We start from the raw sequence: 55,465 nt of genomic DNA, 5'->3' as shown, positions 1-55,465 counted from the left end.
CAGCCTGACCCAGGCGCAAGCCGTGTGCGAGCGCATCAAGAACACGCCGCTGCCCTTCCCTTACACCTTGCTGCTGCACCGCACGATTTATCTGTTTTGCATCCTGCTGCCGTTCGCCATGGCCGAACCGTTGGGCTGGCTGACGCCGTTGTTCACGGCGATTGTCAGCTACACCTTTTTTGGTCTGGATGCGATTGCCGATGAGCTGGAAGATCCGTTCGGCCGCGATGAAAACGACCTCGCTACCGACTCGCTGGTGCGCACCATCGAGCGCGACATCCTCAGCGAGCTGGGCGAGACAGAGCTGCCGCCGATGCTGATGCCGGTGGATTACGTGCTGAGCTGATCACAAATCCAGGGACATCGAAGTGCCCCTGTAGTAGCGGGCTTGCTCGCGAAGAGGCCGTGTCAGTCGACATTGATTTTGAATGACAGCCCGCCTTCGGGAGCAAGCCCCCTCCCACAGGTTTGGTGCCCGCGCGTCAAAAAGATCTTTGCTTTAAAAAAGTTCGCTGAAAGGAATGAAACGCAGCGAATCGCCGACGCTGTGGGTGCTGTTCTCGGGAATTTCCACCAGGCCATCGGCCCAGGTTGCACCGAGCAACACGCCGGAACTCTGATTCGGATAAAGCACCGCACGCCCTGCCTCAAGCCGTACCCGCAGGTATTCACGACGGCCGCCCGGTTTGAGCCAATCGAACCCGGCGTGCACCGCAAAGCTCAACGGGATGACGTCTTCCACGCCTTGAATGCGCAACAGATACGGCCGCGCCAGCAGTCCGAACGTCACCAGTGCCGAGGTCGGATTTCCCGGCAGACCAATCACCGGCACCGTACCGAAATGGCCCACGGTCAGCGGCTTGCCGGGTTTGATCGCGAGTTTCCACAACAACGGTTTGCCGTTGTCGCGCAGCACCTGCCCGAGACAATCGGCATCGCCGGCCGACACGCCGCCCGTGGTCAGAATCAGGTCAGCGCTGACTTGCAATTGCTCAAGCTTGAGCCGCGTCTGCGCCGGGCGATCCGGCAGAATCCCGGCATCAATCACCTCACAGCCCAACTCACTCAACCAGTGGCGGAGGAGCACCCGATTGCTGTTGTAAATGCTGCCCGGGCGCAGTGGCTGGCCCGGCTCGACCAGTTCGTCACCGGTCGACAGCAACGCCACCCGTGGCCGGCGCACCACATGCAATTGCGCCAGGCCCTGCCCCGCGGCCACGGCCAGTTCGAACGGCCCGAGGCGTTTGCCGGCGCGCAGCAGAATGTCGCCGACACGGTTCTCCTGACCTTGCGCACGGATGTTCTGTCCAGCCTTCAACGGCTGCAGGAATCGCACGCTGCCATCGTCGAGCACTTCGGTGTTCTCCTGCATCTCGACACAGGTGGCACCGGGCGGCAGTGGTGCGCCGGTAAAGATGCGCGCGCACGTGCCCGGCAACAATGTATCCGGCGCCAGTCCGGCATAAACCTTTTGCGAGACCTTCAACGGCTGGCGATGCAGGTCGGCGAGGTTCAGCGCGTAACCGTCCATGGCGCTGTTCGGCCACGGCGGCAGGTCGAGTGTCGCAACCAGATCACTGGCCAGCACTCTCCCGCGCGCCTGATCCAATGGCAACACTTCGCTGTCCGCCAGACGTTGTTCATCGGCCATGGCCAGCAACTGATCGAGTGCGTCCTCGACCGGCATCAACGGTGCCTTGCTCATCCGCGCGACTCGCAGGCTTGCACCGGTTTAAGGTGCGGGACGAAGTTGCACGGGCGATGACGGTTGTCGAGTTGCTCGGCGAGAATGCCTTCCCATGCGGTGCGGCAAGCGCCGGTCGAACCCGGCAGGCAGCACACCAGCGTGCCGTTCGACAGCCCGGCCAACGCGCGGCTCTGCACGGTGGAGGTGCCGATGTCGAGAATCGAAATCGCGCGGAACAACTCGCCGAAACCATCGATCTGTTTGTCGAGCAGACAGGCCACCGCTTCAGGCGTGCTGTCACGCCCGGTGAAGCCGGTGCCGCCAGTGATCAGCACCACTTGAATGCCATCGTCGGCAATCCAGTGGGCGACCTGCGCGCGGATCTTGTACAGATCATCCTTGAGCAGGTTGCGCTCGCTCAGGGTATGACCGGCCTCCAGCAAACGGCTGACGAGTAACTGGCCGGACGTGTCGCTCGCATAATCGCGGGTATCGCTGACCGTCAGTACGGCAATGTTCAGGGGGACAAACAGGGCATCCGCTTTGGCGCTCATGGGGCTCTCCGGCAATAATCGATCACATTGCCACGCAGCCTAAGTGCCACTTGTGAGGACTGTCTAATCACTCTGGCCAACCACTCTATCGACCTGCTCTATCGGCGCTTTCGACCTTGGCGCAAGCCCATGAAAACGGCAGCGATAGAGCGGATCGATAAGGTTTTAGAGCCTTCCGATTGGACGAATGAACACTCAAATGAGATCGTCGCACCTCGCGCTTTTCGTGCGCTGTGCGCATCCGCGTCAATACTCAATCAAAAATTCCCCATCGAGCAGGTGCCGTCGTGGACATCAAACAACTCAAGTTCCTGATCGCCCTGGACGAAACCCGGCACTTCGGCCAGGCCGCCGCGCGCTGCCACATCACTCAACCGACCCTGTCGATGCGCCTGCGCAATCTGGAAGACGAGCTGGATCTGGTGCTGGTCAATCGCGGTCAGCGCTTTGAAGGTTTTACTCAGGCTGGTGAACGGGTATTGGCCTGGGCCAGGACATTGCTGGCCGCCCACGACGGTTTGTTCGCTGAAGCGGCGGCCTGTCGCGGGCAACTGGTCGGTAGCTTGCGTCTGGGCCTGGTGCCGCTGAGCAACTTCAATCCGGTCAATTACATTCAGGGGTTGTCCGGCACCTATCCGGAGCTGAAATTCAGCCTGTCGTCACTGAGTTCCGATGAAATCATCGCAGGCCTGGGCAACAATCAACTGGATCTTGGCGTGTGTTACCTCGACCACGTCAACCCGAACTATTTCGAGTTTTTCGAGATCGGTGAAACCCGCGTCGGTCTGCTCTACGACAACCGTCACTTTCATTTCGAAGGCACGGAAATGAGCTGGGAAGACGCCGCCGAACTGCCACTGGGCATGATCACCACCGGCATGCATTACCGCAAATCCGTTGACTTGAGCTTCCGCAGTCGCGGACTCAACCCGCAGCCGATCCTGGAAAGCGATTCGACCTATCAGTTGTTGCAGGCGATTCACCAGGGCTTCTGCTGCTCGATCATGCCGCTGGACAGTGGGCTGGAAGAGCCGATTGAACACCTGTCGTTCATGCACTTGCCGGATGCCAGCGTGCTCGCACCATTGGGGCTGGTGATGCGCAAGACCGAACCGCGCTCGGCGATTGCCGAGAAGTGTTTTGCCGAGGCGCGGAAGATGTTCGGGATTGGAATCTACAGCCCGATCCAGGAGTTCACTGAATGAGCAGCACCCTCACCCACCTCGACGATCAGGGTCGCGCCAACATGGTCGACGTCAGCGACAAGGCCGCGACCCGTCGTGAAGCCACAGCACAAGCCTGGGTGCAGATGCAGCCGCAAACCCTGCAGATGATCCAGTCCAACGGCCATCCCAAGGGTGATGTGTTCGCCGTGGCGCGCATTGCCGGCATTCAGGCGGCCAAGCGCACCCACGAACTGATTCCGCTCTGCCACGCGCTACTGCTCAGCTCGATTCACGTCGAAATGAAGACTTGCGAACCGGATCGCGTACAGATCACCAGCACCTGCCGCCTCACTGGCCAGACCGGCGTTGAACTTGAAGCGCTGACCGCCGCCAGCGTCGCTGCACTGACGATCTACGACATGTGCAAAGCGGTGGATCGGGCGATCGTCATCGGCGACATCCGCCTGCTCGGCAAACAGGGCGGCCGCTCCGGACATTTCCAATGGGAGGACGCGCAATGATCCTGATCAATTACTTTGCCAGCTACCGCGACCGGCTCAATCTCGGCGGCGAAAAAATCCCGCTGAACGAGACCCTGAGCAACGTTGAAGAGGTGCGCCAGATGCTCATGGCACGCGGTGAGTTGTGGCGCGAAGTGCTGGGTGCCGGCAACCTGATGTGCGCGGTCAATCAAGAGCTGTGCCAGACGGATCAGGCCATTGAGGATTTCGACGAGATCGCGTTTTTTCCACCGGTGACCGGGGGCTGAACATGACCATTCGAGTGCAGTACAAAAGCTTCGATGTCGGCCAGTTGACCGCCGATCTGCATGCGCGCAATCCACGGGTCGGCGCGGTGGTGAATTTTATCGGTTACGTACGCGATCTGAATATTGGCCAAAGCGTGAGTGAGCTGTTTCTCGAACACTACCCGGGCATGACCGAAAAAGCCCTCGAACGGATTGCCGAAGACGCCCGCGAACGCTGGCCGTTGCTCGGCGTCGAGATTGTGCATCGGGTCGGCGCGCTGTCGGTGGCCGAACCGATTGTCTTCGTCGGCGTCAGCAGCAAACACCGGCACATGGCGTTCGAAGCCTGCGCATTCATCATGGACGTGCTCAAGACCCGCGCGCCGTTCTGGAAACGCGAAACCACCGCGCAGGGTTCGCATTGGGTCGAAGCACGCGACAGCGATCAGAATGCGGCGTTGCGCTGGAGCCTGGCGTATGCCTGAGGGTCGATAACCAGATACCACTCTTTAACAAAAGCCTGATTAGATAGCCGCTCAACCACCACTCAAATCAGGAGCCGCACTTGAGCGACGAGCCAAAGGATCTGCCCCGCCCAACAGCTGTCACCCTGCGCCAGGCTTGGCCCTTCTGGCTCAAACTCGGCTGCATCGGGTTCGGTGGCCCGGCCGGGCAGATTTCGATCATGCACCAGGAGTTGGTAGAGCGCCGTCGGTGGATCTCCGAAAAGCGTTTTCTGCACGCCCTCAACTACTGCATGTTGCTGCCCGGCCCGGAGGCGCAGCAGTTGGCGACGTACATCGGATGGCTGTTGCATCGCACCTGGGGTGGTGTGATTGCGGGCGTGTTGTTTGTGCTGCCGTCGCTGTTCATCCTGATTGCGCTGTCGTGGCTGTACGTTGCATTCGGTGACGTGCCGGCGGTGGCCGGGCTGTTTTACGGGATCAAACCGGCAGTGACGGCCATTGTCCTGCACGCCGCGCATCGCATCGGTTCGCGAGTCTTGAAAAATGGCGGGTTGTGGGCGATTGCCGGGGCTTCGTTCGTGGCGATCTTTGCTTTCAATGTGCCGTTTCCGATCATTGTGCTCGGCGCGGCGTTGATCGGTTATCTCGGCGAGCGACTAGCCCTGCAGCGTTTCAATAATGCCGCGCAGGGTAGCAGTGAACAATCTTTCGGCCCGGCGCTGATCGACGACGACACGCCGCCCCCAGAACACGCTCGATTCAGCCGGCCAAAACTGTGGTGGCTGCTGTTGATCGGCGCAGCTCTGTGGTGTTTGCCCATGGCGTTGCTGACAGCCCTGTTCGGCTGGGATGGCACCTTCACGCAAATGGCCTGGTTCTTCACCAAAGCCGCACTGCTGACCTTCGGCGGCGCTTACGCGGTGCTGCCCTACGTCTATCAGGGCGCGGTCGGGCACTACGGCTGGCTGACGCCGACACAGATGATCGACGGTCTGGCCCTGGGCGAAACCACGCCGGGGCCACTGATCATGGTGGTGGCGTTTGTCGGTTTCGTCGGCGCTTACGTGCAACCGGTGTTCGGCGCGGAGCATGCCTTTGCTGCGGGTGCACTGGCGGCGACGCTGGTGACGTGGTTCACCTTCCTGCCCTCGTTTCTTTTCATCCTGGCCGGCGGGCCGTTGGTGGAGTCGACGCACAACAAATTGAAGTTCACCGCGCCGTTGACCGCAATTACTGCAGCGGTGGTCGGGGTGATTCTCAACCTCGCGTGTTTCTTTGCTTACCACGTGTTCTGGCCGAACGGATTCGCCGGGGCGGCGGATTTTTTCTCGATAGCGCTGGCACTGGCAGCAGGTCTGGCCTTGTTCATTTTCAAGCGCGGCGTGATGACCGTGTTGATCGTTTGCGCCCTCGGTGGGCTGGGCTTTCATCTGCTGCGTTGATACCCGGCCACCGAATCTCCCGTTTACACGCCCGCGGATTCCCCCTTACTATCCGGGCACACCGGTCGGCGGGCCTTCCCGCCACCGACGTTTTCCGCCAACGGAAACACGCGTTATGAGTACGTCCTTACAACAACTAAAATCGTTGAACGTCTCCGCTGTGTGCGCCCTCTGTCACAGGGGCCGCGCATGAATCGCATCGTCAATCTCCCCATGGCCCTGCGCCGCTCCAAGCTGCGTCACTCCGCACGCCCGCCGGATATCGCCCTGCCTGTCTGATCGCGCCTGCTAAAAGAACGCGACAGTCCCCTACTCCTTGATATCCCTGCCAGGACACCCACGCCTTATTGCCGCGTCGTGTCCGGCCCGAATCTGCGCGCCTGTGCGGCGCCATCGTGAGTGATTGATTATGAAATTCGCAGCCATCGAAGACGCACGCCTGTTCCTTGAGCAAAACCCTGATATCGACATGATCGAGCTGTTCATCCTCGACGCCAACGGCGTGCCGCGCGGCAAGTTGTTGCACCGTGAAGAACTGCTCGCGGTCTACGAAAGCGGTCGACCGTTGCCGAGCACCATTCTCGGTCTGACCGTGCAAGGTGAAGACGTCGAGAACTCCGGTCTGGTCTGGGACGTCGGCGATATCGACTGCCGCGCCTACCCGCTGGAAGGCAGTCTGGTGCGCCTGCCGTGGAGGCAGATTCCGACCGCCGCGGTACAAGTCAGCATGCACCCGACCGAGGGCATGCCAGCGAGCATTGCCGACCCGCGCCATCTGCTGATCAAGATCATTGACGGGCTCAAAGCCGAGGGCTACCACCCGGTGATGGCCTGCGAACTTGAGTTCTATCTGCTCGACGCCAAACGCGATCACAACGGGCGCCCGCAGCCGGCGCTGGATGCCGACGGCGGCCGACCGCGACATACGCAGGTCTATGGTTTACGCGAGCTGGAACAGATCGAACCGTTCCTCGCCGACCTCTACAGCGCCTGCAAATTGCACGGCATTCCGGCACGCACGGCGATCTCCGAATACGCGCCGGGCCAGGTCGAAATCACCCTCGAACACGGCGACGCACTGGCGGCGATGGATCAGGCCGTACGCTACAAACGTCTGGTCAAAGCCGTGGCGCACAAGCACGGCATGCAAGCGACGTTCATGGCCAAACCGTTCGATGATCTGGCGGGCACCGGCATGCACATGCACGTCAGTCTGGCGGATGGCGAGGGACGTAATTTGTTCGCCTCGCCAGATCCGGCCGGTACACCACTGTTGCGCACGGCTATTGGCGGCATGCTCGCCTCCTTGCTCGATTCGCTGCTGTTGTTCTGCCCGAACGCCAACTCCTATCGTCGCTTTCAGGCCAACAGCTACGCGCCTCTGGCACCGACCTGGGGCGTCGACAACCGCACCGTGAGCCTGCGGGTTCCGGGCGGCCCGGCCAATACCCGACACATCGAGCACCGCATCTGTGGCGCCGATGCCAACCCGTATCTGGCGGCCGCAGCGATCCTCGCGGGCATTCATCGCGGCATTCGTGAAAATCTTGATCCGGGTGCGCCGGTCGAGGGCAACGGCTATGCGCAAGCCAAGGAATTGCTGCCGACCGACTGGTTGACGTCACTGCAGGCGCTTGAGAGTTCGGCGTGGGCACGGGATGCATTAGGGCAGGAATTTCTCGGGGTGTATCTGGCGGTGAAACGTGCCGAGTACCGGCAGTTCATGGCGGAGGTGGGCGAGCAGGATTGGCGCTGGTATCTGACCGAAGCCTGAAATTTCAAACCGCCCCTGCCCCTTTGAACTGAATATGAAATTTGTGTGGACACTGACATGACCCAACGCTGCAATTCCTACTACACCGCCACCCTCAACCAGGACACCGACTACCCGACCCTGCAAGGTCGGCACAGGGTTGACGTGGTGATCATCGGTGGCGGTTTCACTGGCGTCGCCACTGCCGTGGAGCTGGCTGAAAAAGGCCTGAAAGTCGCCATCGTCGAAAGCAATAAAATCGGCTGGGGCGCCACCGGGCGCAATGGCGGCCAGGTCACCGGCAGCCTCTCCGGCGACGGTGCGATGCGCAAGCAGATGCGCTCGAAACTAGGTGATGAAGTCGACGATTTCATCTGGCACCTGCGCTGGCGCGGGCACGAAATCATCAAGCAACGCGTGGAAAAATACGCGATCCAGTGCGACCTCAAACACGGTCACCTGCACGCGGCGTACAAACCCAGTCACATGACCGACCTGCGCAACGATTACGCAGAAGCCGTGCGCCGAGGAATGGCTGATGAAGTGAGTCTGCTCGATCGCAGTCAAGTGCGTGATCTGCTGCAAAGTGACCTCTACCACGGCGCGATCAAGAACACCCGCAACATGCATTTGCACCCGCTCAATCTGTGCATCGGCGAAGCGCGGGCGGCGCAAAGTCTTGGCGCACTGATCTTCGAAAACAGCGAAGTGCTGGAAATCATTCACGGCGCTACGCCGGGCGTGAAAACGGCCCATGGTCAGATCGACGCCAACCAGGTGATGCTCGCCGGCGACGTTTATCACAAGCTCGAACCCGGCCAGCTCAAGGGCAAGATCTTCCCGGCCATGGGCGGCATCGTCACCACGGCGCCGCTGGGTGATCTGGCAAAGCAAATCAACCCTGAAGACCTCGCCGTCTACGACTGCCGCTTCGTCCTCGACTACTACCGCCTCACCGCCGATGGTCGCCTGCTGTTCGGCGGTGGCGCCAACTACAGCGGCAAGGACTCAAGGGATATCGCCGCCGAATTACGCCCGTGCATCGAGCAAACTTTCCCGGCGCTCAAAGGCGTGAAAATCGATTTCCAGTGGAGTTGCGCGATGGGCATCGTGATCAATCGCATCCCGCAACTGGGCAAGCTGTCGGACAACGTCTGGTACTGCCAGGGCTACTCGGGTCATGGCATCGCGACCACGCACATCATGGGCGAAATCATGAGCCGCGCGATTACCGGGCAGATGGAACAGTTCGACACGTTTGCCGCGTGTCAGCACATTCGCGTACCGATGGGGGATTTGCTCGGCAACCCGTTGCTGGCGGCGGGGATGTGGTATTACCAGATGCTTGAGCGCCTTCGCTGATTGATGCACTGGATGGACCGGCCTCTTCGCGAGCAAGCCCGCTCCCACAGGTTGAATGCATTCCAATGTGGGAGCGGGCTTGCTCGCGAAGTGGCCATCACTTTCAACTGATAACTTTCAGTCTGGCAACTGCTCCACCTCGATTCCCAATCGCCGGTAGTCCTCAACACTGCCCGATGCCAGATGCCGTTCGGTAATCAGCGTGTGCACCCGTGTGCACGGCGTCACCACGAACGGCTCCACTGCCCCCAACTTATCCGCCGTAGTCACCGCGATCACCTGCGCGGCGCTTTCGAACAACGCTTGCTTCACCGGCACCTCATCGAAATGCAGCGAACTCATCCCCACCTCGGGATGAATCGCACACACCCCGGTAAACAGCACGTCAGCCTTGATGCCTTGCAGCAAACGCACGGTTTCATGACCGCTGACCGACATCGTCGCCAGATTCAGTTGTCCGCCCGCGAGTATCACCTTGATGCCCTTGTATTCAGCGAGGGTGATGGCGGTCATCGGCGAAGTGGTCACGGCGGTGAGCTTGATATTCGCCGGCAACGAACGCGCGATCTGCAGCGTGGTGGTGCCGGAATCAAACAGCACGATCTGGCCATCCTTCACCCGCCCGGCAGCAAGCTGCGCCAGGCGCGTCTTCACCTCGTCGGTTTCACTGATGCGGGTAAAATAATCCTTGCCCGAGTCCTTTGGTCGCGGCAGTGCCCCGCCGTGAACCCGTTGCACCAGCCCGGCGTGATCCAGTTCGGCGAGGTCGCGGCGAATGGTGTCTTCAGACACCGCGAAGTGCTGACTCAACTCGGAAGCCATGACCTTGCCGTCACGTTCGAGGAGCAAAAGGATTTTTTGCCGGCGCAGGGAGGGCAGTTCAGCCGCGGAATGATCGTGCATGGTTATGCCTGTTTATGCTTGTAGTTGCAGGTTTCTGCGAGACTAGCGAAAGCTTCGATCAAACACAAACGGCGGGTATCAATTGTTTCGATCATTGGAATCAACACGGCGAATTTTTTCTTTGCATCGCGCCTGTTCAGAATGGCCGCACTTCTAAAAGGCTCAGGATGAACACCTCATGAATCTCAATTTCGCTTTTGCCTGCATGATCGTCGTGTCGTTCGCGATCGCGCTGGGCCACGCCTGACAACGTCTCAGACCGACGCCAGCAACTGCTCGCGCAGCCATTTGTGCGCAGGATCGCGGTGCGAACGTTCGCCCCAGAACATCGCCATCTCGTAACCGGGTACTTGCAGCGGTGCGTCGACCACTTGCAAGGCCGGGTTGCTACGTACCAGACGTGACGGCAGCATCGCCACCAGATCGGTGCTGGCCAACACCGACATCGCCATCAGAAAGTGCGGCACCGACAACACCACTTTGCGCATCAATCCGGCCTCCGCCAACGCCCGGTCGGTCACCCCGAAAAAGCCCCCGCCCTCGCGCGACACCATCACGTGTTCCAGTGCGCAAAATTGTTTGCGCGTGGGTGCAGACTGCAATCCCGGATGCCCGATACGCCCGGCCAGCACATAACGCTCGGTGAACAGCGGTCGACGATGCAGCTCTGGCGGCGCGTCTTCACTGATGTGCAGCGCCAGATCGAACACGCCCTGCTCGGCCTGTTTGACCAAATGCGCCGGCGTCAGGTCGATCACCGCCAGCCGCGTGCCCGGCGCCTGTTCGCGCAAGCTGCTCAGGGCCGGAAGCACCACGGTCGACTCGCCGTAATCAGTCGCAGCGATGTGCCAGGTGTGCGTCGCCTGCGCCGGGTCGAACGCACTCGCTGGCGCCACCGCCCTTTCCAATGCCTCCAGCGCTTCGCGCAACGGCTCACGCAGTTCATCGGCACGCGCCGTCGGGCGCATGCCCCGCGGCCCGGGCAACAGCAGCGGATCGCCAAAGATGTCGCGCAGTTTGGCCAGATGCACACTCACCGAAGGCTGCGACAGATTCAGGCGCTGCGCCGCGCGGGTGACGTTGTGCTCAGACAGCAGCACATCAAGGGTTAGCAGCAGATTGACATCCAGCCGTCTCAAATTATTCATGGCTATACCAGACATATCAGACATTCATTTCCAATATACCGGTTGAACGCCGATCCTGCTGTCACTCAGCCAACGGAGCTTCAACATGAACGTATTACTCGTCTACGCACACCCGGAACCGACGTCCCTCAACGGCTCGCTACGCGACTTCAGCGTCCGGCGCCTGCAAGCCGCCGGTCACACCGTGCAGGTCTCCGACCTCTATGCGATGAACTGGAAAACCACCCTCGACGCCGACGACGCCCCGCAGCGCGATGCGACGAAACCGTTCCACGCCTCCCTCGACTCGAAACTCGCTTACGCCGAAGGCACCCAGGCCGCCGATATCGCACGTGAGCAAGAGAAACTGCTGTGGGCGGATGCGCTGATCCTGCAGTTTCCACTGTGGTGGTTCACCCTGCCGGCGATTCTCAAAGGCTGGGTCGATCGCGTGTACGCCTACGGTTTTGCCTACGGCGTTGGCGAGCACTCCGATAGCCGTTGGGGCGAGCGTTATGGCGAAGGGAAAATGAAAGGCAAACGGGCGATGTTGATGGTCACCACCGGGGGCTGGGAGTCGCATTACGCGCCGCGCGGGATCAACGGGCCGATGGATGATCTGCTGTTTCCGATCCAGCACGGGATTTTGTATTACCCCGGTTTTGAAGTGGTGCCGCCGTTTGTGGTGTATCGGACCAGTCGGATGGATGCGGCGCGGTATGCCGAGACTTGCGATGAGTTGGGGCGGCGGCTGGATGAGCTGTGGAGTGCGCGGCCGATCGGGTTTCGGCAGCAGAATGCCGGCGAATACGAAATCCCCGCTTTGACGTTGAAGGAAGACATCGCGCCAGGGCTTGACGGTTTTGCAGCGCATACTCTCTGAAGACTGCTGAATCTTTGTGGCGAGGGAGCCTGGTTTGCGGCTCCTTCGCATCCGAGCGGGAGCAAACTCCCACGCTACAGGGGATTTTCACATGGATGTTCACGATGACTAGCTATCCGAACCGCAGCCCGTCATGAATCTATTCCGTCGACTCAAGTCCTTGGTAAAGCGAGCAACAGTGCGCCGAAGCGGGCAGCAATCAACAAACACCGAATGGATTTCATAGTCGCCTTCCTGGTTAAAAACCGTAGTCACTCAGTGGATCAGACGCGCAGCCGGCCAATCGCCCGGCGATACTTCTCGATCCGTTCCAGATCTTCCCAACTCGGCGAAGCAATCCGCGACAAGTCACTGTTCTCTTCCAGATCCGCCAGTTTCACCACCCGACCAATCGGGTTCCGCGCCGCGCGGTCAACGAAGTCCTCGTAGGACTCGCCCGGGACTTTGGTCACCGATTCGATGGCTGACAAAACGTCTTCGCTGAAACCTTCCTTGCGCAAATCATCAAGGCTGATGCCACAGTCTTCGACTACATCGTGCAACACGGCGACGATGCGCTCTTCCAGTGTGCTCATGCGCAACATGACTTTCAGCGGATGCAGAATGTACGGCGCACCGCCCTTGTCGACCTGACCGGCGTGGGCCGTGGCGGCAATGGCGATAGCGCGTTCGAGGGTTTGAGTCATGGGAGTCTCCAGGGGTTAAACGCCGTAGCGGCCGCCGACGTGGATATTGCGTTTGAACCAGTTGCCGATGGTTTTCAACCACCCGACAGGCTGGGCGGACTCGGCATGTCGCTGCAGAATCAACGACACCAGCTTGGCTTGATCGGCCTGCGGATTGGCCTCGATCAATTGCGCCACCCAGGCACATTCGGCCTTCTTCAGGTGCTCGCGCCACTCACCGGGCCAGCCGTCCAGTTCATCCAGCGCCAGCCACCGCGCACCACCCTGCTCGACGTGCCCGCCGCCGATCGACTGCTCGAAACAGAAAGGCGTCGCCGGGCGGGACAGGTCGATGCTGAAGATGTAGATGTCTTGGGTTTTGTGCTGCGGCGTGGGGGCATTGTTGCGGCTGCCGATCTGAATCATGCGCGGTTCCGTCCGTGGGAGAGGCGTTACAACTTGTTTCGCAGTCTACGACGTGGTGCTGGTGGGGGGAACCTTTGGAGATGAGATGTGGGGAGGCAAGTGAAATGGTTCAAACCACCTTCTTTTGTGTAACATTTCCAAAACAGCGTATTTACAAGGATGTTCACCATGTCAGGAAAACCCGCTGCCCGAGTTACTGATCCAACCTCCTGCCCGCTACCTGGGCATGGAGTAAATCCAATCGCCGCCGGCTCACCCGACGTTTTTTTGACGGGTTACCTGCAGCCCGCCAGAACGATAAGAGCGCTTGTGGCAGCCCCATCGTGGGAGACGTCGCTTCCACCGTGCTCATCAACAGCTTGCCTGCCGCAACTGCGGGAAGTGTCGGAGGCCACGGCAATAAGGTAATCGCTGGCTCTTCAACTGTAATTATCGGAAATTCGCACACACCCGCAGAATTCGTCCCCCCCCTCAGCCATGCCTCTCTGGGCCATGAAGTTCGACGAAAAGTTTTGCATCGTCGGGAGTGACGGCCAGCCCCTCGCCAATGTGCCGTACCACATCAAAGACGAAGCAGGCAGAGTGTATACAGGATTCTCTGATGAATCTGGGCATACACCTCGCATCGCAACTAGCAAGCAAGAAACTCTTGAAGTTACAACCGGTGTAGCCGCGCTTGAAAAATGGGAGGACGTATGACCGAGTTCTCTTGCAAAGTGCCTACAAACAAGAAGGCAAACTCCGTTAGCAACGTACCCGGCTATTTGACGCCGGCCAACATTCATTTATTTGTTGTCGTAGATGAAATCGGCAAGGATGGATTTCTAGTCAGGAAAATTTACTCTTCGCCCGACAACCCTCATCTGATCGCAAAAAATCTTTCAGAGCTTCAGATCAAAAACGAAATCTGGCCGGAAAAATACGGAATGCGTTCTGTTGCACCGGATTCTGGCGCCACAGTTGCCCAACATGTTTACAGCAGTAGAAAGTACCCTTCAGGCTATATTTCCACGAGTTCTGAATTCCCGGATGGCTCACCAAGATTCGAAGGAAAAACTGTCTACATTGATATTGAAAAGGCTAAAGCAGCAGGCGCAAAGCTAGTATCAACTGATGAAATTCTAAAAGCCCTCGAAGACTACAAAAAACACGCACCAAAAAACGTAGCAAAAATCGATGAAATTGCTGGCTGGGTAAAGAACATCGACAAAGAAGTTTTAGTTCAAGCAGATAAAGTCCCAGCGAAGGCGATTTTCACACCTATCTCCCACAAAGTCACAAACGCCTTTATAAAAGGCGCGAGGGTGGTACGGGTATTCGGGATTGCATTCACTGCATACGATCTGAAGGTCGCGACTGAAGAGTCAATTAAACAAAACAGCATCAAGCCTATATCCGTTGAGGTTGTCAAACAGGCTGGTGGCTGGGGTGCGGCGATAGCTGGCGCCAGGATTGGCGTGGTGGTCGGAGTAGCAGTGGGAATCGAAACAGGCCCTGGCGCAGTTGTCAGCGGTGCAGTCGGGGGTATTGTATTTGGCACTGCCGGGTATTTAAGTGCTACTTGGCTAACTGAATATATGCAAGAGTGAGAGCAGCATGAGCTTTATCAAAAAAATAATGGCACTGCTGAAGCCAGAACCTAGACAAGAGCAAATTGCCGGGTACAGCAAGCAGGAGCTTAAAAGCTTATTCTCTCGGCCTTTAGCTCATACCAACTTATCCACTCAGCCTCCCACTACCTCCTTGGAAAGCGCTGATATTTGCGCATTCTTTTCGCAGTTTCTTATCACTCCAGAAGACATGGTTCAATTTGAATCACTCATTGAATCTAACTTCAGAAAAAAGGCTGAAAGAACCTTCAATGATCTTCCAGTATTTGAATACGAAAACGCACCGAGCGGAGACCGACTGGTATTCTTCGCATCGACTAGAGAGTTCAACTCCGTCACGATTCGTTTGATAACAAACAGTGTTGACTTCCTAATGATGCTTAACCGCAAAAAATTTGCGGTTCCTCCGCCATGGTTTGCTTTTGAAGGCTACGAGCCTTCTTGGTGGGGAGGGAGCATGCAAGGTGCTAAAGAATATTACGACAACAACTACTTTTTCAGCTTCTTTACTCAACTTAGTGAAACTGAAAAAAAGTCATATTATTCCAAATTTCACGCAACTAGTGAGTGGATTGAAAGACTAGAACTAATGTACGGCAATGGGTGAAGCGAAGATTCTCGCCCACAAAAAAGGGACACCGTTGGGTGTCCCTTTTTGCGTTTGGAATCAGGTCGGTGAATCAGCGCTTCATGGCTTCGCACTGGTTGCGTAGATCCGAATCATGGATGCTCGAACACGTGCTGCCGTTTTTCGCCTCGCAATAAGCGCGCTGGTCGCTGTCGTGGATGCTGGCGCAACCGGCAAATGCGTAACCGCTGAACATCAACAACATCGCAAGAATCAGTTTCATCTCACACTTCCTTGGATTTGCCGGGAAACAGCCAGGCACTGGTTGATCCGTTCGAAATGAGCGTCGCGACACGCCATCAAATTGACATCGTCTTTCAGGAAAGTTCCGGCGCGGGGCTGAGGACTGGATTTTGGGATCTGAAAACTTCGTAGGAAATCACCGCGCATGGTGAGGGAGCTTGCTCCCGATGGGATACGAAGCAGGCCGAAATTCGTCGAGTCATTTTTCCTGGCACTCCGTAGCCCTTGATTTACATCGGTTGCGCCGCCGAACGGGAGTGAACTCTCTGGCCAGACGTGGTTATTTCGCGTCCTACAGGCTGATTGCGGCGGTGGAGATCGGTGCCTAGAGTGGGTCTGTCGCTGAACGAATTTGGCGATAGGGTTTCGCAGCCCTAGCGAGCTAAGTCCACACCCGGCACAATGTGGCCCGGCAACTTGCCTGTGCTTCATTTTCATGGCGGTTGTGCGTGGGAGACCTTCGGGTCTGCCGGGTCTTAGCTCCTCGGTCTGCGAACCCGCGCATAACTGCCACCCAACTCGTTTCGCAGCGAGCGGTGATTATTAATTTCTGAGCTAAGGATTTATACCCATGACAAGTAAGTCACCGCAGTGCAACTACGCCCCAATGTCCCACCCCGCCACTGACCACCCTGTTCTGTTCATCGATGCCGACGCGCCACTGAGTGAACTCCACGCCTGCGCTAGCGAACGCTTAAGCGCAGTGCTCAAATACCTCGACCTCATGGCCTGCATCCACCTCCCCGACCACGCCGAACAAGACATCAACACAGTTACCACTACAGCCAGAATCCTGGTTCAGGACGTGCGCGATGTATTTAGAGTGATTGAACGACGCAGAGTAGCGATCACGTAATCAACTACGAAACGCATCAGTTAGATAGTTTAAAACCCAAACTTTCCCGCATAGATCCAAACCCAATATGCAGCCTACCAAAAACAATTCCGATTCAAACATCATGAATACTATTTCCTTAAATCTGGCAACCTCCATACTGACTGCGATAGTCACAGCATCCCTGGGCGCGTATTACACTGCTTCAGAATCAGCGAAAGCCAACGAACGGTCTGATCGGCAACGGTTTGTAGATGGTGCTCAACAAACTGCCCAAGAAACGACACAACTTCTTATAAAAAGCTATGAGGAGCTTCAACGTTTTAATGATGCGGCGAGAAAGTCCGAGAAAGGCTGGGATGATTTCCTGGCCTCCGAGGGTTTCACAAAATTCTCGGCCTTTGAGCAAGAATGGCACAAAAACCTTATAGCCCTTTACTTCAAAGTTAGTCGGTATTACGGAAAAGCAACAGCGCAACAACTTTTATCACTTGCAAATTTCGAACTCAACCCAACTGACAGCCAATCAAAAGAGAGTCGCGGTCAAGAAAGCAGCCTGATGCTAGCCTGGGGCGAAGCCTTTAGAGCAAATGCGTCAACCGTTATATTACAAGGGGAAGCAACAAAATTCTTCAATAACAAAAGCAGCGTATTTGATAATCTTGGCTCAGTCATGAAAGAAACTAACGAGGCAAAAACAAACTCACAGAGAGCGACTGAAATCTATGGACAGCACGTTATCAACTTTCTTGGAATACTCGACTCAAACCTGACGCAGTTAGGAGCTCTTGAAGTCAAAGTAGTCTCCACTCCCTCCACCGCAGTCGAAAAATAGCGTTCACAAGTGGACGGCGCTTCACTCGAGAAACGCCCTCCATTAAAAATACTGAATCACCTATGGCTGCACGCTAAAAATTCGCCGGCGTATTCGCACTAATAATCTCCGCCTCATCCGCCCCAATATTCCGGAACTTGTGCGGCAGCGTCGTCGGGAAGTAATACCCATCCCCCGCACTCAACACGCTCACCTGCCCGTCCACCGTCAACTCGACCGTGCCACGGGTCACCAACCCACACTCCTCACCTTCCGAGTGAACAATCGGCTCTTCCCCGGAGCTCGCGCCCGGCGCGTATTGCTCGCGCAGCAAGCGCATCTGGCGGCTGGGAACCGAGGCACCGATGAGCAGCAGGCGCAGGCCGTGGCGGCCGAGGTCGGGTTGTTCGTTGGCGCGGAAGACGTATTGGTGTTCGCGCGGGGGCTGGTCGAAGGTGAAGAAGTCGGCCAGGGACATCGGGATGCCTTCGAGCAGCTTTTTCAGTGAGCTGACGGAAGGACTGACACGATTCTGTTCGATCAGGGAGATGGTGGCATTGGTCACGCCGCTACGCCGGGCCAGCTCGCGCTGGGAGAGTTTGTAGCTTTCGCGTACTAGTTTGAGTCGAGAACCCGTATCCATGACAGCCTTATGTGAGAACGACTTAAGGGCAATGGGGGTGGGTGGCGGGTGCCGCGCAGGACGCGCGGATCACGTTGCTCCCGTGTCCCGGAACCGTGAAAGGCGGCTATTAAATCACGTTTGTTGGTGTTGCTCAGCAGGTTCGATGGACGGTGGATGAAAAGAGCCTGCCGGGGGTAATTGCGGGTCAGGCACAAGACCTGTGGGAGCGAGCTTGCTCGCGATTGGGCGGTACATTCAACATCCCTTTTGCTGATAGACCGCTTTCGCGAGCAAGCTCGCTCCCACAGGGTTTGTGCTGCTTGTCATGTGAAAAAACCGGCGGGGTCTTGGGGACCGCCGCCGGAGAGGTAACTCAGATGCCGAAGCGGTCGCGTAGCGAGTAGTACACGGCGCCCAAGGCTGTTAGCGGCGCCGAGAAGGTGCGGCCACCGATCATCGGCATGTGCGGCAGAGAAGCGAACGCGTCGAAACGTTCGGCATCGCCACGAATCATTTCCGAGATCAGTTTGCCGGCCAGGTGCGAGCAAGTGACGCCGTGGCCGCTGTAGCCTTGCATGTAGTAGGCGTTTTTCTCGATGCGGCCGAATTGCGGCATACGCGACATGGTCAGCAGGAAGTTGCCGGTCCAGCGGTAATCGATTTTGACGTCTTTGAGCTGCGGGAAGGTCTTCAGGATCTTCGGGCGGATCAGTTGTTCGATGTCATCCGGTTCGCGCGCACCGTAGACCACGCCGCCGCCGTAGAGCAGACGGTTGTCGGCGGTGAGGCGGTAGTAATCCAGCAGGTAGTTGCAGTCTTCAACGCAATAGTTGTTGGTGATCAGGCTGCGCGCCTGTTTCTCGGTCAACGGTTCGGTGACGACGATCTGCGAGCCGCACGGCATGCTTTTCGCGGTCACGCGGTTGTCCAGACCTTGCGGCAAATAAGCGTTGCCGGCGATCAGCAGATACTTGGCGCGCACCTGGCCTTTGGCGGTGCGCACGACGTTCGGCTCGCCGTATTTGATTTCCACGGCAGCGGACTGCTCGTAAATCTTGCCGCCCAGGCGCACGATGGCAGCGGCTTCACCGAGCGCCAGGTTCAGCGGGTGAACGTGACCGCCCTGCATGTCCAGCAAACCACCGACATAGGCATCGGAGCCGACTTCGCGACGGATGTCGGCAGCGTCGAGCATCTTCAGATTGCGGTTGCCGTAGCGTTCCCAACTGCGCTTCTGCTCAGCCAGTCCGTTGAGTTGTTTCTTGTTCATCGCTGCGAAAATGCCGCCCGGGCGGTAGTCGCATTTGATGTCGTATTCCTTGATGCGCGAACGGATGATGTCGGCGCCTTCGAAGATCATGCTGCCGAGAATTTCCGCGGTCTTGTCGCCGTAACGCTCTTCGATCACGTCGACGTCGCGGCTGTAGGAGTTGACCAGTTGACCGCCGTTGCGACCGCTGGCGCCGTAGCCGACTTTCGCCGCTTCGAGAACGGTCACTTTATAGCCCGCTTCAGTCAAAAACAGTGCGGAGGACAAACCGGTGTAGCCGGCGCCGATGATGCAGACATCGCACTCGACCGATTCTTCAAGAATCGGGAAGTCGATGACTTCGTTGCGGGTGGCGGCGTAGTAGCTGTTGACGTGTTGTTGCTTCATTTTATTGTTCTCCGAGGGTCGCTCATCAGAAGCGACCACCGCTGTAGAAAATCAGAGCTTGATCCAGGTCGCTTTCAGCTCGGTGTACTTGTCGAACGCGTGCAGCGATTTGTCGCGACCGTTGCCCGACTGCTTGAAGCCACCGAACGGCGCGGTCATGTCGCCACCGTCGTACTGGTTGACCCAGACGCTGCCGGCGCGCAGGCCACGAGCGAAGGTGTGGGCCTTGCTCAGGTTGCTGGTCCAGACCCCGGCGGCGAGGCCGAAGATGCTGTCGTTGGCGATCTGCAGCGCTTCTCCAACGGTGTCGAAGGTGATCAGCGACAGCACCGGGCCGAAGATCTCTTCCTTGGCGATGGTCATGGCGTTGGTCACGCCGTCGAAAATCGTCGGCTCGATGTAGGTGCCGCCGGTTTCTTCGAGAGTGCGGTGTCCGCCGGCGATCAGCTCGGCGCCCTGCTCCCGACCGATGCTGATGTAGCGCAGCACGTTGTCCAGTTGACGCTGATCGACCACGGCGCCGACGGTGGTCGCCGGATCCAGGGCGTGCCCCGGTTTCCACGCTTGCAGCGCTTCCACCAGCAGCGGGATGAATTGCTCGCGGATCGAACGCTCCACCAGCAGGCGCGAGCCGGCAGTGCAAACTTCACCCTGGTTGAACGCAATGGCGCCGGCCGCCGCTTGTGCTGCCGCGCGCAAGTCCGGTGCGTCGGCAAACACCACGTTCGGGCTCTTGCCCCCTGCTTCGAGCCAGACGCGTTTCATGTTGCTTTGGCCGGCATAAATCATCAGTTGTTTGGCAATCGCCGTGGAGCCAGTAAAGGCCAGCACGTCGACGTCCATGTGCAGCGCCAGCGCCTTGCCGACGGTGTGGCCGAAGCCTGGCAGGACGTTGAACACGCCTTTCGGAATCCCGGCATCCAGCGCCAGTTGTGCGATGCGGATCGCGGTCAGCGGGGATTTTTCCGAAGGTTTGAGGATGAACGAGTTACCTGCCGCCAGCGCCGGGGCGAATTTCCAGCTGGCCATGATCAGCGGGAAGTTCCACGGCACGATCGCAGCAACAACGCCGGACGGCTCGCGGGTGACCAGACCGAGTTGATCGTGCGGGGTGGCGGCGACTTCGTCGTAGATCTTGTCGATGGCTTCGGCGCTCCAGCGGATCGCGTTGGCGGTCGCCGGGATGTCGATGCTCATCGAGTCGCTGATCGGTTTGCCCATGTCGAGGGTTTCGAGCAGCGCCAGTTCTTCCTGGTGTTGCAGGATCAGGTCGGCAAAGCGGATCAGGATGCGCTTGCGCTCGGCCGGGGCCTTGTTCGCCCAGATGCCGGACTCGAACGATTGGCGTGCGACTTCGACGGCGAGGTTGGCGTCGGCTTCATCGGTGCTGGCCACGGAGGCGAGGAAACGGCCATCGACGGGGCTCAGGCATTCGAAGGTTTCGCCACTGATCGCCGGGCGATATTCGCCGTTGATGAAGGCGCGGGATTCGATGGTCAGGGACTGGAAGCGTTGTTCCCAGTCGTTGCGTGTCGTTGTCATTGTTGTGGCTCGACAAGGGGGAATTTGGGGGTGTCGGGTTGCTGTTTCTGGCTTGAGATGGCTGCCCTCACCCTAGCCCTCTCCCGGGGGGAGAGGGGACCGATTGGGGGAAGCTCAGAATCTCCGCCGACCTGAAACATCTTTGCCGAATCCATAATCAACTGGATCGTTCAGGTCGCCGGATATCCACAAACAACTCGGTCAGTCCCCTCTCCCTCCGGGAGAGGGTTAGGGTGAGGGGCTCTTCAGCTTTTTAGGGCCCAAGCCAATCACACCGTATGCAGATACCAGTTGTACTCAAGGTCAGAGATCGAGTTTTCGAACTCGGCCAGCTCGCTTTCCTTGCACGCGACGAATACGTCGATGTACATCGGGTCGATGTAGCGGGCCATGACTTCGCTGTCGTCCAGCTCACGCAATGCATCGCGCAGGTTGTTCGGCAGGCTCTGCTCGTTCTGCTCGTAGCTGTTGCCTTCCACCGGGGCGCCCGGCTCGATCTGGTTGGTCAGACCGTGGTGAATACCGGCCAGCACCGAAGCCATCAGCAGGTACGGGTTGGCGTCGGCACCGGCAACGCGATGCTCGATGCGCACGGCATCCGGCGAACCGGTCGGCACACGCACGGCCACGGTGCGGTTGTCGATGCCCCAGCTCGGCGAGTTCGGCACATAGAACTGCGCGCCGAAGCGGCGGTACGAGTTGACGTTCGGGCAGAGGAAGGCCATTTGCGCCGGCAGGGTCTCCAGCACACCGCCGATCGCGTGACGCAGCGCGGCGTTCTGCTCGGGATCCTCGCTGGCGAAGATGTTGTTGCCTTCTTTGTCCAGAATCGAAATGTGCACGTGAAGACCGTTGCCCGCCTGGCCCGGATACGGCTTGGCCATGAAGGTGGTGTCCATTTCATGGTCGTAGGCGATGTTCTTCACCAGACGCTTGAGCAGGACGGCGTAGTCGCACGCCTTGATCGGGTCGGACACGTGATGCAGGTTGACTTCGAATTGTGCCGGGGCGCTTTCCTTGACGATGGCGTCGGCAGGAATGCCCTGCTCTTTCGCGCCTTCGAGGATGTCTTGCAGGCAGTCGACGTATTCGTCGAGGTCGTCGATCAGGTACACCTGAGTCGATACCGGACGCTTGCCGGACACCGGCGAACGTGGCGACTGTGGGCGGCCGTTCACGTTGTCCTGGTCGATCAGGTAGAACTCGAGTTCGAACGCGGCGCAGATGGTCAGGCCCAGTTCGTCGAACTTGCGCACGACGTTGGCCAGCACTTCACGTGGGTCAGCGAAGAACGGCTCGCCTTCGATTTCGTGCATGGTCATCAGAAGCTGTGCGGTTGGGCGCTTCTGCCACGGCTCGATGCTGAGGGTGCCCGGGATCGGGTAGCAGATGCGGTCAGCGTCGCCGATGTCCAGACCCAGGCCGGTGCTTTCCACCGTGGAGCCATTGATGTCGAGGGCGAAGAGCGAGGCCGGCAGGTTGATGCCTTTCTCGTAGACCTTGTGAAGACTGGTGCGCTCGATGCGCTTGCCGCGCACCACACCGTTCATGTCTGCAATCAGAAGGTCGACGTACAAAACCTCAGGATGTTTCTTAAGGAATGCGTTTGCTTCGTTGAGTTGAACGGCACGCAGAGGGACCGACATGATGCACCTATTTAGCTGTTAATTATTATGTTCACTGCTGTTTCGCCGAGCCAGTCAACCCGAACGGCAAAGTGAAGTCAATAGCGAACACAGGGCCGCACAGGGTTTATTTTTACGGCTTTTTTTAACACTCTCATGCCAAAGCAGGCGCCAGACGCACGGAAACCATGAAGATTTGATGAACGGCGTTTAGAATTTTTTACATGGCAGTTGTTAATTAAAATCAACGAGGCTAAGCTCCGGAAAAGCTCGTTCAAGTGTCAAACTTCGAGGTGAATAAAAATGGCATTCAAGCCATTGATCGGCGTTACTGCGTGCGTCAAACAGATTGGCCTGCACCCCTATCACATCAGCGGCGACAAGTACGTTCGCGCTGTCAGCGTTTCGGCGCTGGGGTTGCCAGTGGTCATTCCTTCCCTTGGCAACCTGACTGAAATCGACGACCTGCTCGGTCAGCTCGACGGTCTGCTGCTGACCGGTTCGCCCTCGAATGTGGAACCTTTCCACTATCAAGGCCCGGCCAGCGCTCCCGGCACGGATCACGATCCGGCGCGGGACGCCACAACCCTTCCTTTATTGCGTGCAGCCATCGCGGCGGGCGTTCCGGTGCTCGGCATTTGCCGTGGCTTCCAGGAAATGAACGTGGCGTTCGGCGGCAGCCTGCACCAGAAGGTGCATGAGTTGCCGGGCATGCTCGATCACCGCGAAGCCGACAGCCCGGATGTTGCCGTGCAGTACGCCCCGGCCCACGCCGTGACGGTGCTGGCCGGCGGCGTGTTCGAAACGCTGGAGTTGCCGGGTGAATTCCAGGTCAACTCGATTCACAGCCAGGGCATCGACCGCCTCGCTCCCGGCCTGCGCGCCGAAGCCGTGGCGCCGGATGGCCTGATCGAGGCGGTCTCGGTGGAGCACAGCCCGACCTTCGCCCTCGGCGTGCAATGGCACCCCGAATGGCAAGTGCTGGACAACCCGAACTACCTGCGGATTTTCCAGGCGTTCGGCGAGGCTTGCCGCCAGCGTGCGGCGCGACGCAACCAGCGCTGACGCCACCCAACGATTGCAAAACCATTTACTGCCCCCGCGGGGTCGGCGGCTGCGCGTTTGCGTATCCGTCATCCGCGAACAGCAACACACCGCGAAAACAAAAAGCACCACCCGGCAGCCAGGACGGCGGCGCCGAACAACCCGCACGGTGCGGGTCTGCAATCCACTCTTAAGCCAGGCCGCGTTGGCCCGGCGACTGAAACCTGTTGGGAGTTTCACATGGCAAACGCCTCCAGCACTTACAGGAAGGCACTTGAAGGTCATCAGCAACCGAAAAAGGTTCTGGTGAAAGTCGACCGTGTCACCAAGAAGTTCGACGAAACCACCGCCGTGGACGATGTGTCCCTGGAGATCCATCAGGGCGAAATTTTCGCCCTGCTCGGTGGCTCCGGTTCGGGCAAATCGACCCTGCTGCGCATGCTCGCCGGTTTCGAGCGCCCGACCGAAGGGCGGATTCTGCTCGACGGCGTGGATATCACCGACATGCCGCCGTACGAGCGGCCGATCAACATGATGTTCCAGTCCTACGCGCTGTTCCCACACATGACCGTGGCGCAGAACATTGCCTTCGGCCTCAAGCAAGACCGTTTGCCCGCCAGCGAAATCGACGCCCGCGTCGAAGAGATGCTGCGCCTGGTGCACATGACCCAATACGCCAAACGCAAGCCGCATCAGTTGTCCGGCGGTCAGCGTCAGCGCGTCGCCCTCGCCCGCTCGCTGGCCAAGCGCCCGAAACTGTTGCTGCTCGACGAACCGATGGGCGCACTGGATAAAAAGCTGCGCTCGCAAATGCAGCTGGAGCTGGTGGAAATCATCGAGCGTGTCGGCGTGACCTGCGTGATGGTGACCCACGACCAGGAAGAAGCCATGACCATGGCCGAGCGCATCGCGATCATGCACCTGGGCTGGATTGCCCAGATCGGCAGCCCGGTCGACATCTATGAGGCGCCGGTCAGCCGCATGGTCTGCGAGTTCATCGGCAATGTGAACGCCTTCGACGGCACTGTTGTTGAAGACCTCGAAGGTCACGCGATCATTCACAGCCCGGACTTGCAGCAGAAGATCTACGTCGGTCACGGCGTCAGCACTTCAGTGCAGGACAAGTCGATCACCTACGCGATCCGCCCGGAAAAAATGCTCGTCAGCACGATCAAACCGGAGCACCGCTACAACTGGTCCGAAGGCAAGGTGCATGACATCGCCTACCTCGGCGGGCACTCGGTGTTCTACGTCGAATTACCCGGCGGCAAAATCGTCCAGTCGTTCATGGCCAACGCCGAACGCCGTGGTGCACGTCCGACCTGGGACGACAAGGTCTACGTGTGGTGGGAAGACGACAGCGGCGTGGTACTGCGCTCATGAGAACCTTCAATCAGCAATTCCTGCGCCTGGTGCCCAGCGGGCGAAAGTTCGTCATCGGCATCCCGTTCATCTGGCTGTTCCTGTTCTTCATGCTGCCGTTCTTTTTGGTGATGAAGATCAGTTTCTCGGAAGCCGCGTTGTCGATCCCGCCGTACTCGGAGATCTACACCTACGCCGAACAGAAATTCCAGCTGATGCTGAACATCGGCAACTACAGCATGCTCGGCGAAGACGAGTTGTATCTGTCGGCTTACCTCGGTTCGCTGAAGGTCGCCGCGCTGAGCACGATGATGTGCCTGGTGATCGGTTTCCCAATGGCCTACGCGATCACCAAGGCGAGCAAGGAAGCGCAAAACGTCCTGCTGCTGTTGATCATGATGCCGACCTGGACTGCAATTCTGATCCGCGTGTATGCGTGGATGGGCATCCTCAGCAACAACGGCCTGCTCAACGCGTTTCTGATGTGGACAGGGCTGACCGATCACCCGATCGAGATCCTCAACACCAACACCGCCGTGTATATCGGCGTGGTCTATGCGTATCTGCCGTTCATGGTGTTGCCGCTGTACGCCAACCTGGTGAAGCACGACGGCAGCCTGCTGGAAGCCGCGTCGGATCTGGGTTCGAGCAACTTCAACAACTTCTGGAAAATCACCGTACCGCTGGCCAAGAACGGCATCATTGCCGGCTGCATGCTGGTGTTCATTCCGGTGGTGGGCGAGTTCGTTATTCCGGAACTGCTGGGCGGCCCGGAGACGCTGATGATCGGTCGCGTACTGTGGCAAGAGTTCTTCAATAACCGCGACTGGCCGGTGGCGTCCGCCCTGGCGGTGGTGATGCTGTTGATCCTGATTGTGCCGATTCTGCTGTTCAACCGCAGCCAGGCCAAAGAGATGGAGGCACGGGGATGAAACGCTTCGGATTTTCAAAGTTCATGCTGATCTTCGGCCTGATGTTCATCTATCTGCCGATGCTGATTCTGGTGATCTACTCGTTCAACGCCTCGAAACTGGTGACGGTGTGGGGCGGCTGGTCGGTGAAGTGGTACGTCGGCCTGCTCGACAACACCCAACTGATGGGCTCGGTGGTGCGCTCGCTGGAAATCGCCTGCTACACCGCGATTGCCGCCGTGGCGCTGGGCACCCTCGCCGCTTTCGTGCTGACCCGCGTGACACGCTTCAAGGGTCGTACGCTGTTCGGTGGTCTGGTAACGGCGCCATTGGTGATGCCGGAAGTGATCACCGGTCTGTCGCTGTTGCTGCTGTTTGTGGCGATGGCGCAACTGATCGGCTGGCCTCAGGAACGTGGCATCGTCACGATCTGGATCGCCCACACGACGTTTTGTGCAGCCTATGTGGCGGTGGTAGTCTCCGCCCGCCTGCGTGAGCTGGATCTGTCGATTGAAGAAGCGGCGATGGATCTGGGTGCGAAACCGTTCAAGGTTTTCTTCCTGATCACCATTCCAATGATCGCGCCGTCGCTGGCAGCGGGCGGGATGATGTCGTTCGCCCTGTCGCTGGATGACCTGGTGCTGGCGAGCTTCGTCTCCGGCCCAGGTTCGACGACGTTGCCGATGGAAGTGTTCTCGGCGGTGCGTCTTGGCGTGAAGCCTGAGATCAACGCCGTGGCCAGTCTGATTCTGCTGGCGGTGTCGCTGGTGACCTTCCTCGTCTGGTACTTCGGCCGCAAGGCAGAGGCCAGCCGCAAGAAAGCGATTCAGGAAGCGATGGATCAGACGGCGAACGAGTCGTGGCAGCCTCAGCGTGCCGCCACCACAGCCTGACAGCTTGGTGGAGATCCATTGTGGCGAGGGGATTTAGCGAAACGTCGCACCGCCCCGTTCGGCTGCGAAGCAGTCGTAAAACCTCAGAACTCCGTGTGCCTGACACACTGTGATTGCAGGTTTTGGGGCCGCTTCGCGACCCAACGGGGATAAATCCCCTCACCACAAAAGCTCCTTTCCACAAGGTTATGTGTGCCGCTGGTTGGTGTTTTTGATTAAAAGTTTTGAATAAGAAGAATGGAGTTTCACCGATGAAAATGTTTGGCAGGACTCTGCTGACACTGTCCTTAATGGGCGCAATCGTCATGGGCGCCCAGGCCAACGACAAGGTGCTGCGTGTTTACAACTGGTCCGATTACATCGCGCCGGACACCGTCAAGAAGTTCGAAGACGAGACCGGCATCCGCGTGACCTATGACGTCTTCGACAGCAACGAGACCCTTGAGGCGCGTTTGCTGGCGGGCAAATCCGGCTACGACCTGGTCGTGCCGTCCAACAGTTTCCTGGCCAAGCAGATCAAGGCCGGCGTCTATCAGACGCTGGACAAATCGAAGCTGCCGAACTGGAAGAATCTCAACCCGGTGCTGCTGAAAAACGCCGCCGCCAGTGATCCGGACAACGCTCACGCGTTCCCGTACATGTGGGGCTCGATCGGCATCGGCTTCAACCCGGCCAAGGTCAAGGAAGTGCTCGGCGCCGACGCCCCGACCAATTCCTGGGACTTGCTGTTCAAACCGGAAAACGCTGAAAAACTGAAGGCCTGCGGCATCAGTTTCCTCGATTCGCCGACCGAGATGATCCCGGCCGCCCTGCACTATCTGGGCTACCCGGTGAACGACAAGGACACCGCGCACATCCAGGAAGCCGAAGCGCTGTTCATGAAGATTCGCCCTAACGTGGCGTACTTCCATTCCTCGAAATACATCTCGGACTTGGCCAACGGCAACATCTGCGTGGCGGTCGGTTACTCCGGTGACGTCCTGCAGGCCAAGGCCCGCGCGGTGGAATCGGGCAACAACGTAGTGATCGATTACAGCATTCCCAAAGAAGGTGCCGGCAGCTTCTACGACATGGTCGCCATTCCGCGCGATGCAGCGAACGTCGAGAACGCTTACCTGTTCATGGACTTCCTGATGCGTCCGGACATCATCGCCGAGATCACCAACAGCAACGGCTACAGCAACGCCAACGCGGCGGCGACGCCACTGGTGGACGAAGCGATCCGCAACGACCCGGGGTCGTACCCGTCGCAAGCGGTCATGGCGACGCTTTACGCCGTGCCGGATCAGCCGATTGCCACGCAGCGGATCATGACCCGTGGCTGGACCCGGGTGAAGCTCGGCAAATAAACCTTACCGTGATCGTTCCCACGCTCGGCGTGGGAATGCAACCCGGGACGCTCCGCGTCCCAAAGCGGACGCAGAGCGTCCATTGAGGCATTCCCACGCAGAGCATGGGAACGATCAAGGGTTTACTTGAAGTTTTTTTGATTTCCCGTTCGCGCAGCGCCTTACCACCGCTGCACCGTTACATGAACGGCCTCACCTGGCTTCCTCGGTTCAGGTGAATTCAGGCGCCCTCGGGCGCCTTTTTTTGTCGCTTCAGCTCAGCGGCCAATCCTGCACAATCCGATAGCGGCCCTTGTGCGATTCGAACAGGGCAAAGCGGTCGGCCCGCAGAAGAAACTCCGGCGGCGTGGACGACTCGGGTTCCGCTGCACGGTAATCGCGGGCCAGTGTCAGGTGCGGGCGAAACTCGCGAGGGGACTCGTCGAAACCGAAGGGCAACATGGCCTGTTCCAGGGCGTAGACCAACCGCAGCAATTGCGGCGGTGCCTGCTCGGGGGCCAGCGACAAGACCCCGGCACGGTGCCAGACCTGCAACCGATCCAGCGCAATCTTCAACGCCTGCCCCGGTGTGCGCACGTTACCTGCGGCTTCGCAGACTTCATTGATCTGCGCCAGCGGCACTGCGCCGAGAAACAGCAACGTCAGGTGAAAATTGTCCGCCGGTACCGGTTTACCGGCTCTCAAACCCAACTCTGCGCGCCACTGGGCAATCGCCTTGCGCTGCGCCGGTGGGCAGTCCAATGCAAAGAACAGCCGCTTGAACGGTTCATCGCCACGCATGTCATCCGTCATGATCCGGTTCCTTGATCGTCGTGATGGACCGATTCTACACAGCCTGAACGGACGACTTGCAGCACGCGTCTATAGTTCAAGGATTGCCATCCACCGGAGGACGTCATGCGCGAGATCCTCAGCAAAGAGCCGTGGTGGGCCCGGCCACCGAACCCCGGGCAAGATGAGAGCGAACTGGAATGGGGCTGGCTGGTGCATTACAGCGAGGGCGAGCCGCGCTTTGAATTCATCCGCGAGCGGCCGACGGACGAACAGATCCGCCAGCGCAAAAGCTGCCGGATTACCCCCCCATCTGAGTGACACAGTACCTGTTGGAGTGAGCCTGCTCGCGATGGCGGTGGATCTGACTATGAGGTTTTGAACCTGCACACGCCATCGCGAGCAGGCTCACTCCTACAAGGGATTTGTGCGGGGTTCAGGGTTCGAGAATATTTTTGAAGCCGCCGAAGATCATGCGCTGGCCATCAAATCCCATCGGGTTGACGTCCGGTTGCATGCGCGGGTCTTCCATCATTTTCGCCATGCCGGCATCACGAGTGGCTTTGTCTGGCCATACTAACCAGCCGGACGAAACCGTCTCACCCTCCTTGAGTTTTACCGCCATCGGAAATGACGTGACTTTACCTTCCGGCACGTCATCGCCCCAGCACTGAACCACGTCCTGTGCACCGTACTCCTTGAACAGACGGGCAGCGATTTCACAATGTTTTTTGTACTGCTCACGGTTGGCGTTCGGCACCGGCGCGACAAAAATATCGATGTAAGCCATGGTCATTCTCCTTGCACGTTGGGTTCGATCTGCTGAGTAGTCGATTCTGGCGGACGCCATTCGACACGGTTGACGCCCAGCCCGACCGACGGTTGGTCTGCCGCTCCTAAATTACGTTCGACTTGCCCGGCCATGTGCAGCGTACCGGCCATGACACCGGTGGTCGGGTTCTGCACCAGTTTCAGCCAGGCTTTGTCGAAGGTGTTGCCCAGGCTACTGCGGATCAGCGCCTCGCTGTCGGGACGATCATTGGCCTGAAGGATTGCGCGGATGCCTGCCACCCCCACTGAGATCAGCCCACCGACCAGTTTGCCAGCGGCGGCGGCCACGGCGCTGGCCGCACCGCGCGGGGCCATCTCCGCCTCCATGCGTTGGCTGGCCCGTTTGGCAACGGGAGCCATGCCGGCGTCAGTCGAAGCGATCCCCTTGGCGCCGCCGTCGGTATGGATCTTGTCGATCAGTGCGGCATACGCCGGCAATGTATTCAGCGGCTCAGTGCTGATGACCTGATACAGCGACGCGTCCCGTGCACTGGGCGGGCCAAGCGCGATGGCAGGAATTTTCTGTAAATGTCCATTGAGTTGTGCGACCGGCACACCGTGGCGCTGGGCGATGAGCGGCATCTGCCTGGCCATCTGCTGCGCGTAGAACTCCGTCGACTGGCTGAGGATCGCGTCCGGATCAATCTCCACCGCCACCGGCGCCAGCACCCTTTCCTGATACTGCTCAAGCAGATACGTCGCCAGACGCCTGGCCGATGCGTCCTGTTCGCCGCCCGCGCTGAGCGTGTACCAACTGACCTTCATCGACAGCCATTCCTGGGTCCAGTAGCTGCTGAACCACGGGATGAAATTTTCTTCAGTTTGCTGATAGACGCGAGTGCGCCAATGTTCCATCGAGCCACGAGCGAACAGCTTGACCTGCTCGGTGGACTGTTGCGATGCGCTGACGATTTCGCGGTCAATCTGCTGCCAAGTGGCGGGCGACACGACCACCGTCGGCGCTGGCGCGGGAGTCCGTGCCGTGGTGGCGCAGCCGGCCGGCAGAAACAATGCGGCAAGAGCCAGCGCACGCAGGGTCACGGTGGCGGTGTCCTTCAAGCAAGGAGGTAGGCAGATTTGAGTATAGGCGCCGGAGTCGGGCTATTTGTCGCCGATGTTGAAAACACTTCCGATCCCCTGTGGGAGCGGGCCTTCAATAATCATCAACAGCGTCGATATTCACCATCGCGACGATTGCCTTCCGCCCGCCGGCCAGCAGAGGCACGATGGCCACATCCGAGACACAACGAGGAGTTCACCCATGATCACCACCATCACTCTCTCCGTGAGTTTCCCGGTGTTCGGCAGCAACTACTACGACCAGCACGCCGTGCCACGCAAGGCTCAGGCGCTGGTGTTCAACGAAGATTTCGAAGACCTGCTGATGCCCGCCGCCAGCAATCATTTCAGCAATGAAGTGGTTGGCATCAACGATCAGTTCCGTTTTCTGAGCGACATTCTCGCCACCCATTTGCTGGACATCGAGGCCTCCGTGCCTGCGCGATCCAGCGTCCGGGCGAGCGCTCACTTTTCTTGATGAACGAGGGCGTTCCCTTTTCGGGGGAACGCCCTCTGGTTTTTCACTCAATCATCATCGCGATCACGGTAATAACGACGACCGTCGCGGCGATCATCGCGGTCATCCCAACGCCGGTCGTGGTCGTAATAGCGACCGTGGTCGCGTTCATAATGCCGGCCGTGACGGTGATCATCATCAAAGTCTGCAACACAACCGCCCAGCAGTACGGCGGCAGAAACTGTCAGCAACAGCGTTGTAGCGCGCTTCATTCAACTCTTCCCTAACACCCAAGGTCTTGACGACGGAATCGGCCAACGCTGCCCTCGCCTTCAGGACACGGTGCGCGCAGCCGCCCATACGACCGGGTAAAAGCACTTTGATTCAGTGGCCAGCAATGACCGTTTATCGCCTCAATCGCCCTGACCGAACAGCGGCGTAATGCCACCTATACTGCTTCTTGACGACACCCACGCAACGGACCTGCGCCCTCAAGAATAAAAAGCAGAGGTGCACCATGGTCTGGCAACAAATCTACGACCCGTTCGGCAACCCGGTGATCTCCACCCTCATGGCCGCCGTGCCGGTGGTGGTGATGCTCGCGGCGCTGGCGTTCTTCCACGTCAAGGCGCATCTGGCGGCGCTGCTGGCGTTGGCTTCAGCCTTGCTGATCTCGATTTTCGCCTTCGGCATGCCCGCCAGCATGGCCGGTTCTGCGGCGTTGTTCGGTGCGGCCAACGGCTTGCTGCCGATCGGCTGGATCGTCCTGAACATCATCTTTCTGCATCGCCTGACCACCGAGAACGGTTCGTTCAAAGTGCTGCAGGATTCCCTCGCGCGCATCACCGATGATCGACGCCTGCAACTGCTGCTGATCGCTTTCTGCTTCGGCGCGTTCTTCGAAGGCGCAGCAGGCTTCGGCACGCCCGTGGCGGTGACCGGGGCGATTCTGATCGGCCTCGGTTTCTCGCCGTTGGCCGCCTCGGGGCTGGCGCTGATCGCCAACACCGCGCCAGTGGCGTTCGGCGCGCTCGGGACGCCGATCATCACCCTGGCCAAGGTCACCGGGCTGGACGAGATGGAGCTGTCGATGATGGTCGGTCGGCAGTTGCCGTTCTTCTCGGTGCTGGTGCCGTTCTGGCTGATCTGGGCTTTCGCCGGCTGGCGCAAGATGCTGGAGATCTGGCCGGCGATTCTGGTGGCCGGCGTCAGTTTCGCCGTGCCGCAATTTCTGGTGTCGAACTACCACGGGCCGATGCTGGTGGACGTGATCGCTGCGCTGATTTCGATGGCGTGCCTGACGTTGTTCTTGAAGGTGTGGAAACCGGCGACGATTCACACCTCGGCGGCGCTGTCGGGGCGCGTCGACAACTCTAAAGTCGAGGAAGAAAAAGTCACCGCCAGTGCCGCCTTCAGCGATCAGGCGCGTCCGGCAGTCATGCGCGCATGGATGCCGTGGATCATCCTCACGGTGTTTGTGTTTGCCTGGGGCACCCAGGGTTTCAAGAATATGTTCGACGTGCGCCCGGCCATCGATCCCGTCACCCACTCGGCCAAACTCGATCCCCAAGGCAAACCGGTCAACGAGGCCAACCCGATTTTTGCCCCGGCCGTGACCTTCACCACGCTTCATCTGCAAGTCGAAAAAGTCCCACCCGTGGTGCCCGCGCCGAAAGCCGAGGAAGCGGTGTACAAATTCACCTGGTTCACCGCCACCGGCAGCGGCATTTTGCTCGCGGCGATTGTTGGCGGGTTGCTGATGGGCTATTCGATCCCGCAGTTGATCAAGCAATACCTGCGCACGTTGTGGGTGGTGCGCTTTTCGCTGATCACCATCGCGGCGATGTTGGCGCTGGGCTTCCTCACGCGCTATTCGGGACTGGACGCGACCATGGGTCTGGCGTTCGCCGCGACGGGGATTTTTTATCCGATGTTCGGCACCTTGCTCGGCTGGCTCGGCGTGGCGCTGACCGGTTCCGACACGGCCTCCAACGTGCTGTTCGGCGGCTTGCAGCGCGTGACCTCGGAACAGCTGGGGATCAGCCCGATTCTGATGGCGGCGGCCAACAGCTCCGGCGGGGTCATGGGCAAAATGGTCGACGCGCAATCCATCGTGGTCGCCTCCACCGCCACCCGTTGGTACGGGCATGAGGGCGAGATTCTGCGCTACGTGTTCTTCCACTCGATCGTGCTGGCAATCCTGGTCGGCGGGTTGGTGACGTTGCAGGCGTATGTGGCGCCGTTTACCCACATGGTCGTTGGCGGACATTGATGCGGCAGTGATGGCCTCTTCGCGGGCAAGCGCAAGCCCCCTCCCACATTTAAATGTGACATCCAGAAGACTCATGAGCCACGCGCATAACTCTATGGCGCAAATCAGCAAAAACCTTTTCCTCTCTTCAGCGGTCACTCCTTAACGAGACCGGCGATCACGCTGGCTGCCCGTCCGGGCCGTACAACCCTGCTGCCCTGATGAAGAGAAAAGGAATCGAACCATGACGATTTCCCGACGCAGATTTCTGATCCTCGGCGCCGTGACCGCGACAGCGTTCGCCATGCCACCGTTTATCAGCCTCAAGGCCTACGCCGCCAATCTGGAGCAACCGGCCATGAATAAAGTGACCATCAACGTCAACGGAAAACCGCGTGAACTGGACATCGACACCCGTACCACTCTGCTCGATGCGCTGCGCGAACACTTGCACCTGACCGGCACGAAAAAAGGCTGCGATCACGGCCAGTGCGGCGCCTGCACGGTGATCGCCGATGGCCGACGGATCAATTCCTGTCTGAGCCTGGCGGTGATGCACGACGGTGCTGAAATCACCACCATCGAAGGCCTCGGCATGCCGGACAACCTGCACCCGATGCAAGCGGCATTCATCAAGCACGACGGTTACCAATGCGGTTATTGCACGCCGGGACAGATCTGCTCGGCGGTGGCGGTGCTCAAGGAAATCCGCGACGGCATTCCCAGCCACGCCAGCGCCAGCCTGACCGAACCACCGCAACTGATCGCCAGCGAGTTTCAGGAACGCATGAGCGGCAACATCTGCCGCTGTGGCGCCTACTCGAACATCATCGAAGCCATCACTGAAGTCGCGCAGGTGCAATCATGAGACCGTTCACTTACCTGCGCGCCGACTCCCCGGCCGCCGCTGCCCAGGCCGCTCAGCTCGAAGGTGCGAAGTTCATTGCCGGCGGCACCAACCTGCTCGACCTGATGAAGCTCGACATCGAAACCCCGCTGCAACTCATCGACGTCAATCACTTGGGCCTGGATCAGATCGAAGCCACACCCGAGGGCGGCCTGCGCATTGGCGCACTGGTACGCAACACTGATCTGGCCGCCGACCCGCGCGTGCGCAAGGACTACGCCCTGCTCTCCCGCGCCTTGCTTGCCGGCGCTTCCGGCCAGTTGCGCAACATGGCGACCACCGCCGGCAACCTGCTGCAACGCACACGCTGCCCGTACTTCTACGACACCAATCAAGCCTGCAACAAACGCAATCCCGGCAGTGGTTGCGCGGCGATTGCCGGAGTCAGTCGGCAATTGGGCATCATCGGCGTCAGCACCGCGTGCATCGCCACGCACCCCAGCGACATGGCCATCGCCCTGCGCGCGCTGGATGCGCAGGTCGAAACGGTCAAACCCGACGGCAGTACACGCCGCATCGCCATGGCCGATTTCCATCAACTGCCAGGCAACACTCCGAACGTCGAAACCAGCCTGACACCCGGCGAGTTCATCACCTCGGTGACCTTGCCCGCCCCCGTTGGCGGCACGCATGTTTATCACAAGGTGCGGGATCGCTCGTCGTACGCGTTTGCGCTGGTCTCGGTCGGGCTGATCCTGCAAAAGGACGGCAGCGGTCGCGTGGCGGTCGGCGGCATCGCGCCGAAACCCTGGCGGGTCGAAGCGGCGGAAGCGTTGCTGAGCCAAGGGGCGAAAGCCGTCAGCCAGCGCTTGCTCGACGGTGCAACACCGACCCACGACAACCAATTCAAACTGACCCTGGTCGAACGCACGCTCGGCTCGGTGTTGGCGCAAGCGAGGGACGAAGCATGAAATTCGACACGCCCGCCACGACCAATCCGATCGATCAGTTGAAGGTGATTGGCAAACCCACCGACCGCATCGAAGGCCGGTTGAAAACCAGCGGCCAAGCGCCTTACGCCTACGAGCAGCACGAGGCTGTGGCGAATCAGGCATACGGTTTCATGGTCGGCGCGGCCATCGCCAAGGGCCGCATCAACAGCATGGATCTGGAGCAGGCAAAAGCCGCACCCGGCGTTCTGGCCATCGTCACTGCCGCCAACGCCGGCAAGCTCGGCAAGGGCAAATACAACGCCGCGCACTTGCTCGCCGGCCCCGAGATCCAGCACTACCATCAGGCCGTGGCGCTAGTGGTTGCCGAGACATTCGAGCAGGCTCGCGCTGCAGCCCAATTGGTCAAAATCGAGTACGTCGCCGACGCGGGTGCGTTCGATCTGGCCAGCGTGCGCAATCAGGGTGTCGAGCCGAAAGACGAATTGCCCGACGTCAGCCACGGCGATTTCGCCAGTGCTTTCAGCGCCGCGGCGGTGCAGTTCGACCAGTCCTACAGCACTCCCGATCAGTCCCACGCAATGATGGAACCGCACGCGACTCTGGCTGCCTGGAAAGGCGATCAACTGACCCTGTGGACGTCCAATCAGATGATCGCCTGGAGCGTCGGCGACATCGCCGCCACCCTCGGTTTGCCCAAGGACAAGGTGCGCCTGGTCTCGCCGTACATTGGCGGTGGTTTCGGCGGCAAACTGTTTGTCCGCGCCGACGCAATCCTCGCCGCCCTCGGCGCACGCCTGGCCAACCGTCCGGTCAAGGTCGCCCTCGCGCGGCCACAAATCGCCAACAACACCACGCACCGCCCCGCGACGATTCAGCGCATCCGCATGGGCGCCACCGCTGACGGCAAGCTCACGGCCATCGCCCACGAAGGCTGGTCAGGCAACCTCGCCGAGGGCAAGGTCGAGGTTGCGGCGCAACCGAGCCAACTGCTTTACGCGGCGGAAAACCGGCTGGTCAGCATGCGCCTCGCACCGCTCGATCTGCCGGAAGGCAACGCCATGCGCGCCCCCGGCGAAACCCCGGGGCTGATGGTGCTGGAGATCGCCATGGACGAGATGGCCGAACAGCTCAAACTCGATCCGATCCAGTTCCGCATCCTCAATGACACCCAGGTCGACCCGGTCAAAACCGAGCGGCCCTTCTCCCAACGCCGTCTGATCGAATGCCTGCAAACCGGCGCCGAGCGCTTTGGCTGGGACAAACGCCACGCACAACCCGGCACTCAACGTGAAGGTCGCTGGCTGATCGGCATGGGCGTGGCGGCGGCGATTCGCAACAACTTGCTAGTGAAGTCCGGTGCACGGGTGCGGCTGGAGCGCGACGGCAAAGTGGTGGTGGAAACCGACATGACCGACATCGGCACCGGTAGCTACACGATCATCGCGCAGACGGCGGCAGAAATGATGGGCGTGGGACTGGACGATGTCATCGTGCGGTTGGGTGATTCGGACTTCCCGGTGTCGTCCGGTTCCGGCGGCCAGTTTGGCGCCAACTGCTCGACGGCAGGCGTGTATGCCGCGTGCATGAAACTGCGCGAAACGGTAGCCGGCAAGCTGGGCATGGCGGCGGACAAAGCCGAATTTGTCGAGGGTCAGGTGCGACTCGGCAACAAAAGCGTACCGCTGCGCAACGCCGCGCAAAGCGGTGCGCTCGTCGCCGAAGACAGCATCGAATTCGCCGACCTCGCCAAGCAGTATCAGCAGTCGACGTTCGGCGCGCACTTCGTTGAAGTCGCAGTGGACGCGGCCACCGGTGAAGTGCGCGTGCGAAGGATGCTCGCGGTGTGCGCGGCGGGGCGGATTCTCAACCCGAAAGCGGCCCGCAGCCAGGTGATCGGCGCAATGACCATGGGCGTCGGCGCGGCGTTGATGGAAGAGCTGGCGGTGGACAAAAAACTCGGCTTTTTCGTCAACCATGATCTGGCAGGTTACGAGGTGCCGGTGCATGCCGACATCCCGCATCAGGAAGTGATTTTCCTCGATGAGACCGATCCGCTGTCCTCACCCATGAAGGCCAAGGGTGTCGGCGAGCTGGGAATCTGCGGCGTGAGTGCGGCGGTGGCCAATGCAATCTACAACGCCACCGGCGCAAGGGTGCGGGACTACCCGATCACGCTGGACAAGATTCTTGACTCGTTGCCGGCGATGATCTGACGGACAGCCGAATCAGGGGAGGTAATGGGCGCAGGTTAGTCGGCTCGCGGATAGTGTTCTGCGCTCACCTGCTCCATCCACTCCACCACTTTGCCGTCCAGCACTTCGGCAATCGCGATGTGCGTCATCGCCGTCGTCGGCGCCGCGCCATGCCAGTGCTTGACGCCGGGCGCGATCCACACCGTGTCGCCGGGACGAATCGCGCGCACCGGTTGCCCCCATTCCTGCACAAAACCTGCGCCCGCCGTGACAATCAAGGTCTGCCCCAACGGATGGGTGTGCCACGCGGTGCGCGCGCCCGGTTCGAACGTGACGGTCGCGCCACTGACCCGTGCCTTGTCCGAGCCCTTGAATGGCGCGTCCACCCGCACGATCCCGGTGAACCAATCCGCCGGGCCTTGGGCCGAAGGTTGTGAGCCATTGGGCGTGACTGTCACCCGCGGCGTTTCATTCGCCTGAGTGTCGGCGGCGAGCAAGGAAAGGGTCAGCGCGGAAGCGGCGATCGGGTTCATGGTATCGGTCTCCAGTCAGTGATGTCAGTCACTCTACCGACGCGGACTCTTCTGATAATCGACTAGAATTCGAAAAAACTTATGCAGGAAAATCATCAATGCTTCGGGAAAACGCCACCGACCTGCTCGCCTTCCTCGCCGTGGCCCGCGAGCGCAGTTTCACCAAGGCAGCGGCGAAACTCGGCGTATCGCAATCGGCGCTGAGCCACACCATCCGCAGTCTTGAAGCCCGCCTCGGCCTGCGCCTGCTGACCCGCACCACGCGTAGCGTCTCGCCGACCGAGGCCGGTGAACACTTGCTGCAAACCATTGGCCCGCGCTTCGAAGAGATCGAGGTGGAACTCGCCGCGCTGAGCAACTTGCGCGAAACCCCGGCGGGCAAGATCCGTCTCAGCGCCACCGACCATTCACTGGACTGGCTGCTGCGCCCGGTGCTGAAGGAGTTTCTGCCGCAGTACCCGGACATCGCCGTCGAGGTCTGCTGCGATTATGGTTTCGTCGACATCGCCGGCCAGGGCTTCGACGCCGGCGTGCGTTTGGGCGAGGACGTCGCCCAAGGCATGATCGCCACCCGCATCGGCCCGGACATGCGCATGGCGGTGGTCGGTTCGCCCGCCTATTTCGCCAGACGCCCGCCACCGCAGACCCCACGTGACCTCACCGGGCACGCCTGCAACAACCTGCGTTTGCCCACCAATGGCGGGCTGTACGTCTGGGAATTCGAAAAGGCCGGCGAAAGCCTCAAGGTGCGGGTGTCCGGGCAAGTCACCTTGAACGGCGTCTACCCATTGCTGGACGCGGCGCTGGACGGGTTCGGCCTCAGTTACATCCCGGAAAACCTCGTCGCGCCGTATCTGGCTGACGGCCGTCTGCTGCAGGTGCTGGAAGACTGGTGCCCGACGTTTGCCGGTTATCACCTGTACTATCCGAGCCGGCGTCAGGCGGCGCCGGCTTTTGCACTGTTGCTGGAGGCGTTGCGTTATCGCGGTTGATCGAACCTAACCCACCAGCGCAATCAACTGATGCCGCTGCGCATCGGTCAACATCGGCCCGAACCCGGCCCTGACGTTTTCGGCCATGTAGCGCGAATTGCTCGTCCCCGGAATCACACACGTCACCGCCGGATGTGCCAGCAGAAACTTCAGTGCCAGCTGCGGCCAACTGTTGACCTGCACATCCGAAACCCACGCCGGCAACGGTGTGCCCTTGAGCCTTGCAAGCAAACCATCGCCACCGAACGGCCGGTTGCAGATCACCGCCACCCCGCGTTCTCGGCACAGCGGCAGGATGCGTTTTTCCACGCCACGGTCATCGAGGGCGTAGTTGATCTGCAGAAAATCCAGTGGCTCGGCCTTCAGCACAGCTTCCACTTCGTCATAGGCCGAGGGGGTGTAATGGGTGATGCCGATGTAGCGGATACGACCCCGCTCCTTCCATTCGCGCAACGTCGGCAGATGCGTTTGCCAGTCGAGCAGGTTGTGGATCTGCATCAGATCGATGCGCTCGGTGCGCAGCAGGCTGAACGACTGCTCCATCTGCGCGATGCCCTCTTCGCGCCCGCGAGTCCAGACCTTGGTCGCCAGAAACGCAGGGGAACGCGGTTGGTGGATCGACAGCAATTCGCCGGTGGTCTGTTCGGCGCGGCCATACATGGGCGAGCTGTCGATGACGGTGCCGCCCTTGGCGAACAGTTCGTCGAGCACCGCCGGCAGTTGCTTGTAGGCCGGATCACCAGGCCCGACGTCGAAACCGCGATAGGTGCCCAGTCCGACCAGGGGCATCAATTCGGAGCTGGAGGGGATCGCGCGGGTCTGCATGGTCTGTTGTCCTGTGGCGGTCGGCGTCGTGGCAGTGGCCAGCGCCCGATCAAGGGTGAAGACCGCCGAAACCCCGGCAGCCAGCGTGAGCAATCGGCGACGGGAGTAACCTTCAGTGTGGCTCATGCTGGTTCCCCTGCTGCGTGGATCTGTTGCATGTTGTGTGCGCAGACTGCCGTGGCGAACCGCTGAACTACACTGCGAATTCCACCCGCTCACCCCGTTAAAAGTAGCCGAATGTCCCGAACCCTGATGTCGCTCGTCGCCCTGATCGTTGCCGTGTACCTGGTACTGTGCGCCGCGCTGTTCTTTTTTCAGCGCTCGCTGATCTATTTCCCCCAGCCCGACGCGCCTGCAGCGAGCGAATCGCGACTGAAACTGTCGATGCCGGATGCAGATATCTGGGTCACCACCCGCGAGCGCGCAGGCTCACGCGCGCTGATCTATTTCGGCGGCAATGCCGAGGACGTCTCGCACAATCTTCCGGAGTTCTCCCGGGCATTTCCCGATTACGCGATCTACCTGCTGCACTACCGGGGCTTCGGCGGCAGCGGTGGCTCTGCGTCCGAAGAAGCGATTGCCGAGGATGCACTGGCGCTGTTCGATCAGGTCTACGCCAGCCATCCGCAGGTGTCGTTGATCGGGCGCAGTCTGGGCTCGGGCGTGGCGGTCAGGCTGGCCAGTCAGCGGCCCGTGGCGCAGCTGATTCTGGTCACGCCTTACAACAGCCTCGAAGAAATCGCCGCTCGCCAATACCCGTGGGTGCCGGTGAAGTGGCTGCTCAAGGATCGTTTCGAGTCGGGCAAGTACGCGGCGCACATTCGCGTGCCGACTCTGTTACTGGCGGCGAGCGACGATGAGGTGATTGCACGGGACAGTACGGAACGGCTGCTGGGCAACTTTCCCAAAGGCGTGGCGACGCTGAGGGTGGTGCCGGATTCGGGGCACAACTCGATATCCGAGCGTGCGCAGTATCTGGAGTGGATGGGGGATGTGTTGAATCGCTGATCGTTGTCTGCAGGCGAATTATTTGTTTGCGGGCTGGCCTCTTCGCGGGCAAGCCCGCTCCCACAGGGTTTGTGGTGTGGCTGAAGTCGGATCAGTACCTCAATTCCTGTGGGAGCCGGGCTTGCCCGCGAAGAAGCCAGTGCAGACACCCTGCATCATTTTGGCCGACGCACTGCCCGCACCTTGCTGCTGTTGCCGCCGCCGCAGTAGAACCGCTCACCCCCATCGGCCTCCAGCCCGGAGACGCCGACGCCGGCGGGCAATGCCAGACTTTCCAGTACCTCGCCGTTGGCCAGATCGATCCGCCGAATCTCGCTTTCCTCGCCTTCCCAGGTGCCATGCCACAGTGCACCATCGACCCAGGTCACGCCGGTGACAAAGCGGTTTGATTCGAGGGTACGCAGGACTTTGCCGGTCTCTGGATCAATCTGGTGGATCTTGCGGTCACGGTATTGCCCGACCCACAACGTGCCCTCGGCCCAGGCCATGCCCGAGTCGCCACCATCGCCCGGTGCCGGAATGGTATGGAGTACGCGCCCGGTGGCCGGGTCGATCTTGTTGATTCGACGGTCGGCGATCTGGAACAAGTGCTTGCCGTCGAAGGCGGTCCCGCCATCGGCACTGACTTTGATCGTGCGCACTGTTTCGCCGCTGGCCGGGTCCAGCGCATTGAGCTGGCCGTCACTGGCGAACCAAACCTGGCGGCCGTCGAAGGTGACGCCGTGAACACCTTCAATGCCGTCAAACGGGCCGTATTCACGAACGATTTCTGCGTTTGCCTGTTTCATGGTGACTTCCTCGTGGGTGTGTGAGGCCAGACTAGCCATTGCCCAGCGACACCGGGAGTAACAAGATCGTCGCGAATCCCGGCACGGGCGGCGTCATCCAGCGTCGCGCCCGGCCAAGACCGAATGCCTGCACCTTGTCTTCAGAAGCCAGCGCTTCCAGCGCACGTTGCACCTGACGCTGACTGTTGCCCAGAGCCAGCGCCAGTGCCGAACTCGACCACGCTTCGCCGTCGGCGAGCATGGCCAGCAACGCGGCGTATTTGTCCTCAACGGGCAACGTCAGCAGCGCCACATCGCTTGCCTGTAATGTAAACCCCTGACGGGTCGCGGTGATGCTCGCCAAGGGCTGCAGCGCCGCGCGCAAGCGACCGATTTCGACCCGCAGGCGCACGCGATGGGAGTCATCGCTGAGTTTCAAGCGGAACGCCTTGGCGATCAGCACTTCTCTGGACACATCGCCGGGCCAGGCTTCGGCGAGCAGGCGGGCAAGATGGAACAATACCGGTCTGCTGGCCAGCGCCACGGTCATGCCGGCGCCGCGCACGTTGTAACGGCAGGCATCGATGACCAGGGATGTCGAGGCAAACAAGGTTTCTACTTCAGCCAGCGTCACCGACTGCGACTGCCCCGCGCGGGTCAATCGCGCGGCTGGTCTTTCGAGAAGGTGTCTGGCGTGCTCGATTTCGGCACTCAGAGAAGGAATTCCAGCCTGCTCCGCCGCCCGTTGTGCACGGACCAACGCGACCTCTGCAGCCTGCGCCTGCACCCGCCGCAAGGCGATGCCCGCGGCGACTAACTCATGGGCCGCACGCAGCGCCGGTGGCAGAGTGGTTGGGGCGAGATCACCGAGCAGCGTTTGCGCGTCATCCAGTTCACCGATCAGCAACAACCGGCGGATCTGCAAGTACCGCGCATGTGCGGCGTTGACTCCATCACCGTGTTCCTGCAAAACCCGCCGCGCGGCCTCCAGTGCCTGCACCGGCCAGGCCAGATCCCGCGCCGCCAGCGCCACTTCCGCCTCGGCCACCCGACAACGGGCTCGCGCCAGCGGCTCGTTGTCACCGAACGCCTTGACCGCCCGTTGCAGCAAAAGCTTCGCACGCTGCAGATCGCCCAGTTGAGCCATGGCGATGCCTCGCAAGGCCAGCGCCGGCGGATCATCGCGCAGGGCGACATAGTTCAAGGCGCCCAGCGGATCGCCAGCGGACAGCGCCCTGCTGGCGGCGGTAATCAACGAGTCCATGACGAATTCAACATGCCGGGCACTTCCCGAGTCGGAACTTGCTGGGAGTCTAATACCGAATGCTGTTTTTACCTGCCCGTCCCGCTGGGAGATGCGCGATCTGAAACGCAAAAAGGATTGATGGCTTGGCGAACCCGGATGAGTTCGTTATCCATCAATCCTTTTCCAATGGGCATTTACTTGAGTCGCCCGGCGTCCTTCAGCAGCTCGAACAAACCTTTGGGTACCAGAGGCGATTGCTCGCTGAAACTTGAACTGTCATGCCAGCTCGCCGAGAAAGGCGAACCGTCACTTTCCTTGCCGGCAATCTGCTCTTGCTCATAGACGCGGGCATCTTCGAAACGGGCGTCATACACCTGAACGAACTCATGCCCCGGTTTGCCGTTGTAGATGAACAGACTTTCCAGCGTCCCGAGCAAGCGCTTGTCGGTCATGGAAAGACCCAGCTCCTCCTGTACCTCACGTTCGATGGCTTCGGCGCTCGTCTCGCCGAATTCAATACCGCCGCCGAGGGGGCGAAAGCAGATTTGCTGGCTGACGGGGTCGACAAACCGGTTAACCAGAATCTTGCCGTTGTGGTGAAAAATACAGAGTGCGAGTGCGCGAATACGCTGTTCAGCCATGGTCTGAAATCCATTTGCAGGTGTGAGGCGCGGCATTTAAACACGATTCACGCAACACACCCGCGGCGGTCAAGTCAGACCGGAGAAATCGTCGCGAGCATGCCGATCAGAATGGTCAATGTCAGAAATCCACCCAGGAAAATCGCCATCTTGTTCATGTTGCTCTCCTCAATGCTGAGCTTGCGGTGCACGGGGCGCTTCGGGATGAAGGACTGCCGCGAGTGACCGTAACGCAGGGGCATTTTGCGCGGATGACTGAGCCGGTGACAGAGGCAGATTCAGTGAAAAAATACGGATCAGATGAACATCTGATCCGCTTCGGTCATGTGGCGGTATTCAGCTCGGCACTGAAGGTTTCCATTCGAGCGCTTTGATCTACAGTCATTGCCATCGTCTGAAGAACAACAACCCTCCCGGAGTGGAAATGACTGACCTGAAACTGCAAACCAACGTCGCCGAATCCCTGAAGCGCTGGCACGAAATGATCCACACCGGCAATTTGACTGCCCTGCCCGAATTGCTCGATGCCAACGCCGTGTTCCGCTCGCCGATGGCGCACACGCCCTACCCCGGCGCGCCGGTGGTTTCGATGATCCTCAACACCGTGTTCAACGTGTTCGAAGATTTCAAATACCACCGCGAACTGGCGACAGCGGATGGGCTGAACGTGATTCTGGAATTCAGCGCCAACGTCGGCGCGAAGGAACTGAAAGGGATCGACATGATTCGCTTCGACGAGCACGGCAAGATCGTCGAGTTTGAAGTGATGGTGCGCCCGCTCAGTGGCTTGCAGGCGTTGGGAGAGGAAATGGGACGACGGCTCGGGGCTTATCTGGCCGCCGCCAAAGCCTGATCGTCAGGCAACGACACAGGCACAAAAAAGCCCACTGACCGTTGCCGGCTCAGTGGGCTTTGTGTGTCAGGGATCTAATTACAGAGCCATGTCACGTGCAGCATTTTCCTTCGGTGCTTCAGCTTTTTCAGCTGCAGGTGCAGCCGGAGCAGCAGCCTGACCGATCACTGGAGGTGTCGGCAGTTCGAGGATTTTGGCAGTGTAAGCCCACTCTGCAGCCACTTTGGCTGGATCGTTGTTCAGCTGGGTGCCGTAGCTTGGAACGATCTGGTGCAGCTTGGCTTGCCACTCAGGCGTTGCGACTTTGTCTTTGAAGACTTTCTGCAGCACGCTCAGCATGATCGGTGCAGCGGTCGACGCGCCTGGCGATGCGCCCAGCAGACCGGCGATCGAGCCGTCTTGTGCAGCAACGATTTCGGTGCCCAGTTTCAGCACGCCACCAGCGGCTTCATCACGCTTGATGATTTGCACGCGTTGGCCGGCTTGCCACAGGCGCCAGTCTTCGGCTTTGGCGTTCGGGAAGTATTCCTTCAGCGCGTTCAGACGGTCTTCATCCGACAGCATCAACTGGCCAGCAAGGTACTCGACCAGCGGGTATTCCTTGATGCCGACCTTGGTCATAGGCCAGATGTTGTGGGTGGTGGTGCTGGTCAGCAGGTCCAGGTACGAGCCTTCTTTCAGGAACTTGGTGCTGAAGGTCGCGAACGGGCCAAACAGGATGACGCGCTTGCCGTCCAGAACACGGGTGTCCAGGTGCGGAACCGACATCGGTGGTGCGCCAACCGACGCTTTACCGTAGGCCTTGGCCAGGTGCTGCTCGGCGATGGCCGGGTTATCGGTCACCAGGAACGAGCCGCCTACCGGGAAGCCAGCGTATTCCTTGGCTTCAGGAATGCCCGACTTCTGCAGCAGGTGCAGAGCGCCGCCGCCAGCGCCGATGAACACGAACTTGGCGTCGGTTTCGGTTTTGGTGCCGTCTTTCAGGTTTTTGTAGCTGACGCGCCAGGTGCCGTCTTCGTTCTTGGTGATGTCCTGCACTTCGCTGGACAGTTTCAAGTTGAAGTTAGGCTTGGTCTGCAGGTAACCGGCGAACTGGCGAGTGATTTCGCCGAAGTTCATGTCGGTGCCCAGCGGGCTCCAGGTGGCCGCGATTTTCTGGTTCGGGTCACGCCCTTCCATCATCAACGGAACCCACTTCTTGATCACAGCCGGGTCTTCGGAGTACTGCATGCCGGCGAACAGCGGGCTCGCTTGCAGGGCTTCGTAGCGCTTTTTCAGGAACTTGATGTTGTCATCGCCCCACACAAAGCTCATGTGCGGAGTGGTGTTGATGAACGAGCGAGGGTTCTTCAGAACACCTTGCTGAACCTGCCAGGCCCAGAACTGACGGGAGACCTGGAACGCTTCGTTGATCTCGACCGCTTTCGGGATCGTGACGTTGCCCTTGTCATCTTCCGGGGTGTAGTTCAGCTCGGCCAGCGCCGAGTGACCGGTACCGGCGTTGTTCCAGCCGTTGGAGCTTTCCAGGGCGACGCCGTCAAGACGCTCGACCATTTCCATCGACCAGCTTGGTTCCAGCTCATTGATCCACACACCCAGGGTGGTGCTCATGATGCCGCCGCCGATCAGCAGGACGTCGACTTTCTTTGCTTCGTCAGCATTGGCGGACGACATCCCCATCGCCAAAGCCAGACCCAGCAAGGCTGTGTTCACTTTTTTAAACATCTGTTGCACCTATGATAAAACGCCTTCCGCCCGCCGCTGTTGTGCGCGTGAGGCCCCTTTTTTCGCGACACTCAGGCTAGGGTCGCAGGTTCCTTCACACTTCAATATTGACGGGTGGGCACACAAGGCCGACGTACCGCATCGACCTCAGTTAATGTCCCTTCTGAACTGACTTCTTATCATTATTGGCTTCAGCTACTTGAGCGACAGGGATTCCGTCAGCCCGCCCGAAGGCAAGCAAACTGAATTAGGTCAAACCAAGTTGGCGCGAAGAATATCACGTCAGGGCAAACCCGCGCGTCTGTTCCCGACTTCATGGTCTTTTTGCGCTCAGGACATTATCGGCAGCACATGCCTGAACATGACCCCGGCGCAGTCTCTGGCTGAAGCCTTTCAACACTTTGCGCGCACGGTTCGTGCAATCTGCCCCCGGTAGACACTGCCTAATCACCAAAGAACCTGCTAAGTTGTACGATGACTGATGAATTAACATTTTGAATCAATCAGTCATCAACCCCATAACAACAAGGAAACAACAGCCATGACCAAGACCCGACTTCTGATCGGTTTTCTCTGCGCCTTCAGTGGTAGTAGTTACACTTTCGCTGCAACTGCCCCGGCAGAAAAAGACGTCGCCCAAGCGGTCGACCACCTGACTCAGGCGATGCTGCACAAGGACATCGCCGAACTGAACGCGCTGACCGCACCGAACCTGACTTACGGTCATTCCAGCGGCAAGATTCAGGACAAGCAGGCGTTCATCGCCGACATCGAAACCGGCAAGAGCGCGTTCAAGACCCTGGAAATGCAGAATCAGACCATCACCCTTTCCGGTGACACGGCGCTGGTACGTCACCACTTCTCCGCGCAGGCGTTGAAGGGAACTGAAGTCGTGCCGACGGAAATCGAGAACTTTCAGATCTGGCAGAAGCAAGGCGGGAAATGGTTGTTGGTTGGGCGGCAGGCTTTCAAGTTCTGACGAGCCCGGTTCTTTGTTTTGATGTTGGCTGAACGGGCCTCTTCGCGGGCAAGCACGGCTCCCACAGGGTTCAGTGGTGCACTGCAACTGCGTAACCACCGCTAAAACCTGTGGGAGCCGGGCTTGCCCGCGAAGGCGTCAGTCCAAACAGTGCACCTGCCATTGCCGTGCCCCGCCGTTACAACCGAAACCGATCCACCGACTGCGCCAACTGCCCCGCCAGACTCGACAATTCATCCGTGGTATTCGCGGTCTGCCCGATCACCTTGCTGTTGCCTTCGGACATTCCCGCGATCATTTCCACCTGATGGGCAATTTCGTTACTCGCCTGGCTCTGCTCACCAATCGTGCGGGTGATGTCGTTGACCAATTGCGTAGTGCTCAGCGTCGCATCGAGAATCTCGCGGATTGCCCGCTCGACGTCAGCCGTCACCGCCATGCCCTTGTCCACCTGCGCCACACCCGCCTCCATGCTGCTGACCGCTTCCCGGGTGCTGTGCTGGATGCGTGCGACCATCGCGGCGATTTCCTGGGTCGAGGCACTGGTGCGCGCCGCGAGGCTGCGCACTTCGTCCGCCACCACCGCGAAGCCTCGACCCTGCTCGCCGGCACGGGCAGCCTCGATGGCGGCGTTGAGCGCAAGCAGATTGGTCTGGTCGGCAATGCTCTTGATCACCTGAATGATGTTGAAGATACCTTCGGACTCCTGATCCAGCGTGCGGATCACTTGCGCCGACTGTTGCGCCGAGCGCGCAATGTCATCCATGTCGCTGACTACTTGATGAATCACCTGCCCGCCATTCTTCGCCAGCGACTCGGCTTGATTGGCCATGCCCAGCGCGCGTTCGGCGTGGCGGGTGATTTCTTCGATGCTCGCGGTCATCTGGCTGGCGGCCGCGGCCATGGTGCTGGCGGCCACGCTTTGTTGCTGACTGCTGTCGGCAACCTGATGGCAGCCGTGGCTCAGTTGTTCGCTCATACCGCTGACGCCGTGGGCGTTGCGCCGCACCACGTCGATCATGTTGCGCAAATCCCGTTGCATGGTTGCCAGCGTGCGAATCAAGGCGCTGGCTTCATCTTTGCCGGTCGGCTCGCTGATCACTTCGCCGAGATTGCCGTGAGCGATGCTTTCGGCAATACGGCTGGCGGTTTTCAGTGGCCCGATGATGCTCGACATCACCCAGCGTCCTTGGACCAGCAGCAACAGCAGGCTCGCGATCAGCACCACCGCGAGGGCGACATTGGCGTTGCGGATCGCCGCTTCGGTGCCTTGGCTGGTCTCGCGGGTATTGGTTTCGATCAGTTCGCTGAGAGCGGCCATCTGCGCTTCGAGCTGACTGAACGCGCTGTTGAACGTACCGATTTCGTGCTGCGCCGCGTCCGGGTTGTTGAGTGCCAGCCCGACAATTCGTTCGCCCGCGTTGATGTAGGTGTCGAGATTGGGTCTGATCTGCTCAAGCGCCGTGCGCAGGGTCGGGTTGATCGGCAGCTTGAGGTTTTCCTCAAGCACTTCACGAAAGTGCCCCGCGTGCTCTTCAATCGAGGTGCGCACCTCGGCCGCCGTCCCCGTGCTTTTGCCCAGCCCGACCAGCATCGCCGAGTACACATCGGCGCGAAGTGCGTCGTGCATCATGTCGGCTTCCATGTGGTTGCGCAGCGCGCTCATGCTGACGGCGTTGTCGCTGACCGCTGAGGCCATTCGCTGATTGCCGACGTAACTGACCAGACTCACGATCAGTGCCGTCAGCAGGCTGGTCGCAATCAGCAACACCAAACGCAGTTTGATCGACACCGTGGAATCCTCCCTGAGCACGCTGGAATGCGCCTGTCAGGGTTTCAGTTAAGCCTATTTCTACGCTCGTGCCGTTCCAGAGCGTGTCAGCAGATGACCAAACGCCTGAATGGAACTCCCGCTCGCCGCGCACCTCTCACATTATGTAGTCCTTCCCTTTTTGCTTCGCGCTTGTGGAGGAACACCGTCATGCGCAAGTTAGTGCTCGTTTCTTCTTTACTCTTATGCCTGCCCGTCGGTTCGGCGCTGGCCCGCGTCGACGCGGGTGATGTCGCCACCTCGGCCGGTGTCTCCGCGTCGCTGTACTCGACCTTCAAGGATCACAAAATGGTGATTCCGGCTCGTGACGACTTGTCTGCATTTGTCGCCAGTGGCGGGGCCATTCGTGGGGTTTATCTTGAATCGGTGCTGCAACAGGTTCGCCAGCAAAACCCGGGCATCAACGCCAGCGATGAAGATCTGGCCAATGCGATTCTGGTTCACTACGAAGGTTTGAATCAGTAAGCGCCAGTGATGAAGCCGCCGATGGATGGCAACTGAAGGCTCATAGGCAAAACTGTCCGACGGCCTCTATGATGGAGGCCATGACGACGTCCGTGCCCTTGCGCTCCCCCTGCCCGCCCGGTGCCTGCAATTGCGGGCGTGATCCGTTGCTGGAAAATCCCGATGCGGATCTGCGCATCCTGCGCCTGACTCGCGAGGAGGAAAAGCGACTGCTCGCGCGTCTGGAAATGCTCAAGGACCTCTCCGACCTCAAACATCTGCAGCAGCGCATGTACGAGCAACTGGGCATCCGCGTCGACGTCGCACCCGGTTTCAACGAAGTGCGCACCATGCGCGGCATCGCGATTCAGATTGAAGAATTACCGGGGCTGTGCCGTAAGACACGTGCGGCGATTCCGGCAGCCATTCGCCGGGGTCTGGAAAATCGACCGGAAATCGCCTTCGAACTGCTCAACGCCCACGACTTGCTGCGCGACGCCTGATCATTTATTCATGCCGAGGCGTTTGCGCATCTCGGCAGTGATGCTCTGCCGGGTTTTCTTCAGGTCGGCCCATGGCGCGTCACCGACCTCGGCCAGTCGCTCATGAACGTTGTGCACGTTCCACTGATTGCCGCCCTTGATCTCGGCCACCTCCTCACGAAACAGCGGCACCGACACCGGCAGACCTTCTCGCGTGCGCGCCGCATACGCGCAAATGGTGGTCGCGCCCAGACCGTTGCGCAGGTAATCGATGAAGATCCGCCCGACCCGGTTCTTCGGCCCGGACACGGCCGAAAAACGCTCCGGCAACAGCTTGGCGATGTGACTGACGATCGCGTGGCTGAAATCCTTCACCTCATCCCAACCGAGTTTGCGGGTCAGCGGCACCACCAGGTGTATGCCTTTGCCGCCGCTGGTTTTGAGAAATGCCTTGAGGCCCAGCTCGTCGAGTACCGTCAGGGTCAACGCGGTCGCCTCAACCATGCTTTTCCACGGCAGCGCCGGATCCGGGTCGAGGTCAAGGACGAAGCGGTCAGGCTTGTGCAGATCGACCGTGGTCGCGTTCCAGGTGTGCAATTCGACCGAGCTCATCTGCACCGCACCGATCAACGCTTCGGCGTTGTTGATCAGCATCACCGGTTGGCCAGTGACGTCTTTGTCCAGCGTGGTGATGCCAGGGATCGCCAAGTGCTCGGCGTTTTTCTGGAAGAACAGTTCACCGGCGATACCGTCCGGCGCACGCACCAGCGCCACCGGGCGATCCTTGAGTTGCGGCAGAATCCATTCGGCGACGCTGGCGTAGTACTCAGCCAGTTGCATTTTGGTGGTGCCACTGACCGCGTCGATCACCCGATCCGGGTGGGTGATGCGCACCTTGCCGCTGGCCAGACCGAGCTGCGACGGCGCGGTTTCGGCAGGTTCGGATCGGCTGGCCGCGGTTTTCTTTGAAGACGGCTTCGAGGCAGGCTTCGCGGCCTTCTTTGCAGGGGCTTTCGTCGCTGAAGTTTTCACGGGGCGGGTTCGCTCTTCAGTAATGTCCTTGGCCGGTTTGTCATCGCGCAAACCATGGAACACCGCGTGCCGTACCGAGCCGTCCTTGGTCATTTCGGCAAACGCGATTTCTGCCAGCAATTTCGGTTTTAGCCAATGCACACCTTTGGCTTCAAAACCGCTGGGCGGGTTGACCACCGCTGCGCTCTTCACCTGCAACGGTTTGAGCCGGGCGAGAATCGTTTTCAGCGTCGACTCGTTGAAACCGGTGCCGACCTTGCCGGCGTAGCGCAATTCACCGCTGTCGCGGTCATGCAGCCCCAGCAGCAATGCGCCGAACGAACTGCGCGACCCTTTCGGATCGGTGTAGCCGACGACGACGAATTCCTGACGATGTTTGCACTTGAGTTTGATCCAGTCGCTGCTGCGCCGTGATACGTAGGAGGAACCCAGGCGTTTGCCGATCAAGCCTTCCATTTGCATCTGGCAGGCGCTGTTGAGCAACGCGTCCGGGGTTTCGTCGAACGCCTCGGAGAAGCGCAGCAACGGTTGCTCATGCGCTCTCAACACCGTCGCCAATGCCGCCCGACGTTCTTCCACCGGGACTTCGCGCAAATCGACGCCGTTGAGGTACGGCAGATCAAACAGGTAATAAAGAATGTGGGCGCTACGCCCCGAATCGAACGCGTTTTGCAGCGCCTGAAAATCCGGCACGCCGTGTTCGTTGGCGACCACCATTTCACCGTCGAGCCACGCCGACTCCAGCCCCAGCGCGGCGAGCGCTTCAGCCTGTTTCGGCAACTTGTGCGTCCAGTCGTGGCCATTGCGCGTGAACAGTTGCACCTGATCGTGATCGATACGCGCCATGATCCGATAGCCGTCGAATTTGATCTCGTAGCTCCAGTCACCCTCGGGTGCACTGTCCACCAGCGTCGCCAATTGCGGTTTGAGTTGCGCGGGGATTTTCGCCTTGTGTGCGCCGGCCAGCTTGCCCGTGGCCGCTTTACCCGCCTTGGCCGGAGTCTGTTTCAGCGGTTTGACCTGCTTCGCCGCCAGCTTGGGTTTATCGACCAGCGTACGCTCGCTGAGCACGCTGTCCGGCTCGGCAACCAACACGTCGTAATCGTCCTGCGGGCGGGCGGCGCTGTCCTGATGCTTGATCAGGAACCAGTTTTCCTTCTTGCCAGGCATATGCGTGCGCACCAGGTTCCACAGGCCGGCAAGCTTCTCGCCTTGCAGTTCGAACTTGAGCTTGCCCTTCGCGTAGGCCTTCTGCGGGTCTTCCTGCGGGATCCACACGCCGCGATCCCAGACAATCACGTCGCCAGCGCCGTAGTGCCCCTCGGGAATGCTGCCTTCGAACGTCGCGTAATCCAGCGGATGATCCTCGACGTGCACCGCCAGACGCTTGACCTTGGGATCCAGAGACGGCCCTTTGGGCACGGCCCAGCTCTTGAGGGCGCCATCGAGTTCGAGGCGAAAGTCGTAATGCAGGTGTGAGGCGTCGTGCTTCTGAATGCAGAACTGCAAGGCATGCTCAGCCGCAGTTTTCTTGCCTGAGCGCTTTATCGCTGCCGGCTCCGATGTCGCGGAAAAATCGCGCATGCGGTTGTAGTCATCGAGGTTTCTGCTCATGACACACCTGCCTTGTTTCAGCCAATTCGGGTCACGGTCAAGGCGACCACGGCGATGCGGTCGACCCGCTGATAACCGGGATTCAGCAGCTCTTCACCGAAGACATCGGGATCGAGTTCGCGATAGGTCCAGGCAAACCGCGACTCATCCAGCCGAGGCAACACGGTGTCGAGAAACGGGTCGCGGCCATCGACCATCGCCACACCGGTGTACAGCAACAACGAGCCGCCCGCAGCCAGGCGATTCAGCGCCTGCTCAACAATACGCAACGACAGCCCCGCACCCAGTGTCCCGCCGCCATGCCGGTATGCACGTCCGGCCGGATCCGCCATGTACGGCGGGTTGGCGATGATCAGATCAAACTCGCCGTCGACGCCCTGCAAGATGTCGCTGGCCTGCACCTCGACATTGGCCACTTCCGCCAGCGCCGCGTTGATCGCGGTCAGGCGCAGTGCCGCCGGATTGATGTCTACCGCGAACACCTGCGCATCGCGCCGTGCACGCGCAATCAGAATCGCGCCGACTCCGGCCCCGCAACCGATGTCCACCGCACGCTGGATCGGCGCGAAACTCTGTTGCAGATGGCCGTGAATCAACTGCGCGAACCGATAAGTGTCCGGGCCAAAAAACACCGAATCGGCCGCCTCAGTGGGAAACCCCGAATGCACAAACAGCAAGTCATCCAGACTCGACCAGCGCACCCGGCTCTTGAAGCGGCCGTCGCAAGCGTCGATGACCTCGGCGTCCTGCAACTGCCGTTGCTCGTCGACAGACAACAGGCCGGGCGCAAACCACCGCGACCAGCCGAAGACATCGCGCAGCGTGTCGGCAACCTGGCCTTCATCGCGCAGGTTTACGCGCTGATGGGTCAGTGGCGTTGGCGTAATGAAGCGATAGCCGTCGGCCTGCAAGCGTCGGCCCAACTGCAGCAGCGTAAGGTCGTGAACGGACAATTGTTCTTCCTGATTCATGGGCGATTTCCTTAACGCAGGCTGGAATTGAGTTCGATGAATTTGCGCGTGGCCAGCAACCCGGCCGGGTGCGCATGTCGAGCCGGAGCCAGCCACGGAATCAACGCCGCGATCTGCGCGTAACCGTCCAGACCTTGCAGTGTGGCGTTGAGCTGCTGCACATCGGCATCCTGTTCGGGCACCTCAATCAGTGGCTGACCTATGGCTGGGCGACGCAATGGAGTGGTTTTACTTGCCGGTTTCCAGTCACCGGCAATCCAGTCGTGCACCAGTTGTTTTTCGTAGGCACTGAACACCCCGAACATCGCGGCACCATCGCCGTCGATCAATTGCCAGAAGCGACTGGCCTGCGGGTCTTCGTGACGCTTGATCCAGCCCTTGTTCTGCAAGGCTTGCAGGAATCCGGGCAAATGCGCCGGCTCGGCCAGCCACTGATTGACTGTCTTGCCTTCGAACCGGCAATAGTCCGAGTGCATGTGCTGGGCGAACGGGCATTTGCGCTCCAGCATCGCCAGCAACTCAGCCTGCAGGTCAAACCCCTCAATGAGGGCGCGACTGCCCTGCCCCAGGTCATTGAGCCGATAACCCAGCGACACCCGCCGCAGAAAATCTTCACGATCCGCCGCCATCGGCAGCAAATCGAGAACAGCCTGCACGGCTTTCTGCGCATGCCCGGTGCTGGCGTTGTCGATGGTCACGTGCAGCGTGAAGTAATACGGATCGATACCCAGCTCGCTCAACTCATAACTGCTGATCAACAAGTGCAGCGGCAATTGCTCGTAGCCGAGGTTGTAACCGATCACCTCCGGTAAATACTCGTCACCACACGCACCGAGCGCGAGCTGTAAAGCGCCCTGCAGGTAACGCTCATCGGTGATCGGGCTGGCGTGTTCCAGGTCGTACTCGGCCAGCAACTTGCGATAAATCACCACATGATTCTGCGCCGGATTACCCTCGCCCAGTTCCTCCAGATAAGTACTGAGCAAACCGCTGAAACGCGGGTCACGCCAGTGCTGCATCAGCCCGTACAACCAGGCACCATCCACCTGTTTGGTCGGTGCCACCGCTTGCAGAAAGTACAGCGCATGCGCCTTGCCGCTGAAAAACTGCCGAGGCCCGCCGGCCTTGCGCTGCTGCAGATAATCCGCGTACTGACGAGCGACATCGGCACAATGCGCAGCCACCCAGCCATGCCACGAAGCCGGATCACCGGGCAGTTCTTCCGGCAAATCGGCGGCGCGTCGTAACTGCTCATCAAGAAAGGAGGACGCCACGGCGTGCCCTTCTTCATCCGCAAACAACGCTTCATAAATGCGCCGGTAATCACCGACAGAATCAATCGTTTGAAGCTGCGCGGGCGCAGCGTGCAGGCGTGTCAGGACAGTCATGGCAAAATTCTCGGTCGATTGGCAGGACGATTCGCACGCCTCTACAGCAGCAGAGAGGCGACGCATGCCAAAAATTCAATCGAGCTGAAAATTGCCCGGACGGACGGCGAGCGGTCTTCGCCGAACCACAGTTGCGGGAGATGAAAAAATAGCGCCCAGCCAGCAAACAAATGATTGGCCGACCCGACGCCTTCGCGAGCAAGCCCGCACACACATTTGGATCGCGTACATCAGGAAGAAACTGCTCGGCTGTCAGGCCACCAAAGCCAACCGCTCTTGATCTTGATCCACGGAGCCCGTCGGAACGAAGGAACCCGAGCCACAGCGAGGGCCGAACCTCAGGGTGAAAACCTTTGCTGCCTTAAGCCTGGGCCGGCACTCCGGCGTTTGCCAAAGGGAGTCGACCGTCAGGACGAAACCGCCAGTAGCAGCACCCGCAGCAACGGATCTGC

The 55,465-nt window shown here is 59.7% G+C and carries 56 protein-coding genes and 2 pseudogenes (1 of these 58 cut by a window edge); 32 read left to right on the top strand and 26 right to left on the bottom strand.

Translation table 11 applies throughout. The annotated features are described in order from the left end of the window. Positions 1-346, top strand: partial view of a bestrophin family protein gene (locus F2P67_RS03045; protein WP_166217126.1) — the 3' end only. It extends 554 nt beyond the left edge of the window; 346 of the gene's 900 nt are visible here — the last part of the coding sequence; its start codon lies beyond the left edge, outside the window; it ends in the stop codon at positions 344-346. 153 nt (positions 347-499) lie between these two features. Here the strand turns inward: F2P67_RS03045 and F2P67_RS03040 are convergent, their stop codons facing one another. Then, a complete protein-coding gene (locus F2P67_RS03040; RefSeq protein WP_166217124.1) occupies positions 500-1,705 on the bottom strand; it encodes a molybdopterin molybdotransferase MoeA in 1,206 nt (401 codons plus the stop codon). After that, positions 1,702-2,241 carry a molybdenum cofactor biosynthesis protein B gene (gene moaB, locus F2P67_RS03035; RefSeq protein WP_166217122.1) on the bottom strand — a complete coding sequence of 180 codons (540 nt, stop codon included), beginning with the start codon at positions 2,239-2,241 and terminating at the stop codon, positions 1,702-1,704. The genes F2P67_RS03040 and moaB overlap by 4 nt, the downstream gene beginning before the upstream one ends. 287 nt (positions 2,242-2,528) lie before the next feature. Between moaB and F2P67_RS03030 the strand changes: the two genes are divergently transcribed. The 7 genes from F2P67_RS03030 to F2P67_RS03000 all read left to right on the top strand — a co-directional run bounded on the left by F2P67_RS03030 (position 2,529) and on the right by F2P67_RS03000 (position 9,179). After that, complete coding sequence (locus F2P67_RS03030) at positions 2,529-3,446, top strand: LysR substrate-binding domain-containing protein (RefSeq protein WP_166217120.1); 918 nt, start codon at positions 2,529-2,531, stop codon at positions 3,444-3,446. Next, on the top strand, positions 3,443-3,928 hold the full coding sequence (gene moaC / locus F2P67_RS03025) for a cyclic pyranopterin monophosphate synthase MoaC (protein WP_166217118.1): 486 nt from the start codon (positions 3,443-3,445) through the stop codon (positions 3,926-3,928). Before F2P67_RS03030 ends, moaC begins: the two co-directional genes overlap by 4 nt. Continuing rightward, a complete protein-coding gene (gene moaD / locus F2P67_RS03020; protein WP_166217116.1) occupies positions 3,925-4,176 on the top strand; it encodes a molybdopterin converting factor subunit 1 in 252 nt (83 codons plus the stop codon). Before moaC ends, moaD begins: the two co-directional genes overlap by 4 nt. Before the next feature lie 2 nt (positions 4,177-4,178). Continuing rightward, positions 4,179-4,640, top strand: a complete 462-nt coding sequence (gene moaE, locus F2P67_RS03015; protein WP_166217114.1) for a molybdopterin synthase catalytic subunit MoaE — start codon at positions 4,179-4,181, stop codon at positions 4,638-4,640. 80 nt (positions 4,641-4,720) lie between these two features. Beyond that, a complete protein-coding gene (gene chrA, locus F2P67_RS03010; protein WP_166217112.1) occupies positions 4,721-6,064 on the top strand; it encodes a chromate efflux transporter in 1,344 nt (447 codons plus the stop codon). 409 nt (positions 6,065-6,473) lie between these two features. Next, positions 6,474-7,838, top strand: coding sequence for a glutamine synthetase family protein (locus F2P67_RS03005; RefSeq protein ID WP_166217110.1), 1,365 nt, complete (start codon positions 6,474-6,476; stop codon positions 7,836-7,838). Between the two features lie 57 nt (positions 7,839-7,895). Further along, on the top strand, positions 7,896-9,179 hold the full coding sequence (locus F2P67_RS03000) for an NAD(P)/FAD-dependent oxidoreductase (RefSeq protein WP_166217108.1): 1,284 nt from the start codon (positions 7,896-7,898) through the stop codon (positions 9,177-9,179). A 117-nt stretch (positions 9,180-9,296) separates the two neighbouring features. Here the strand turns inward: F2P67_RS03000 and F2P67_RS02995 are convergent, their stop codons facing one another. Both F2P67_RS02995 and F2P67_RS02990 read right to left on the bottom strand, forming a co-directional pair. Next, positions 9,297-10,082: a DeoR/GlpR family DNA-binding transcription regulator gene (locus tag F2P67_RS02995; RefSeq protein ID WP_166217106.1), complete on the bottom strand. Its 786-nt coding sequence runs from the start codon at positions 10,080-10,082 to the stop codon at positions 9,297-9,299. A 254-nt stretch (positions 10,083-10,336) separates the two neighbouring features. After that, positions 10,337-11,230 (bottom strand): LysR family transcriptional regulator, encoded by an 894-nt coding sequence (locus F2P67_RS02990; protein WP_218583166.1) that lies wholly within the window; start codon positions 11,228-11,230, stop codon positions 10,337-10,339. Between the two features lie 85 nt (positions 11,231-11,315). Here F2P67_RS02990 and F2P67_RS02985 point away from each other — a divergent pair, with 85 nt between their 5' ends. Continuing rightward, positions 11,316-12,092: an NAD(P)H-dependent oxidoreductase gene (locus F2P67_RS02985; RefSeq protein WP_166217102.1), complete on the top strand. Its 777-nt coding sequence runs from the start codon at positions 11,316-11,318 to the stop codon at positions 12,090-12,092. A 263-nt stretch (positions 12,093-12,355) separates the two neighbouring features. On the opposite strand, the gene F2P67_RS02980 is transcribed toward F2P67_RS02985, so the two are convergent. Then, complete coding sequence (locus F2P67_RS02980; RefSeq protein ID WP_166217100.1) at positions 12,356-12,778, bottom strand: HD domain-containing protein; 423 nt, start codon at positions 12,776-12,778, stop codon at positions 12,356-12,358. Between the two features lie 15 nt (positions 12,779-12,793). Continuing rightward, positions 12,794-13,183: a hypothetical protein gene (locus tag F2P67_RS02975; RefSeq protein ID WP_166217098.1), complete on the bottom strand. Its 390-nt coding sequence runs from the start codon at positions 13,181-13,183 to the stop codon at positions 12,794-12,796. A gap of 168 nt (positions 13,184-13,351) precedes the next feature. Between F2P67_RS02975 and F2P67_RS02970 the strand changes: the two are divergent. From F2P67_RS02970 to F2P67_RS02960, 3 genes and pseudogenes are all read left to right on the top strand, one after another. Next, a pseudogene (locus F2P67_RS02970) lies at positions 13,352-13,882 on the top strand (PAAR domain-containing protein). Continuing rightward, positions 13,879-14,772 carry a glycine zipper family protein gene (locus F2P67_RS02965; protein WP_166217096.1) on the top strand — a complete coding sequence of 298 codons (894 nt, stop codon included), beginning with the start codon at positions 13,879-13,881 and terminating at the stop codon, positions 14,770-14,772. Before F2P67_RS02970 ends, F2P67_RS02965 begins: the two are co-directional and overlap by 4 nt. Positions 14,773-14,779: 7 nt before the next feature. Further along, a complete protein-coding gene (locus tag F2P67_RS02960) occupies positions 14,780-15,400 on the top strand; it encodes a hypothetical protein (protein WP_166217094.1) in 621 nt (206 codons plus the stop codon). Between the two features lie 73 nt (positions 15,401-15,473). Here the strand turns inward: F2P67_RS02960 and F2P67_RS02955 are convergent, their stop codons facing one another. Next, on the bottom strand, positions 15,474-15,644 hold the full coding sequence (locus F2P67_RS02955; protein ID WP_166217092.1) for a hypothetical protein: 171 nt from the start codon (positions 15,642-15,644) through the stop codon (positions 15,474-15,476). A gap of 591 nt (positions 15,645-16,235) precedes the next feature. Here F2P67_RS02955 and F2P67_RS27700 point away from each other — a divergent pair. Then, a complete protein-coding gene (locus F2P67_RS27700; protein WP_246226458.1) occupies positions 16,236-16,520 on the top strand; it encodes a fructose-bisphosphate aldolase in 285 nt (94 codons plus the stop codon). A gap of 103 nt (positions 16,521-16,623) precedes the next feature. Further along, positions 16,624-17,334: a hypothetical protein gene (locus tag F2P67_RS02950; RefSeq protein ID WP_166217090.1), complete on the top strand. Its 711-nt coding sequence runs from the start codon at positions 16,624-16,626 to the stop codon at positions 17,332-17,334. A 73-nt stretch (positions 17,335-17,407) separates the two neighbouring features. On the opposite strand, the gene F2P67_RS02945 is transcribed toward F2P67_RS02950, so the two are convergent. The 4 genes from F2P67_RS02945 to F2P67_RS02930 all read right to left on the bottom strand — a co-directional run bounded on the left by F2P67_RS02945 (position 17,408) and on the right by F2P67_RS02930 (position 22,783). After that, positions 17,408-17,956, bottom strand: a complete 549-nt coding sequence (locus F2P67_RS02945) for a cupin domain-containing protein (protein WP_007957093.1) — start codon at positions 17,954-17,956, stop codon at positions 17,408-17,410. Positions 17,957-18,311: 355 nt separating this feature from the next. Further along, positions 18,312-19,595: an NAD(P)/FAD-dependent oxidoreductase gene (locus F2P67_RS02940; protein WP_166217088.1), complete on the bottom strand. Its 1,284-nt coding sequence runs from the start codon at positions 19,593-19,595 to the stop codon at positions 18,312-18,314. 51 nt (positions 19,596-19,646) lie between these two features. Next, the gene (locus F2P67_RS02935; RefSeq protein WP_166217086.1) at positions 19,647-21,137 is read right to left on the bottom strand and encodes an aldehyde dehydrogenase; all 1,491 of its coding nucleotides are present in this window, start codon (positions 21,135-21,137) and stop codon (positions 19,647-19,649) included. Between the two features lie 269 nt (positions 21,138-21,406). Further along, entirely contained in the window at positions 21,407-22,783 is a 1,377-nt protein-coding gene (locus F2P67_RS02930) for a glutamine synthetase family protein (protein ID WP_166217084.1), read from the bottom strand. 282 nt (positions 22,784-23,065) lie between these two features. On the opposite strand from F2P67_RS02930, the gene F2P67_RS02925 reads away from it, so the two are divergent. The 5 genes from F2P67_RS02925 (at position 23,066) to F2P67_RS02905 (ending at position 28,321) form a co-directional block, all read left to right on the top strand. Continuing rightward, the gene (locus tag F2P67_RS02925) at positions 23,066-23,827 is read left to right on the top strand and encodes a gamma-glutamyl-gamma-aminobutyrate hydrolase family protein (RefSeq protein ID WP_166217082.1); all 762 of its coding nucleotides are present in this window, start codon (positions 23,066-23,068) and stop codon (positions 23,825-23,827) included. 219 nt (positions 23,828-24,046) lie between these two features. Then, entirely contained in the window at positions 24,047-25,189 is a 1,143-nt protein-coding gene (gene potA, locus F2P67_RS02920) for a polyamine ABC transporter ATP-binding protein (protein WP_166217080.1), read from the top strand. Between the two features lie 29 nt (positions 25,190-25,218). Next, positions 25,219-26,100 carry an ABC transporter permease subunit gene (locus F2P67_RS02915; protein ID WP_425511011.1) on the top strand — a complete coding sequence of 294 codons (882 nt, stop codon included), beginning with the start codon at positions 25,219-25,221 and terminating at the stop codon, positions 26,098-26,100. Next, positions 26,097-26,972: an ABC transporter permease subunit gene (locus tag F2P67_RS02910; protein ID WP_166217076.1), complete on the top strand. Its 876-nt coding sequence runs from the start codon at positions 26,097-26,099 to the stop codon at positions 26,970-26,972. The genes F2P67_RS02915 and F2P67_RS02910 overlap by 4 nt, the downstream gene beginning before the upstream one ends. A 251-nt stretch (positions 26,973-27,223) precedes the next feature. Then, positions 27,224-28,321 carry a polyamine ABC transporter substrate-binding protein gene (locus tag F2P67_RS02905; RefSeq protein ID WP_166217074.1) on the top strand — a complete coding sequence of 366 codons (1,098 nt, stop codon included), beginning with the start codon at positions 27,224-27,226 and terminating at the stop codon, positions 28,319-28,321. Positions 28,322-28,573: 252 nt separating this feature from the next. Here F2P67_RS02905 and thpR read toward each other — a convergent pair whose 3' ends face one another. Then, the gene (thpR, locus tag F2P67_RS02900) at positions 28,574-29,113 is read right to left on the bottom strand and encodes an RNA 2',3'-cyclic phosphodiesterase (RefSeq protein ID WP_166217072.1); all 540 of its coding nucleotides are present in this window, start codon (positions 29,111-29,113) and stop codon (positions 28,574-28,576) included. A gap of 105 nt (positions 29,114-29,218) precedes the next feature. Here thpR and F2P67_RS02895 point away from each other — a divergent pair, with 105 nt between their 5' ends. Further along, entirely contained in the window at positions 29,219-29,413 is a 195-nt protein-coding gene (locus F2P67_RS02895) for a hypothetical protein (protein ID WP_166217069.1), read from the top strand. A 115-nt stretch (positions 29,414-29,528) separates the two neighbouring features. Here F2P67_RS02895 and F2P67_RS02890 read toward each other — a convergent pair whose 3' ends face one another. Then, the gene (locus F2P67_RS02890) at positions 29,529-29,882 is read right to left on the bottom strand and encodes a DUF1428 domain-containing protein (RefSeq protein ID WP_166217066.1); all 354 of its coding nucleotides are present in this window, start codon (positions 29,880-29,882) and stop codon (positions 29,529-29,531) included. A gap of 2 nt (positions 29,883-29,884) precedes the next feature. After that, the gene (locus F2P67_RS02885; RefSeq protein WP_166217063.1) at positions 29,885-30,964 is read right to left on the bottom strand and encodes a hypothetical protein; all 1,080 of its coding nucleotides are present in this window, start codon (positions 30,962-30,964) and stop codon (positions 29,885-29,887) included. A gap of 220 nt (positions 30,965-31,184) precedes the next feature. Here F2P67_RS02885 and F2P67_RS02880 point away from each other — a divergent pair, with 220 nt between their 5' ends. After that, positions 31,185-31,460 carry a hypothetical protein gene (locus tag F2P67_RS02880; RefSeq protein WP_166217060.1) on the top strand — a complete coding sequence of 92 codons (276 nt, stop codon included), beginning with the start codon at positions 31,185-31,187 and terminating at the stop codon, positions 31,458-31,460. 47 nt (positions 31,461-31,507) lie between these two features. On the opposite strand, the gene F2P67_RS02875 is transcribed toward F2P67_RS02880, so the two are convergent. Then, positions 31,508-31,711, bottom strand: a complete 204-nt coding sequence (locus tag F2P67_RS02875) for a hypothetical protein (RefSeq protein ID WP_166217057.1) — start codon at positions 31,709-31,711, stop codon at positions 31,508-31,510. A 245-nt stretch (positions 31,712-31,956) separates the two neighbouring features. Between F2P67_RS02875 and F2P67_RS02870 the strand changes: the two genes are divergently transcribed. The 4 genes from F2P67_RS02870 to paoC all read left to right on the top strand — a co-directional run bounded on the left by F2P67_RS02870 (position 31,957) and on the right by paoC (position 37,703). Then, positions 31,957-33,711, top strand: coding sequence for an L-lactate permease (locus F2P67_RS02870; RefSeq protein ID WP_166217054.1), 1,755 nt, complete (start codon positions 31,957-31,959; stop codon positions 33,709-33,711). Between the two features lie 223 nt (positions 33,712-33,934). After that, positions 33,935-34,558 (top strand): aldehyde dehydrogenase iron-sulfur subunit PaoA, encoded by a 624-nt coding sequence (gene paoA, locus F2P67_RS02865; RefSeq protein ID WP_166217051.1) that lies wholly within the window; start codon positions 33,935-33,937, stop codon positions 34,556-34,558. Next, positions 34,555-35,508: an FAD binding domain-containing protein gene (locus tag F2P67_RS02860; RefSeq protein WP_166217049.1), complete on the top strand. Its 954-nt coding sequence runs from the start codon at positions 34,555-34,557 to the stop codon at positions 35,506-35,508. Before paoA ends, F2P67_RS02860 begins: the two co-directional genes overlap by 4 nt. Continuing rightward, the gene (paoC, locus tag F2P67_RS02855) at positions 35,505-37,703 is read left to right on the top strand and encodes an aldehyde oxidoreductase molybdenum-binding subunit PaoC (protein WP_166217046.1); all 2,199 of its coding nucleotides are present in this window, start codon (positions 35,505-35,507) and stop codon (positions 37,701-37,703) included. The genes F2P67_RS02860 and paoC overlap by 4 nt, the downstream gene beginning before the upstream one ends. 35 nt (positions 37,704-37,738) lie before the next feature. Here the strand turns inward: paoC and F2P67_RS02850 are convergent, their stop codons facing one another. Next, the gene (locus F2P67_RS02850; protein WP_166217043.1) at positions 37,739-38,215 is read right to left on the bottom strand and encodes a (R)-mandelonitrile lyase; all 477 of its coding nucleotides are present in this window, start codon (positions 38,213-38,215) and stop codon (positions 37,739-37,741) included. 98 nt (positions 38,216-38,313) lie between these two features. Here F2P67_RS02850 and F2P67_RS02845 point away from each other — a divergent pair, with 98 nt between their 5' ends. Then, positions 38,314-39,207 (top strand): LysR family transcriptional regulator, encoded by an 894-nt coding sequence (locus F2P67_RS02845; protein WP_166217040.1) that lies wholly within the window; start codon positions 38,314-38,316, stop codon positions 39,205-39,207. 6 nt (positions 39,208-39,213) lie between these two features. Here the strand turns inward: F2P67_RS02845 and F2P67_RS02840 are convergent, their stop codons facing one another. Next, positions 39,214-40,158 carry an aldo/keto reductase gene (locus F2P67_RS02840; protein WP_178120903.1) on the bottom strand — a complete coding sequence of 315 codons (945 nt, stop codon included), beginning with the start codon at positions 40,156-40,158 and terminating at the stop codon, positions 39,214-39,216. 111 nt (positions 40,159-40,269) lie between these two features. On the opposite strand from F2P67_RS02840, the gene F2P67_RS02835 reads away from it, so the two are divergent. After that, positions 40,270-41,040: an alpha/beta hydrolase gene (locus F2P67_RS02835; protein WP_166217037.1), complete on the top strand. Its 771-nt coding sequence runs from the start codon at positions 40,270-40,272 to the stop codon at positions 41,038-41,040. A 155-nt stretch (positions 41,041-41,195) separates the two neighbouring features. On the opposite strand, the gene F2P67_RS02830 is transcribed toward F2P67_RS02835, so the two are convergent. The 3 genes from F2P67_RS02830 to F2P67_RS02820 form a co-directional block, all read right to left on the bottom strand. Further along, the gene (locus F2P67_RS02830) at positions 41,196-41,828 is read right to left on the bottom strand and encodes a Vgb family protein (RefSeq protein ID WP_166217034.1); all 633 of its coding nucleotides are present in this window, start codon (positions 41,826-41,828) and stop codon (positions 41,196-41,198) included. A 31-nt stretch (positions 41,829-41,859) separates the two neighbouring features. Next, positions 41,860-43,071, bottom strand: coding sequence for a helix-turn-helix domain-containing protein (locus F2P67_RS02825; protein WP_166217032.1), 1,212 nt, complete (start codon positions 43,069-43,071; stop codon positions 41,860-41,862). 176 nt (positions 43,072-43,247) lie between these two features. Next, entirely contained in the window at positions 43,248-43,694 is a 447-nt protein-coding gene (locus F2P67_RS02820) for an NUDIX hydrolase (protein WP_178120902.1), read from the bottom strand. Positions 43,695-43,915: 221 nt separating this feature from the next. Between F2P67_RS02820 and F2P67_RS27635 the strand changes: the two genes are divergently transcribed. Both F2P67_RS27635 and F2P67_RS02810 read left to right on the top strand, forming a co-directional pair. After that, positions 43,916-44,068 (top strand): hypothetical protein, encoded by a 153-nt coding sequence (locus tag F2P67_RS27635; protein ID WP_178120900.1) that lies wholly within the window; start codon positions 43,916-43,918, stop codon positions 44,066-44,068. Positions 44,069-44,118: 50 nt separating this feature from the next. Beyond that, positions 44,119-44,547, top strand: coding sequence for a nuclear transport factor 2 family protein (locus F2P67_RS02810; RefSeq protein WP_166217027.1), 429 nt, complete (start codon positions 44,119-44,121; stop codon positions 44,545-44,547). Positions 44,548-44,625: 78 nt separating this feature from the next. On the opposite strand, the gene mqo is transcribed toward F2P67_RS02810, so the two are convergent. Continuing rightward, complete coding sequence (gene mqo / locus F2P67_RS02805) at positions 44,626-46,272, bottom strand: malate dehydrogenase (quinone) (protein ID WP_166217025.1); 1,647 nt, start codon at positions 46,270-46,272, stop codon at positions 44,626-44,628. A gap of 541 nt (positions 46,273-46,813) precedes the next feature. On the opposite strand from mqo, the gene F2P67_RS02800 reads away from it, so the two are divergent. Then, complete coding sequence (locus F2P67_RS02800; protein WP_166217023.1) at positions 46,814-47,251, top strand: nuclear transport factor 2 family protein; 438 nt, start codon at positions 46,814-46,816, stop codon at positions 47,249-47,251. Positions 47,252-47,429: 178 nt separating this feature from the next. Here the strand turns inward: F2P67_RS02800 and F2P67_RS28010 are convergent, their stop codons facing one another. Further along, positions 47,430-48,155, bottom strand: a complete 726-nt coding sequence (locus F2P67_RS28010; protein WP_425511010.1) for a methyl-accepting chemotaxis protein — start codon at positions 48,153-48,155, stop codon at positions 47,430-47,432. Positions 48,156-48,287: 132 nt separating this feature from the next. After that, a pseudogene (locus tag F2P67_RS28005) lies at positions 48,288-49,043 on the bottom strand (MCP four helix bundle domain-containing protein); the annotation flags it as partial. Positions 49,044-49,232: 189 nt separating this feature from the next. On the opposite strand from F2P67_RS28005, the gene F2P67_RS02790 reads away from it, so the two are divergent. Further along, complete coding sequence (locus tag F2P67_RS02790) at positions 49,233-49,547, top strand: DUF2388 domain-containing protein (RefSeq protein ID WP_166217019.1); 315 nt, start codon at positions 49,233-49,235, stop codon at positions 49,545-49,547. 80 nt (positions 49,548-49,627) lie between these two features. Next, positions 49,628-50,029, top strand: coding sequence for a hypothetical protein (locus F2P67_RS02785; protein ID WP_178120901.1), 402 nt, complete (start codon positions 49,628-49,630; stop codon positions 50,027-50,029). Here F2P67_RS02785 and ligD read toward each other — a convergent pair whose 3' ends face one another. Genes ligD through F2P67_RS02770 form a run of 3 tightly spaced genes read right to left on the bottom strand, consistent with a single transcriptional unit; the run spans position 50,030 to position 55,013 of the window. Continuing rightward, positions 50,030-52,654 (bottom strand): DNA ligase D, encoded by a 2,625-nt coding sequence (ligD, locus tag F2P67_RS02780; protein ID WP_166217015.1) that lies wholly within the window; start codon positions 52,652-52,654, stop codon positions 50,030-50,032. Positions 52,655-52,671: 17 nt separating this feature from the next. Next, a complete protein-coding gene (locus tag F2P67_RS02775) occupies positions 52,672-53,625 on the bottom strand; it encodes a methyltransferase (protein WP_166217013.1) in 954 nt (317 codons plus the stop codon). A gap of 11 nt (positions 53,626-53,636) precedes the next feature. Continuing rightward, positions 53,637-55,013, bottom strand: coding sequence for an iron-containing redox enzyme family protein (locus tag F2P67_RS02770; protein WP_166217011.1), 1,377 nt, complete (start codon positions 55,011-55,013; stop codon positions 53,637-53,639). Between the last annotated feature and the right edge of the window lie 452 nt (positions 55,014-55,465).

This window comes from Pseudomonas atagonensis (genome assembly GCF_011369485.1).
In the GTDB taxonomy this organism is placed as follows: Bacteria; Pseudomonadota; Gammaproteobacteria; order Pseudomonadales; family Pseudomonadaceae; genus Aquipseudomonas; species Aquipseudomonas atagonensis.
The sequence above is the reverse complement of the archived record's forward strand: the minus strand, read 5'-3'. Positions and strand labels throughout refer to the sequence as shown.

What these genes read in the sequence shown, in the direction of transcription:
- F2P67_RS03040 (WP_166217124.1), bottom strand. Translation starts at nt 1,705, where the DNA reads ATGAGCAAGGCACCGTTGATGCCGGTCGAGGACGCACTCGATCAGTTG.
- moaB (WP_166217122.1), bottom strand. Translation starts at nt 2,241, where the DNA reads ATGAGCGCCAAAGCGGATGCCCTGTTTGTCCCCCTGAACATTGCCGTA.
- moaC (WP_166217118.1), top strand. Translation starts at nt 3,443, where the DNA reads ATGAGCAGCACCCTCACCCACCTCGACGATCAGGGTCGCGCCAACATG.
- moaD (WP_166217116.1), top strand. Translation starts at nt 3,925, where the DNA reads ATGATCCTGATCAATTACTTTGCCAGCTACCGCGACCGGCTCAATCTC.
- moaE (WP_166217114.1), top strand. Translation starts at nt 4,179, where the DNA reads ATGACCATTCGAGTGCAGTACAAAAGCTTCGATGTCGGCCAGTTGACC.
- F2P67_RS03005 (WP_166217110.1), top strand. Translation starts at nt 6,474, where the DNA reads ATGAAATTCGCAGCCATCGAAGACGCACGCCTGTTCCTTGAGCAAAAC.
- F2P67_RS03000 (WP_166217108.1), top strand. Translation starts at nt 7,896, where the DNA reads ATGACCCAACGCTGCAATTCCTACTACACCGCCACCCTCAACCAGGAC.
- F2P67_RS02995 (WP_166217106.1), bottom strand. Translation starts at nt 10,082, where the DNA reads ATGCACGATCATTCCGCGGCTGAACTGCCCTCCCTGCGCCGGCAAAAA.
- F2P67_RS02990 (WP_218583166.1), bottom strand. Translation starts at nt 11,230, where the DNA reads ATGAATAATTTGAGACGGCTGGATGTCAATCTGCTGCTAACCCTTGAT.
- F2P67_RS02985 (WP_166217102.1), top strand. Translation starts at nt 11,316, where the DNA reads ATGAACGTATTACTCGTCTACGCACACCCGGAACCGACGTCCCTCAAC.
- F2P67_RS02980 (WP_166217100.1), bottom strand. Translation starts at nt 12,778, where the DNA reads ATGACTCAAACCCTCGAACGCGCTATCGCCATTGCCGCCACGGCCCAC.
- F2P67_RS02975 (WP_166217098.1), bottom strand. Translation starts at nt 13,183, where the DNA reads ATGATTCAGATCGGCAGCCGCAACAATGCCCCCACGCCGCAGCACAAA.
- F2P67_RS02965 (WP_166217096.1), top strand. Translation starts at nt 13,879, where the DNA reads ATGACCGAGTTCTCTTGCAAAGTGCCTACAAACAAGAAGGCAAACTCC.
- F2P67_RS02960 (WP_166217094.1), top strand. Translation starts at nt 14,780, where the DNA reads ATGAGCTTTATCAAAAAAATAATGGCACTGCTGAAGCCAGAACCTAGA.
- F2P67_RS02955 (WP_166217092.1), bottom strand. Translation starts at nt 15,644, where the DNA reads ATGAAACTGATTCTTGCGATGTTGTTGATGTTCAGCGGTTACGCATTT.
- F2P67_RS27700 (WP_246226458.1), top strand. Translation starts at nt 16,236, where the DNA reads ATGACAAGTAAGTCACCGCAGTGCAACTACGCCCCAATGTCCCACCCC.
- F2P67_RS02950 (WP_166217090.1), top strand. Translation starts at nt 16,624, where the DNA reads ATGAATACTATTTCCTTAAATCTGGCAACCTCCATACTGACTGCGATA.
- F2P67_RS02945 (WP_007957093.1), bottom strand. Translation starts at nt 17,956, where the DNA reads ATGGATACGGGTTCTCGACTCAAACTAGTACGCGAAAGCTACAAACTC.
- F2P67_RS02940 (WP_166217088.1), bottom strand. Translation starts at nt 19,595, where the DNA reads ATGAAGCAACAACACGTCAACAGCTACTACGCCGCCACCCGCAACGAA.
- F2P67_RS02935 (WP_166217086.1), bottom strand. Translation starts at nt 21,137, where the DNA reads ATGACAACGACACGCAACGACTGGGAACAACGCTTCCAGTCCCTGACC.
- F2P67_RS02930 (WP_166217084.1), bottom strand. Translation starts at nt 22,783, where the DNA reads ATGTCGGTCCCTCTGCGTGCCGTTCAACTCAACGAAGCAAACGCATTC.
- F2P67_RS02925 (WP_166217082.1), top strand. Translation starts at nt 23,066, where the DNA reads ATGGCATTCAAGCCATTGATCGGCGTTACTGCGTGCGTCAAACAGATT.
- potA (WP_166217080.1), top strand. Translation starts at nt 24,047, where the DNA reads ATGGCAAACGCCTCCAGCACTTACAGGAAGGCACTTGAAGGTCATCAG.
- F2P67_RS02910 (WP_166217076.1), top strand. Translation starts at nt 26,097, where the DNA reads ATGAAACGCTTCGGATTTTCAAAGTTCATGCTGATCTTCGGCCTGATG.
- F2P67_RS02905 (WP_166217074.1), top strand. Translation starts at nt 27,224, where the DNA reads ATGAAAATGTTTGGCAGGACTCTGCTGACACTGTCCTTAATGGGCGCA.
- thpR (WP_166217072.1), bottom strand. Translation starts at nt 29,113, where the DNA reads ATGACGGATGACATGCGTGGCGATGAACCGTTCAAGCGGCTGTTCTTT.
- F2P67_RS02895 (WP_166217069.1), top strand. Translation starts at nt 29,219, where the DNA reads ATGCGCGAGATCCTCAGCAAAGAGCCGTGGTGGGCCCGGCCACCGAAC.
- F2P67_RS02890 (WP_166217066.1), bottom strand. Translation starts at nt 29,882, where the DNA reads ATGGCTTACATCGATATTTTTGTCGCGCCGGTGCCGAACGCCAACCGT.
- F2P67_RS02880 (WP_166217060.1), top strand. Translation starts at nt 31,185, where the DNA reads ATGATCACCACCATCACTCTCTCCGTGAGTTTCCCGGTGTTCGGCAGC.
- F2P67_RS02875 (WP_166217057.1), bottom strand. Translation starts at nt 31,711, where the DNA reads ATGAAGCGCGCTACAACGCTGTTGCTGACAGTTTCTGCCGCCGTACTG.
- F2P67_RS02870 (WP_166217054.1), top strand. Translation starts at nt 31,957, where the DNA reads ATGGTCTGGCAACAAATCTACGACCCGTTCGGCAACCCGGTGATCTCC.
- paoA (WP_166217051.1), top strand. Translation starts at nt 33,935, where the DNA reads ATGACGATTTCCCGACGCAGATTTCTGATCCTCGGCGCCGTGACCGCG.
- F2P67_RS02860 (WP_166217049.1), top strand. Translation starts at nt 34,555, where the DNA reads ATGAGACCGTTCACTTACCTGCGCGCCGACTCCCCGGCCGCCGCTGCC.
- paoC (WP_166217046.1), top strand. Translation starts at nt 35,505, where the DNA reads ATGAAATTCGACACGCCCGCCACGACCAATCCGATCGATCAGTTGAAG.
- F2P67_RS02850 (WP_166217043.1), bottom strand. Translation starts at nt 38,215, where the DNA reads ATGAACCCGATCGCCGCTTCCGCGCTGACCCTTTCCTTGCTCGCCGCC.
- F2P67_RS02845 (WP_166217040.1), top strand. Translation starts at nt 38,314, where the DNA reads ATGCTTCGGGAAAACGCCACCGACCTGCTCGCCTTCCTCGCCGTGGCC.
- F2P67_RS02840 (WP_178120903.1), bottom strand. Translation starts at nt 40,158, where the DNA reads ATGAGCCACACTGAAGGTTACTCCCGTCGCCGATTGCTCACGCTGGCT.
- F2P67_RS02835 (WP_166217037.1), top strand. Translation starts at nt 40,270, where the DNA reads ATGTCCCGAACCCTGATGTCGCTCGTCGCCCTGATCGTTGCCGTGTAC.
- F2P67_RS02830 (WP_166217034.1), bottom strand. Translation starts at nt 41,828, where the DNA reads ATGAAACAGGCAAACGCAGAAATCGTTCGTGAATACGGCCCGTTTGAC.
- F2P67_RS02825 (WP_166217032.1), bottom strand. Translation starts at nt 43,071, where the DNA reads ATGGACTCGTTGATTACCGCCGCCAGCAGGGCGCTGTCCGCTGGCGAT.
- F2P67_RS02820 (WP_178120902.1), bottom strand. Translation starts at nt 43,694, where the DNA reads ATGGCTGAACAGCGTATTCGCGCACTCGCACTCTGTATTTTTCACCAC.
- F2P67_RS02810 (WP_166217027.1), top strand. Translation starts at nt 44,119, where the DNA reads ATGACTGACCTGAAACTGCAAACCAACGTCGCCGAATCCCTGAAGCGC.
- mqo (WP_166217025.1), bottom strand. Translation starts at nt 46,272, where the DNA reads ATGTTTAAAAAAGTGAACACAGCCTTGCTGGGTCTGGCTTTGGCGATG.
- F2P67_RS02800 (WP_166217023.1), top strand. Translation starts at nt 46,814, where the DNA reads ATGACCAAGACCCGACTTCTGATCGGTTTTCTCTGCGCCTTCAGTGGT.
- F2P67_RS28010 (WP_425511010.1), bottom strand. Translation starts at nt 48,155, where the DNA reads ATGGCCGCGGCCGCCAGCCAGATGACCGCGAGCATCGAAGAAATCACC.
- F2P67_RS02790 (WP_166217019.1), top strand. Translation starts at nt 49,233, where the DNA reads ATGCGCAAGTTAGTGCTCGTTTCTTCTTTACTCTTATGCCTGCCCGTC.
- F2P67_RS02785 (WP_178120901.1), top strand. Translation starts at nt 49,628, where the DNA reads ATGACGACGTCCGTGCCCTTGCGCTCCCCCTGCCCGCCCGGTGCCTGC.
- ligD (WP_166217015.1), bottom strand. Translation starts at nt 52,654, where the DNA reads ATGAGCAGAAACCTCGATGACTACAACCGCATGCGCGATTTTTCCGCG.
- F2P67_RS02775 (WP_166217013.1), bottom strand. Translation starts at nt 53,625, where the DNA reads ATGAATCAGGAAGAACAATTGTCCGTTCACGACCTTACGCTGCTGCAG.
- F2P67_RS02770 (WP_166217011.1), bottom strand. Translation starts at nt 55,013, where the DNA reads ATGACTGTCCTGACACGCCTGCACGCTGCGCCCGCGCAGCTTCAAACG.